Origin of the sequence: Luteimonas terrae (assembly GCF_031457535.1) — a bacterium.
In the GTDB taxonomy this organism is placed as follows: domain Bacteria; phylum Pseudomonadota; class Gammaproteobacteria; order Xanthomonadales; family Xanthomonadaceae; genus Luteimonas; species Luteimonas terrae_A.
Window position 1 is genome coordinate 54,831 of sequence record NZ_JAVDWO010000003.1, and the last position, 56,935, is coordinate 111,765.

Genomic DNA, 56,935 nt, shown 5'->3' on the forward strand with positions numbered 1-56,935 from the left:
ATCTCGGCGGCGAGCTATGCATTCCCGGCCACGCCGCGATCGAGGACGCCGACATCGATCGCCTCGAGCAGCAGCTCGACCATTACAACGACGATCTGCCGCCGCTCAAGGATTTCATCCTGCCCGGGGGCGGCGAGGCGGCGGCGCGCTGTCATATCGCGCGCACCGTGGTCCGCCGCGCCGAGCGCGAGTCGGTGGCGCTGTCGCGGGTCGAGGACGTGCGTCCGCAGGCGGTACGCTATCTGAATCGTCTCTCGGACCTGTTGTTCGTGCTCGCCCGGGTGCTGGCGCGCGCCAGTGGTCATGGCGAAGTGCTGTGGCACCACACGCGGCGGCGCTGAGCGATGCACCATCCGGTCGGCTTCGGCGGCGGTGACCAACGGCGGGTGCCGGTGTTCTCGCACCCGAGCCTGCTGGATCACGACACCGGCCCCGGCCACGCAGAGCGCCCGGAGCGTCTGGCCGCCGTCATCGAGGCGCTGCGTGCCGCCTTCCCCGATCTCGATCTGCGCCAGGCGCCGGCCGCCACCCGCGGCCAGCTGCTGCGCGTGCATGACGCCTCGCTGCTCGCCAACATCCTCGACGCTCGCCCCACCGGCCGCATTCCGCTCGACAGCGATACCGTGCTGTCGCCGGGCTCGGCGCAGGCCGCGCTGCATGCCGCCGGCGCGGGCGTGGCCGCGGTCGATGCGGTGCTGGGCGGCAGCGAGCGCCGGGTGTTCTGCGCCGTGCGCCCGCCCGGCCACCACGCTACCGCCGACATCGCGATGGGTTTCTGCCTGTTCAACAACATCGCCGTCGCCGCCGCGCATGCATTGGACCGGTATGGCCTGACCCGGGTCTCGATCGTCGATTTCGACGTGCACCACGGCAACGGCACCCAGGCGATCTTCGAGGCAGAGCCGCGGGTGCAGTACGTCAGCTCGCACCAGATGCCGCTGTTTCCCGACACCGGGCGGCGCGATGAGCGCGGGGTCGGCAATATCGTCAATGTCCCGCTCGCCGCCGGCACCGGCAGCCGGCGGTTCTGCGACGCCTGGCGCGAGCGCCTGCTCCCCGAGATCGATGCCTTCGCCCCGCAACTGCTGATGATCTCCGCAGGCTTCGATGCGCATTGGCGCGATCCGTTAGCCCAGCTGCAGCTCGATGCCGAGGATTTCGGCTGGTTGACCGGCGAACTCGTCGCCATTGCCGATCGACACTGCGAGGGCCGGATCGTCTCGATGCTGGAAGGTGGCTACGACCTCCAGGCGCTGCGCGAGAGCAGCGTCGCGCACCTGCGTGCGCTGACCGGCTGAGCCCTTGCCAATCGCCGCCGCATCGGCCAGGCGAAGCCTCTGGATCACAGGTGAACGGACGCGAGGACGGGCGCATTGCCGCTGCCGGGTGGATCGGTCATGCTGGCGCCCGTTTTTCCCGCCGAACGGATCCACCGTGCGCACAGCCCTCCGCTTGCTTCCCCTTCCGTTCTGCATCGCGGTTTCGCTGTCCGCCCAGGCCGACGACCAGCTTCGCCCCAACTACTGGGCGCTGTGTCCGATCGAGGACGCGGTACCCGCATTCACAGACGCCCAGGCGCCGGTCGGCACGGTCGAGGACCGCGAGCGCCAGCCCACCGATATCGACGGCGATGCCTTCGACGGGTTGTCCGGCATCGACAGCGATTTCAGCGGCAACGTCAGTGGCAACGTCACGTTGCGCCGCGGCGACCAGTTCCTCGGCACCGACGATCTGCAGTTCTCGCAGGATGACGGCACGTTCGTCGCCGATGGCAATGTGCGCTATCAGGACCGCGGCATGCGCATCGTGGCCGACCGCGTGGAAGGCGACACGATTGCCGAGTCCTATCGCATGGACAGCGTGCGTTACCAGCTGACCGCACGCCGCGGCAACGGCGGCGCCGACCACATCCGTATGGACGGCACCGTCGGCGCCCTGCTCGGCTCGACCTATTCGACCTGCACCCCCAGCGACCGCTGGTGGGAACTGAAGGCCGGCCAGATCGACATCGATACCGACATGGGCATGGGCACCGCGCGCAACGCGACCCTGCGGGTAGGCAAGGTGCCGGTGCTGTACGTGCCGTGGTTCCGATTCCCGATCGACGAACGCCGTCTGTCGGGCCTGCTGTTTCCGCGCATCTCGCAGTCCGGTCGCAACGGCTTCGACTACACCCAGCCGATCTACCTCAACCTCGCGCCCAACTACGACATGACGCTTGAGCCGCGCTTCATGAGCCGGCGCGGCGTGCAGTTGGGCACGGAGTTCCGGTTTGCGACCGACATCGCACGGGGCGAGCTCGATGTGGCCTACCTCCCGTCAGACAAGCTGGCCAGCCGTGAGCGCGAGCTGGAAGAGGAGCAGGTGCGGATCGTCGAGAACCGCCGCAAGGCCGACCGCGCGTTTCTCGGTTTAGGTGGTTCGCTGGACATCAATCCGACTTGGCAGGGCCGCGCCAACCTAACCTGGATGAGCGATCCGCGGTATCTCGAGGATTCAAGCAACAACGTCGACGGCATTTCCTCGGTCAGCGCGCTGAGCCAGATCGGCGTGTTCGGCCAGGGCTCGTCCGGCGACCGCGGCTACTGGAACGCGAGGGTGCTGGGCGACTACCAGTTACTGACCGACTACACGCTTCCCGAATCGGTCCTGCCCTACAACCGGCTGCCGCACGCCTCGTTCACCTGGCAGCGCCCTTACGGGCGCTGGATCAACGCCGGTGTCGACACCACCGCGACTCGGTTCGCGCACCTCGACGATGCCGCGCGTCCGGGTGGCAGCCGCCTGGACGTCAAGCCCTATATCTCGCTGCCGTTCGAAGGCGCAGCCTGGTTCGTGCGACCGACGCTCGCTTGGCGTCACACCAGCTACGCGCTTGACCGTGCTCTCACCGACCGGCTCGCTGAGCAGCGTGCGCGCGCAGAGCTCGGCATTCCCGGTAACCAGGCGGTGTCCGCCGATACGCTGGCGCTCTACAGCAACAATTCCCCCAGCCGCAGCCAGCCGATCGGCTCGATCGACGCGGGGCTGTTCTTCGACCGCAATACCAGCTGGCGCGGCGAGGACTATCTGCACACGCTCGAGCCGCGGTTGTTCTATCTCAACTCGCCCTACCGCGACCAGTCCGGGCTGCCGCTGTTCGATACCACGCCATTGACCTTCGGCTGGGGACAGCTGTTCCGCGACAACCGCTATTCCGGCGCGGACCGGCAGGCCGATGCGAACCAGGTCACGATGGCTGTCAGCACACGCCTGATTCGTGAATCCGACGGGCTGGAGAAGCTGTCGGCCAGCCTGGGCCAGATCGTCTACCTCTCCGATTCCAGGGTCGCCATTCCCGGCGAGGCGCAGGTCGAGCAGGGCCGCTCCGCTTGGGTCACCGATACAACGTATGCAATCAACGACCGCTGGACGGTCAGCGCCGGCTACCAGTGGGACCCCAAGTTCCGCCGTGAAGACCTGATGTCGCTGCGAACGCGCTACCTGATCGGCGACGAGGGCATCGCCAACTTCGCATACCGCCGCCGTGCGGATCTGATCGAACAGGCCGACCTGTCGTTCCTGTATCCGATCAGTCCGGCCTGGAGCGTCGTGGGACGCTACTACTACTCGTTCACCGACAACCGTCTGCTCGAAGCGGTGGCGGGCGTGCAGTGGGACAGCTGCTGCCTCGCCGCCCGCGTTGTCGGTCGCCGCTACCTGCGAAACCGCCAGGGCGAGCTGAACAATGCCATCATGTTCGAACTTGAACTGAAGGGTCTGGGCTCGGCCGGACCCAACACGGAAGACCGTTTGCGCCGTGCTATTCTCGGTTATTACCGCGATGACCTCTATCTCGTGCCGCCGTCGGAGCTGCGCAACAGCGACGACGATGAGACCCTGACCCCCGGCCTGAGCCAATGAAGACACTGATTTACTCCCTCGCGGCCGCTGCCGCGCTGTTCGCGTCGACTGCGCACGCGCAGGATCTGCAACCCCTGGACCGTATTGCTGCCGTCGTCGACGAGGACGTGATCCTCGCCAGCGAACTCGAGCGCGCGGTCACCAACATCCGCGGCCAGTACGCGACGCGCCAGGACCAGTTACCGCCCCAGGAAATCCTTGAGCGGCAGGTGCTGGAGCGTTTGATCACGATGCGCCTGCAGACCGCCAACGCGCAGCGTACCGGTGTGCGGATCAGCGACCAGGAAGTCGACCAGGCCATCGCCGCGATCGCGCAGCAGAACAATTTCTCGATGGATCAGCTGCGTCAGCAGCTGGCGGGCGACGGTATGTCGTTCGACGACTTCCGCGCCTCGCTGCGCGATGAGTTGATGATCCAGCGCATGCGCCAGCGCTTCGCGCAGACCCGCATCTCGGTCAGCGACGCCGAAGTCGATGCCGCGCTGTCGGCAGAAGCCATCGGTGCGCAGTACCGTCTGGCCCACATTCTGGTGGCGCTGCCTGAAGGCGCGACGCCGGAGCAGATCCAGACCGGCCAGCAGAAGATCGACGGCATCAAGTCGCTGCTCGACCGCAACGAAATGGAGTTCTCGGCTGCGGCTGTGCGCTACTCCGACAGCCCGAACGCACTGGAAGGCGGCGATCTGGGCTGGCGTCGCGCCGACGAGATTCCGGCCGCATTCGCGAACGCGGTCACCGGCCTGCAGCCCGGCCAGACGATCGGTCCGATCCGCGGCCCGAGCGGCTTCCAGATCCTGCAGTTGGTCGACCGCCGCGAAGCGGCACAGTCTGCCGATGCCGGCTCGGTCACCGAATACCGGGCGCGCCATATCCTGATCCGCAGCGCCCCCGGTGACGACGCCGCCGCCAAGGGCCGTGCAGACAGCCTGCGGGCCCGCCTCGTCGGTGGCGCCGACTTCGCCGAAGTTGCGCGTGAGAGTTCGGAAGACAACGCGACCAAGGACAATGGTGGTGATCTCGGCTGGTTCACCCAGGACGAGTTCGGCCCGGACTTCGGCAGCCAGGTTGCCGCAATCGGCGATGGTGACGTGTCCGAGCCGTTCCGTACCCAGGCCGGCTGGCACATCGTCCAGCGCCAGGCCACGCGCCAGACCGCCGGCAACGACAACAACCGCCGCGCCCAGGCGCGCGAGGCCATCGGCCAGCGCAAGCTCGAGGACGAGTGGGATCGCTACGTGCGCGAGCTTCGCGGCGAAGCCTATGTCAGCGTCCGCATCGGTCCGAACCGCGATCCCGAGATCGGCAGCGGCGGCTGAGATGCGACCTGTCCGGCTGGCGCTGGTCCCGGGCGAACCGGCCGGCGTCGGCCCGGAACTGTGCGTGCGTGCCGCCTGGCACGCCTGGGACTGCGATCTGGTTGCCATCGGCGACCGCCCCACCCTGCAGCGCGCGGCCGATGCGGTCGGCCTGCCGATCGCTTTCACTGACGCCGAGGCCGACGAGGTGGCGCCCGGCACCCTGCGCCTGATCGAACTGCCGCACGCTGCGGCCACCCCATTCGGAACGCCTGATCCGCGGAATGCACGCAGCGTGCTCGACGGCCTGCTGCATGCAGCGGCTGGCTGCCGGGATGGCCGCTTCGATGGAATGGTCACCGGTCCGGTGCACAAGGCGGCGATCAATGCCGGCGGCGTGCCCTATACCGGCACCACCGAGCTGCTCGCCGAAGACGCCGGCTGCGATGTCGTGATGATGTTGGCCAATCCGACGCTGCGGGTTGCGTTGGCGACCACCCATCTGCCGCTGCGCGAAGTCCCCGACGCGATCACCGCACCGCTGCTGGAGCGCGTGATCGACATTCTCGACGCCGCGCTGCGCAGGGATTTCAGCATCGCCGCGCCGCGCATCGCGGTCCTCGGGCTCAATCCGCACGCCGGTGAAGCCGGACACCTCGGCATCGAGGAGATCGAGACGATCACCCCGTTGCTTGAACGCCTGCGCGCGCGCGGGCTGCACCTCGAAGGCCCGCTGCCGGCCGACACCGCATTCCTGCCTGCGCGGCTGGCGAACGTCGACGCGGTGCTAGCGATGTATCACGACCAGGGCCTGCCGGTACTCAAGTACAGCGGCTTCGAATCCGCGGTGAACCTCACCCTCGGCCTGCCCTATCCGCGTGTCGCCGTCGACCACGGCACGGCACTGGAACTCGCTGGCAGCGGCCGCGCCGACCCGTCGAGTCTGTTTGCGGCGATCGCGCAGTGCACCGCGCTCGGCCGCAACCGCAGGCGTGCGGCATGAGTGGCGACACGATCGGCTGGGACGATTTCATGCGCGTCGATCTGCGCGTCGGCCGCGTGGTCTCTGCCGAGCCGTTCCCCGAAGCGCGACGCCCCGCCTACATTCTCCACGTTGATTTCGGCCCCGAGGTCGGCCTGCGCAAGTCCAGCGCGCAGATCACCGCGCACTACACGCCCGAGTCGTTGGTCGGCCGGCTGGTGATCGGCGTGGTCAATTTTCCGCCCAAGCAGATCGGGCCACTGATGTCCGAATGCCTGATCACGGGCTTTCATGATGCCGACGGCCACGTCCGCCTGTGCATGCCAGATGGCGACGTCGCACCCGGCGCCCGCCTGCTGTGACCCCTCTTTCCACCTGCTTCGGTTTGACCACACGATGATGCGTTCCCCTGCCGCACCCGGTGCGTTCTCCGAGCCGCCGAAAAAATCCCTCGGCCAGAACTTCCTGCACGAGCGCGGCGTCGTGGATCGCATCGTGCACGCGGTGAATCCGCAACCTGGCGAGCGGCTGGTGGAGATCGGCCCCGGCCAGGGCGCGATGACGTTTCCGCTGCTCGAGCGCCACGGCGCCCTGACCGCGATCGAATTCGACCGCGATCTGCTCGAACCGCTGACGCTGCAGGCCGCGGCGCACGGTGCGCTCGAGCTCATCCACGCGAACGTGCTCGACGTCGACTTCACCGCGCTCGCGGGCGACGCGCCGATCCGGCTCGTGGGCAACCTGCCCTACAACCTGTCGTCGCCGATCCTGTTCCATGCGCTCGAACACGCCGCCGTGGTCACGGACATGCACTTCATGCTGCAGAAGGAAGTCGTCGAGCGGATGGCGTCGGGCCCGGGCAACAAAGTCTATGGCCGCCTGAGCGTGATGCTGCAGGCTTACTGCGAAGTCACGATGCTGTTCGTCATCGGTCCCGGCGCGTTCCGTCCGCCGCCGAAGGTGGATTCGGCCGTGGTGCGCCTGAAGCCGCGCGCGCCCGACACCGTCGGCATCGATGACCCACGACGCTTCGCCGACATCGTGCGCGCCGCGTTCGGCCAACGTCGCAAGACGCTGCGCAACGCGCTGTCGACCCTGATGGACAGCGATGCGATCACGGCCGCCGGCATCGATCCGCAATTGCGCGCCGAGCAGCTCGCGGTCGCGGATTTCGTGCGTCTGGCGAATCATTCGATGACAACGTAGTCGATGCATTCATGGCCTGCGGATACACTGTCTCCAGCATGGACGAGACCGCCGACTACACACTCGAGATCCAGATCGCGACGCGCTTCCTCGACGAGGAATCGACGCCCGACGACGATCGCTACGTGTTCGCCTACACCATCCGCATCCGCAATATCGGCCGCTTGCCGGCGCAGCTGATGGCGCGCCACTGGGTGATCACCGACGCCAATGGCCGGACCGAGGAAGTGCACGGTGACGGCGTCGTCGGCGAGCAGCCTCGCCTGGAACCCGGAGAAGCGTTCACCTACACCTCGGGTGCGGTGCTGTCGACCGCGGTGGGCACGATGGAAGGCTCCTACGACATGGTCGGCGACGACGGTGCGCAGTTCGATGCGCCGATTCCGCCGTTCACGCTGTCCATTCCGCGAACCCTGCACTGATGGCCGTCTGGGCGATCGGCGACCTGCAAGGCTGCTACGGGCCAACCCAACGACTGCTGGAGGCGATCCGCTTCGATCCGGCGGTTGATCGCCTGTGGTTCTGCGGTGACCTGGTCAACCGCGGCGGCGAATCAATCGAGACGCTGCGGCTGGTGCATTCGCTGCGCGACAACGTGGTCAGCGTGCTCGGCAATCACGACCTCTCGCTGCTGGCGATCGCAGAGCGACGCGAGGAAGACCAGCGCAAGGTCAACGCCGATCTGCAGGGCGTGCTGTTCGCGCACGATCGCGACGTGCTGCTCGACTGGCTGCGCACATGCCCGCTGCTGCACGTCGACCGCGAACTCGGCTGGATGATGCTGCACGCGGGTCTGGCGCCGCGCTGGGACGTCGAGCTCGCGCAGCGCCATGCGCGCGAAATCGAGAACAAGCTGCGCGGCCCGGGCTACAAGAAGCTGCTGCGCAACATGTACGGCGATCGCCCCGCGTGGTCGCCGAACCTGACCGGCTACGACCGCGATCGCGCGATCATCAATGTGTTCACGCGCATGCGCTACTGCTCGCCGCGTGGCCGCATCGCGTTCGAAGAAAAGGGCATGCCCGGCACCCAGCAGCCCGGCATCTATCCCTGGTACGAAGTACCCGGACGCGCCGAGCGCGACCTGAAGATCGTCTGCGGCCACTGGTCGACGTTGGGCCTGTTCCTCGGCATGGGCGTGCATGCGCTCGACACCGGCGCGGTCTGGGGCGGCAAGCTCACCGCGCTGCAGCTCGATGCCGAAACGCTGCATCTGGTGCAGGTGCCCGGCCGTGACGTGTCGGGCCTCCCGCCGCGCAAGCCTGCCTGATTCCGTGCAGGCAATGCACATCCGGATCGCGTTCGCCACACTGCTCGCCTGCCTGGCCCTGCAGGCTGCCGCGTCGCCGGCACTGGTGGAGGCGGCGCGTGCGCAGGTCGGCGTGACCATCCGCTACGACCCCGCCTACGTCCGCCTGGCTTATCCCGACGGCGACGTGCCGATCGATCGCGGCGTGTGCACCGATGTGATCGTTCGCGGGTTGCGTGCCACAGGCCTGGACCTGCAGCGCGCGATTCACGAGGACATGCGCGTGCGCTTCGCGGCTTATCCGCGCGACTGGGGCGCCCGCCAGCCCGATCGCAACATCGACCATCGACGCGTGCCCAACCAGATGCGCTGGTTCGAGCACCAGGGCTGGCAGCGACCCGTCGGCACCCGTCCAACGGACTTCGCCGCCGGTGACATCGTCGCGTGGCGGCTGCGCAACGGACCGCTGCACATCGGCATCGTGTCGGACCGGCGCAGCACGGACGGCACGCCGCTGATCCTGCACAACATCGCCCGGGGCACACGCGAAGAAGATCTGCTCTTCCAGCACACCATCATCGGCCACTATCGGCCGGTGCTGCAGGACCCTGACGCGGCGCGCTGATCAGGCCCGGCGGTACTCCACGAAATCGAAGGCGTGCGCGTGGCGCGCGTCGGTCGCATGCGATACCCGCGAGACTTCGCGCCACGCCGCGACATCCCATGCCGGAAAGAACGCATCGGCGCCGTCGACCACCGTGTCCACGTGGGTCAGCTGCAGGACGTCCGCCTGCGGCAGCGTCAGCGCGTAGGTCTCCCCGCCGCCGATGATGCACAGCTCTCCGGCGTCCTGTGCGCCGGCAATCGCTTCATCGAGCGTGGCCACGGCCTGCATGCCCGCGAACGGCACGCGCCCGCTACGGGTCAGCACGAGATTGGTGCGTCCAGGCAGGGCGCGGCCCAACGATTCGGCGGTCTTGCGGCCCATCAGCACCGGTTTGCCGAGCGTCAGCGCCTTGAAGTGGCGGAAGTCGTCGGGCAGATGCCAGGGCATTGCGTTGCCGCGGCCGATCGCACGCGCGCGATCCAGTGCGGCGACGAGTACCAGTGCAGGTCGGCTCATACCGCGATCGGCGCCTTGATCGCCGGCGCGGGATCGTAGCCCTCGATCGCGATGTCGTCGAAGCGGAAGCCGAACAGGTCGGTGACGTCCGGATTGAGCCGCAATGTCGGCAGTGCGCGCGGCGCGCGGGTCAGCTGCTCGCGCGCCTGATCGAAGTGATTCGAATACAGATGCGCATCGCCCAGCGTGTGCACGAAATCGCCGACGCCGAGCCCGCACACCTGCGCCACCATGTGGGTCAGCAGCGCGTAGCTGGCGATATTGAACGGCACGCCGAGGAAGATATCGCCGCTGCGCTGGTAGAGCTGGCAGCTGAGCTTGCCGTCGACGACGTAGAACTGGAACAGCGCATGGCAGGGCATCAGCGCCATCTCCGACAGCTCGCCGACATTCCAGGCGCTGACCACGAGACGGCGCGAATCGGGATTGCGGCGGATTTCGTCGACCAGCCACTGCATCTGGTCGATCGTGCGGCCGTCGGCGGTCGTCCAGCGCCGCCACTGCTTGCCGTAGACCGGACCCAGCTCGCCGTCGGCGTCGGCCCACTCGTCCCAGATGCTGACCTTGTTGTCGCGCAGGTACGCCACGTTGGTGTCGCCCTGCAGGAACCACAGCAGCTCGTGGATGATCGAGCGCAGGTGCAGCTTCTTGGTCGTCACCAGCGGGAAGCCGGCATTGAGGTCGTAGCGCATCTGCCAGCCGAACACGCTGCGCGTGCCGGTGCCGGTGCGGTCGGACTTCTCGGCGCCGTGCTCGAGCACGTGCTGCAGCAGATCGAGGTACTGCTTCATCGCGATCTCCGGATCATGCGAAGCGACTCACGTCGCTTACTTCGTGTCGACGGCCGCCGCGGGCGGCGCCGGCTGCAGGGTCGGGGCGCTGCGCGACTTCCACAGCAGGAACAGGCCCAGCGCGATCAGCGGCAGCGACAGCACCTGGCCCATCGTCAGCCAGCCGAACGCCAGATAGCCGAGCTCGGCATCGGGCACGCGGACGAACTCGACGACGAAGCGGAACACGCCGTACAGCAGCGCGAACAGGCCAGACACCGCATAGCGCGGCCGCGGCTTGCGCGAGTACCACCACAGCACGGCGAACATCACCAGCCCCTCGAGAAAGGCCTGGTAGAGCTGCGAAGGATGCCGCGCGAACTGGTCCAGCGCGCCGGTCGCGAACTCGCTCTGCAGCCGTTCGGCCGACCAGCCGCGGAACACGGGATCGGTCGGGAACACCACGCCCCAGCCGGCCTGCGTGTACTTGCCCCACAACTCGGCGCCGATGTAGTTGCCGATCCGGCCGAAGCCCAGCCCCGGCGGTACCCACGGCGCGACGAAATCCATAACGTCGAAAAAGTGCAGGCCCTGTCGGCGCGTCCACCACCAGGCCGCGACCAGCACGCCGAGCAGACCACCGTGGAAGCTCATGCCGCCGTCCCAGACCTTGAACAGCATCAGCGGGTTCTGCAGCAGGTCACCGAAGGCATAGAACAGCACGTAGCCGATGCGGCCGCCGAGGATCACGCCGAGGATGCCGTAGAACAGCAGGTCGCCGAACTGTTCGACATCGACGCCCGGCAGGCGCCCGGCGCGGATGCGGCTGCGTCCCAGCAGCCAGGCGACGCCGAAGGCCAGCAGATACATCACGCCGTACCAGTGCACCGACGGATGGAACGCGCCGACCTGCGGGAGCTGCAGCGCGATCGGATCGATTTGGTGGAGGATCGTCATCGGATCAGCGCGGCAGCGGGTGGGTCGGCGCGTCGACCGGCGGCGTCGGCTCGCCGCGTACACGCATGGCGTTGCGCTTGGCCCACAGGTTCAACAGCTCGACCGCGGCCGAGAAGCCCATCGACCCGTAGATATAGCCGCGCGGGATATGGATGCCGAAACCGTCGAGCATCAGGTACACGCCGATCAGCACGATGAAGGCCAGCGCGAGCATCTTGACCGTCGGATTAGCGTCGATGAACCGGCCCAGCGGCTGGGCGGCAAGCAGCATCACCGTCACCGCGATCAGGATCGCCGCGACCATCACCGGAATGTAGTCGCCGGCCATGCCGACCGCGGCAATTACCGAGTCGAGCGAGAATACGATGTCGATGACCGCGATCTGCGCGATCACGGTACCGAACGAGGCCACCGCCTTTCCGGTCGCGCCATGCGCTTCGGGGTCTTCCCCCTTGACCTGCTCGCGGATCTCCATCGCACCCTTCACGACCAGGAACAGGCCGCCGAGGATCAGAATCAGGTCCCGCACGGAGATCGCGCGACCGAACAGCTCGAACAGCGGATCGGTCAGGCGCGCCAGCCAGGCCAGCGTCAACAGCAGGCCGATACGCGTGATGCAGGCCACGGCGATACCGAACTTGCGCGCGAACTCCCGCTTCTCGACCGGCAGCTTGGCGACCGCGATCGAGATGAAGACCAGGTTGTCGATACCCAGCACGATCTCGATCGCACTGAGCGTGATCAGCAGGATCCAGACCTGCGGGTCGGTAAGCAATTCCATCATGGGGGAGACATCCTCATTGAGATTGATCGGCGCGGTGCCCGGCCGCTGCCACGCTCACCACCAGCGCGGCAGCAGGATCAGGCCCCACACCAGCAGTACATTGACCATCGTGACGAACACCGCGGCCGAGCCCATGTCCTTGGCCCGACCCGCGAGTTCGTGGAATTCAGCACCGTAGCGCTCGATCACCGCCTCGATCGCCGAGTTCAGCAGTTCCACCGCCAGCACCAGCAGGCAACTGCCCAGCAACAGCGCGCGTTCCACACCGTCGTCGCCCAGCCACAGCGCCAGCGGCGCCAGCAGCACCAGCAGGTAGACCTCGAGGCGGAACGAGGATTCGTGCAGCCAGGCCGCACGCAGGCCTTGGCACGACCAGACCGTGGCCTGGAGCATGCGGCCGAAGCCACGGGGGCGATGACCGATCCCGTCCGCCATCGTTCATCGCATCCTGCGACCGGCACGGCCCACGGAGCGCGTCACACTGCGGCCATGCGCGGGCCGCGGAACAGTCGGTGACATGGTGGGCCGGGGGCGTCGGGCAGTCGCGGTGTGGCAATTCTGACACATCGTCCGCGAAGCATCGGCGGTGCGGGTTTGCATCGGCGGGCGTGCGCTGTTTGACTGGCACGCGGATTTCCCCGGAACCACACCATGCACATGCCTGACCTTTCACGCACCTGCCGCGCTCTGTGCGCCGGCGCGCTCCTGGCTGCGGGGCTGCTCGCTGGCTGCGCTTCCGGCGGCGGCGCGCCGGTCGATCTGGATCCGGTGTCTTCACCCGAATGGGCCACGGACATGGCGCGTTTTGCGGCCGAAGACGCGGCAACGCCGCCGCCCGAGCGCCCGATCGTCTTCACCGGCAGTTCGTCGGTGCGCATGTGGGAGCGCCTCGCCGCCGACTTCCCGGATGCGCCGGTGCTCAACCGCGGCTTCGGTGGCTCCCAGGTCCGCGACGCGATCTGGTACGCCGACGAAGTGGCCCTGCGCTACCGGCCGCGGCAGATCGTGCTCTACGCCGGCGACAACGACATCGCCGAGGGCCGCTCTGCGGCCCAGGTGCTTGCCGATACCGAGGCCTTCGTCACGCGTATCCGGGCAACCCAGCCGGGCACGCCGATCGCCCTGCTGGGCATCAAGCCCAGCCCGTCGCGGGCGAATCTGCTGGACGTACAGCGCGACGCCAACAACGCGCTGCGCGACTGGGCCGCGACGCAGCGCAATGTGGCCTACATCGACGTGTTCACACCGATGCTCGATGCCGAAGGCGTGCCGCGCGAAGACCTGTTCATTGCCGACCGTTTGCACATGAATGCCGCCGGCTACGCGATGTGGCGCGAGATCATCGGGCCTTATCTGGTGCGCTGACCGACCGTCTGGGCGTTCCTGCGCCCAGGTGAGCGTGATCGCTATTGCGCTGGCGTCATCAGCGCTCGACCAAGCGGGACAGCGCGCCAGGCGTCGTGGTCGCGAGCGCCATCGAACCCGCTCCGCTGCAACACGAGTTTTGCAGAATCTGCGCGATGGGAATGATTCCTGCTCCCGGTTGAAACGATTACAGCCTCTTTTGCGTGCCGCAGCGCACGGCACGACCGGGCCTGGGGTGTGCAGGCCACCCCGTTCATTGACACATGCAATGCGCACCGCCAGCGTCTGCCGACCGGTGCGGCGCGCAGGCGCGTCGCGCGGTACAGGAACAGGGGGAAGACCGCGGTAGCCACCCTTCATCAAGGAATCGAAGATGATCCAGAAGCGCATGCTCGTTCTCGCCGTCGCCACCGTCCTCGCCTCACCCGCCTTCGCCGCGGAACTGCGCAAGGTCGACAATGCGATCCCCGGCCAGTACATCGTCGTGTTCAACGGCGATGAAATCCGCGAACGCGTCGATGCCGACCGCCTCGCCGGCCGTCTCGACAAGACATTGATGGCCTCACCCGATGCCGCCATCGCCGCGGAGGTCGAAAAGCGTGTGGTTGATGTCGCCGCCCACCACGATCTCAAAGTCAGCCAGCTCTATACGCATGCGCTGCATGGCATGGTCGTCACGGCAGACGAGCGCAAGCTGGCCGCCCTGCTCAACGATCCCCGCGTCGATTTTGTCGAGGAGGACGGCTACATCGAACTGTCGGCCACGCAGACCGGGGCGACCTGGGGGCTCGACCGCGTCGACCAGCGCGACCGGCCCTTGAACGGCACCTACATCTACACGCCGCTTGCAGCGAACGTGCGCGCCTACATCATCGACAGCGGCATCCGGGCCGGCCACACGCAGTTCGGCACGCGCCTGCTGTCGGGCTATTCGGCCATCAACGATGGCCGCGGCACCAACGACTGCAACGGCCATGGCACGCATGTCGCGGGCACCGTCGGCGGCACGACCTGGGGCGTCGCCAAGCAGGTGCGGCTGGTTCCGGTGCGCGTGTTCGGCTGCACCGGTGGCAGCGCGAACTCGACGATCATCGCCGGCATCGATTGGGTCCGCGCCAACCGCGTACTGCCGGCGGTCGCGAACATGAGCCTCGGTGGGCCGGCTTCGACCGCGACCGACAACGCGACCAACAACCTGATCAACAGCGGCGTGACCGTGGTGGTCGCAGCCGGCAACAACAATGGCGCCAACGCCTGCAACTACTCGCCGGCACGCGTGGCCAATGCGGTCACGGTCGGCTCGACGACGTCGACCGACGCGCGCTCCTCGTTCTCCAACATCGGCAGTTGTGTGAACATCTTCGCGCCAGGCAGCTCGATCACCTCGGCCTGGTCCACCAGCACATCCGCATCGAACACGATCAGCGGAACCTCGATGGCCTCGCCCCACGTGGCTGGCGCCGCGGCGCTGTATCTCACCAACAATCCGTCGGCTTCGCCGGCGACGGTACGCAACTGGCTCTACAGCAACTCGACCCCGAACCGGGTCAGCAACCCCGGGAGCGGCTCGCCGAACCGGCTGCTCTACACCCGCTGAGCCCCACCAGCCGCAATGAAGGGCGCCCACGGGCGCCCTTCTTGTGTCCGCAGCGATCGCGCGCATCGACATCGCTGCGCACCGATCTTGTGCGTCGCGCTGACGGACTGCCATTGGCCTTCGGGTCTGCTGCGCGTGCTTCACCGCCAACAAATCCCTCGCGCTCCACACTGCGCCTACCGGTCTTCCGCAGGAGTTCGTCGATGCGCAAAGCCGTTTTCGCAGCTGTGGCTGCGCTGATGCTTGGAGCCACCATGCAGCCTGCTTTCGCCCAGTCCAACGTCGCCCCCCAGCATCCCGGCGATCCCGGTTACGACACGCTGCTTGAGGCGGCCACCGCGCCGGTTCGTGCGCAGTTCGGTGATGCCGTCCGGGTCGATGTCGAACGTCTGGATCGTCTCGGTCGCTGGGCGTTCCTGCAGGGCACGCTGCGCGGGGCGGATGGCGCCCGGCCCGATTACGCCGGCACCCCGTACGCGGAGCGCGCCGCCCAGGGCGGCATGTCCGACGTCTATGTCGCGCTGCTGCAGACGTCTGGCGATGACGTGGATGCAGCGGACACCTCCCCGTCCCTGGAAGATGACGCGGACGAGAAAGCGGCGGCGGCCGACAACGAGGACCAAGACACCACGACCGCTGATGCGTCAGACCCCGAATGGACACTGGTCGACCATTCGATCGGTCCGTCGGACGTGAGCTGGCTGACCTGGCCGCAGACACATGCCGCGCCACGCCAGCTGTTCGGCTTCTGAGCCGCCTGACAAATGCGGAAAGCCGGCCGGCCGGCTTTCCGTTCCGCGCCGCGTGCAGCGATCAGCGCGGCGGGGTGATGATCTCGTAATTGCCGGAGGCGCCGCCCCAGCTGATCTGCTGTGAGCCGTCCGCATTGATGTTGTTGGAGCCGATGAATTTCGACTCCCCGTTTTCGAACCCGGCAAACAGCACGACGTGCGACTGCCCGTTGCGCTGCATCAGCACAACGTCACCGGGCTGTGCATCCTGCAGCGAGACTGTCTGCCAGCCGTCACCCTTGAGGTTGCTGGCCAGCTGATCGACCGAGGCGCTGGCCTGGCCCGGCTCGATGACTCCCGCCTGCTGCAGCACCGCGGACACGAAGTTCGCGCAGTTGACGTTGTTGGGCACCCACGACTCCATTGGCAGCTCGTCGCTGTACTTCAACTCCCCAGCATTGCGTCCGATGAACTGCTCGGCGATGGCGGCCGCGTTGTTGCCGCCTGCAGTCGTGCCCGGCCCGCTGACGGTGCCGGGGCCGGAGACGGGACCGGCGCCGTTGCCGCCGGCCGCCCCGGACCCACCCGGCACGACCAGGGTATCGCCGGCATAGATGCGGTCGGGGTCGCTGATCTTGCTGTTGGCGGCCATCAAGGCATCGACCGACGTGCCGTACCGCGCCGCGAGTCCCGACAGGGTGTCGCCCCACGCGATGTTGTGACTTGCGCCTGCTACTGCGGTCATGTGCTTCGCCTCCGATCGGCATCCAGTGCCCGCAGTGCGCGGGCAGGTGTCCACTTTCGCTGGCGCATGCAGGTTGCTCAACCCGGGAGCGACCCTAGGTCGAGCCGGTCGCCCTGTTCATCGGAAGTGGCAGTGTGCTCGCAATCCCCGCCGCGGCCGGCTACTGCTGCCGCAATGCATCGATCGGATCGAGTTCCGAGGCCTTGCGCGCCGGGTAGTAGCCGAAGAACAGGCCAGTGGCGACAGAGAAGCCTGCTGCCAGCAGCACGATCTGGCTGTTGAGCGCGGTCGGCAGATCGCTGAAGCGACCGACCAGCAATGCGCCGCCGACGCCGATCGCGATGCCCAGCACGCCGCCGCCGAGCGACAGGAGCATCGCCTCGGCGAGGAACTGTCGGCGTACATCCGTCGGTCCCGCGCCGACGGCCATGCGCAAGCCGATCTCGCGGATCCGCTCGGTCACCGACACCAGCATGATGTTCATGATGCCGATGCCGCCGACGATCAGCGAGATCGTCGCGACCGCGCCGAGCAGCAGCGACATCAGGCGTGTGGTCGCGGTACGCGTGGCGACGATCTCGGAAATGTTGCGCACGCTGAAGTCGTCGTCCGCGCCGGGTGCGATCCGGTGCCGCTGCCGCAGCAATGCCTCCACCTCGCCCTGCACGTACGGCAGGTCGTCGGCATTGCCGACCGTCAACGCGATCTGCATCACCGCGCCGGCCGGCATGCCCATCGCCCCGAGCAGGCGCCGGCGCCCGGTCTCGAGCGGCACCATCATCACGTCGTCCTGGTCCTGGCCGAAGCCACCCTGGCCTTTGGAATTCAGTACGCCAACCACGACGAACGGCGTGCGGCCGATACGCACCGTCTGGCCGACGCCGCTGTCTTCGCCGAACAGTTCACGCCGCACGGTCTCACCGATGATCACGTTCTTGCCGGCGCCGCTGTAATCCTGCGGTTCGAAGCCCGAACCCTCGACGATCGTCCAGCCGTTGATCTCGAAGAAATCCGGCTGCACGCCCTGCCAGCTGCTGGCCCAGTTCTTCTCGGCGAACACGATCTGGCTGCTGCCACGCAGTGAGCCCGAGACCAGCTGCACTTCGGGAATCTCACCGCGGATCGCGTCGGCGTCGCCCTCGTTGAGGGTGAAGAAACTGCTGCCGGCCTGACGCGCGCCGCCGGTCGTGCGGCGCGAACCGGGTGAGATGTCCAGCCGCTGCGAACCGAGGCCCGACACCATGCGGTCGATCTCGGCCTGCGTGCCCTGGCCCACCGACACCATGATGATGACCGCGGCGATGCCGATGATCACGCCCAGCGAGGTCAGCGCGCTGCGCATCCAGTTGCCGCGCAGCGCGAAGATCGCGGTACGCAATACGTCGAGATAGGTCATGACGCGGTTCCGGTGGAAGCGTGCGCAGCGCGGGTGTCGTACGGGCCTTCCTCATGCAGCTCGCCGTCGCGCATGACGAAGGTGCGGTCGGCGTGCGCAGCGACTTCCGGGTCGTGGGTGATCAGCACCACGGTATGGCCGTCGTCGCGCAAGCGCTTGAACAGACTGAGGATCTCTTCGCCGGTCTTGGTATCGAGCGCGCCGGTCGGCTCGTCGGCGAGCAGCACCGGCGGCCGGTTGATCAGCGCGCGCGCGATCGCCACGCGTTGCTGCTGGCCACCGGACAGTTCGCTCGGTCGATGCGTGCCGCGATTCTCCAAGCCGACCGAAGCCAGTGCTTCGCGCGCGCGCTCGGCGCGTTCCTCGTTCGGCACGCGCGCATAGCCGAGCGGCATCGCGACGTTCTCCAGCGCGGTCATGCGCGGCAGCAGGTTGAAGCCCTGGAACACGAAGCCGATCTTGTCGCGGCGCAGCTCGGCCAGTTCCTCGCGGCCGAGCGTGGCGACGTCGATGCCGTCGCACAGGTACTGCCCGCCGGTCGGCGTGTCGAGGCAGCCGACCAGATTCATCAGCGTCGACTTGCCCGAGCCCGACGGGCCCATGATCGCGACGAACTCGCCGTGCGCGATCGACATGTCCACGCCCTTGAGCGCGACGACCTCGGCTTCGGTGCCGGCCGAATAGATCTTCTCCAGGCCGCGGGTCTCGATGACCGGCGGCCGGGCGCCGGCCTGCGCTGGAACGACGTTCGCGCTCATCGGGCCGCCGCGCGCTCGCCGGTGACGATCAGATCACCTTCCGCTACGCCACCCGAGGCCTCGGTCATGCTGCCGTCGCTGGCCCCCAGGCGCACCGGCACCGCTTCGCGGCGCCCGTCGACCAGTCGGTAGACGGTGACCCGGGTCGCGCCGACGGTCGAGGCGAGCGTGCGGTTCCACTGCGCGCGCTGGTTCGCATCGAGCGTCGCGGTGAAGCCGGCGAAGGTCTGCTGGAAACGGTCCAGCATCCGCTGGCGGATCTGCGCCTGGACACTGGGATCGCCGCCCCCGCCCATCGTCATGCCCGGCGGTGGACCGCCGCCGGCATTGCCGCGCTGGCCGCCCGCCGCGCCGCCGGGACGCGGCGTCTGCTGCCGCTCGCGCATCGCGGCGAGCGCGCTGTCGAACGCGGCCTGCTGCGGCGCGGTGAGCTGCATCGCTTCGGCCGCCGCCGCCAGATCGTCGACCAGTCCACCGCCGCGTGGCGCGCTGCCGCCTTCGGGGCGCGCGGCCGCCGCGATCTCGGCGGCGTCGGCAGGCCGGTAGCGCAGCGCCGCGTTGGCGATCTTCAACACGTTCTCGCGATTGCTGACCTCGATCTCGGCGTTGACCGTCAGGCCCGGCAGCAATGTGCCGTCGGCGTTGTCGACCGCGACGACCACCGGATATGTCACCACGTTGTTCGTCGTCGTTGCCGCCAGGCGCACCTGCTCGACCGTGCCGTTGAAGCGGCGGTCGTTGAACGCGTCGGCGGTGAAGCTCACGCCTTGTCCGACCTGCACCTGGCCGATGTCGGCCTCGTCAACCGCGAGTTCGATGCGCATCTTGCGCAGGTCCTCGGCGATGGTGAACAGCTCCGGCGCCTGCAGGCTCGCGGCAACCGTCTGACCGGGTTCGATCGAGCGGGTCAGGATGGTGCCGTCGACCGGCGAGCGGATCACCGTGCGCTCCATGTTGATGCGCGAGGTCTGCGTGGACGCGGTCTGCTGCACGATCTGCGCCTGCGCCGACGTCGCCTGCGCCCTGGCCTGGTCGAGCGCGGCGCGCGCCAGATCGACATCGCTGCGTGCGACCAGTTGCTCGCCGGCGAGCGACGCCTTGCGGTCGTAGTCGAGCTGCGCGTTGCGCAATGCCGCCTGCGCCTGCGCCAATGACGCACGGGCGCTATTGATCTGCGCCGAACCCTGTTCGATCTGCGCCTGGTAGGTCGCGGGGTCGATACGCGCCAGCACCTGGCCCTGCGTGACCGGATCGTTGAAGTCGACCAGCACCTCGGTGATCTGTCCCGAGACCTGACTGCCCACGACGACCGTGGACGTCGCACTGAGCGTGCCGGTGGCAGAGATCACCACGCGAATGTCACCGCGCTCGACCGGCGTCGTGCGCCAGGCCCCTTCGGCGCCTGCGGCGTTGCGCTGGGACCAGTACCACAGACCACACGCCACGATGACGGCGATGACGATGACGGGCGCGAAGCGCGAGATGGCGCGGCGGCGGGGCTTGGGACGGCTCGACATGGGTCCGGTCTTGGTGGGCAACTGGAGACGCTAACGCATCGCGTGGCGTGGAGTTGACCGGGACACGGATTTATTTGTGCAGCGGCTGCCATCGACCGGTGCAGGGTGTGCGTTGATTCAGACCAGGCGGTCGCCGAGCACGATGGTCACGGTGGTGCCCTCGTCGGGGGTGCTGTCGAGCGCGACCGGCCAACCGAAGCGCGTGCCGAGGCGACGGACGATCGACAGGCCGATGCCCTTGCCCGACTGGGAGAACGGATCGGCGCGGTAGAACGGATCGTAGACGCGCTTGAGCACGTCCGGCGTCATGCCGATGCCGGTGTCGCGGACGATGATGCGGTCCGGCGCGACAATGACTTCGACGCCGCCGGTCTCGGTGAACGCCCAACCGTTGCGCAGCAGATGGCCGAGCATGACACCGAGCACGCGCGGCGGCGCATCGAGCCGGGGCCGGCCCTGGATGTCGAGCGTCAACGTCAGTTGCTTGCCGTCGAACAGCGGCCGCACCTTGTCGAGTTCCTCCTCGACCACCTCGACCACGTCGAACACTTCGCTCTGCGGCATCACGCCGCGCTCGCGCGCCAGCACCAGCAGCGCGTCGATCACCGCCTCCATGTCCTGGGTGGCGCGGCGGATCCGCAGCAGGGGACGCTGCTGGTGCGGCGGCGTGGCCGGGTCGGCGGCGATCATGTCGCTGGCGACGCGGATCACCGTCAGCGGCGTACGCAGCTCATGGCTGGCATCGCGGGTGAACTCGCGTTCGCGACGAACGAAGGCGCCGATGCGATCCCCGAGCCCGTGCAATGCGCTGGTCAGCGCCTGCGCCTCGCGCCCGGCGTCGTCCTGCGTGGACAGTGCCGCGGGCACGCCATCGTCATTATCGGACGGGTTCCAGCGCCCGACTTCATCGGCCAGCCGGTGGATCGGCAGCACCATGCGCTTGGATGTGCGGTAGGTCATCCACGAGACGATGAACATCGTCACCATCATCAGCAATGCCAGTGCGCCGGCCGCCAATGCGAGGATGCGGTCGAACAGCGACAGCGACGCGGCGAGATACAGGGTGCCGGCTTCGCGCCGGTCCACCAGCAGCACGCCTTCGGTGTCACGACGCGGGGAGAAGCCTTCGGGCGCGCCCTTGAACCACACCAGATTGGCGACCGCGCGATTGCCGCTGACGATCGCCTGCAGCTCGCCGCCATCGGCGGGCATGAAATACCCCTGCAGGTTCACGCCGAATGGCGGCGGATACGACGCATCGGTGGCCTTGGCCTGCCACCAGGCATCGGCTTCGGCCTGCAGCCATTGCCGCGCGACGACTTCGCGACCGATGAAGGCCGCGGTCATCACGCAGACGATCAGCGTCATCCCGGCGATCACCGCCTGGAATGTGAACGCATCCCGGATGCGGTTGGGCAGCCCCTGGGGCATCGTCTAGCGTCGCGTCGTCGTCGGCTCAGGCCGGCGACTGCTCGATGTCGGCGATGCGGTAACCCGCGCTCTGCACGGTGTGCAACAACTGCTTGTCGTAGGGCTTGTCGATGATCTTGCGCAGGTTGTACAGATGGCTGCGCAGAGTGTCGGAGTCCGGCAGGCTGTTGCCCCAGATCTCGCGCTCGATCTCCTGACGGTTCACCACCCGCGGCGACTCGCGCATCAGGATCGTCAGCAGCTTCATGCCGATCGGCGAGAGCTGCAGTTCGGTGCCGCCACGGGTGGCGCGCATGCTGGCCGGATCGAGCACCAGATCGGCGACCTTGAGCACTTCCGAGCCCACCTGACGGCGCTCGCGACGGATCAGTGCGCGCAAGCGCGCTTCCAGCTCCTGGATCGCGAAGGGCTTGGTCAGATAGTCGTCCGCGCCCGAGCTCAGGCCGGTCAGCTTCTCGTCCAGCGTGTCGCGCGCGGTGAGCATCAGCACCGGGGTCGACTTGCGCGCGTCCTCACGCAGACGTTTGCAGACTTCGATGCCATCCAGGCGCGGCAGCATCAGGTCGAGCACGATCACGTCGTAGTTGTTTTCGGTGGCGAGCCGATAGCCGTCGAGGCCGTCGGCGGCGTAATCGACCTCGAAGCCGCGACCTTCCAGGTACTCCCCGACCATCTCGGAAATGTTGCGGTTGTCCTCGACGATGAGGACGAGGCCTCCGGGTTCCTGACCTGCGCGCATGAAACGACTCCGTAGCTGGGTGCGTATGGATTAAGGTTTGTGAATTTCCCACTTTCGCAGTGCAGGAGTTGTGAAGATTTCGTGGCCAGACCGCGCTACAGCGGGCTTGGCGGTACGATTCGCGCCTCTACGCAACTTCTGGAAACCCGTCATGCCCGGCTACGAGCGCTACCTGCCCATCCTGCTGCTGGTCGGGTCGAACATCTTCATGACGTTCGCCTGGTACGGGCACCTGAAGTACCGCAGCGTGCCGATCCTGACGGTCATCGTCGTCAGCTGGGGCATCGCATTCTTCGAGTACATGCTGATGGTGCCGGCGAACCGGATCGGTGCGGCGGTGTACTCGGCGCCGCAGCTCAAGGGCATGCAGGAAGTCATCACCCTGCTGGTGTTCGCGGGGTTCTCGACCTGGTATCTGGGTCAGCCGCTGAAGTGGAACCACTGGGCCGGGTTCGCGCTGATCGTGGTTGCGGCCTGGCTGATCTTTCTGGAGTAGTCCCGCGCGCCCCAGAGTACCCTCACCCCACCACCCGCTCTGCGGGTGGTCCTCCCCTCTCCCGGAGGGAGAGGGGCATTGGCGCGCGCCGCCTTACGGCGGCACGATTTTTAGAAGGGAATGCGGCCGATCAGGATGTCCTTGAACATCACCCAGTCGCCGATGAAGGAATAGATCGGATGCTTGAACGTGGCCGGGCGATTCTTCTCGAAGAAGAAGTGCCCCACCCACGCGAACGCGTAGCCGCAGACCAGCGCGGCCCACAGCCACATGGCATTGCGCTGCCACACCGACACGCCGACCAGCGCGAGCACCCCGCAGCTGCCGATGAAATGCAGGCGTCGCGAGACCGGGTGCGCGTGCTCGCCAAGATAGAACGGGTAGAACTCGCGGAAACTGGCGAAGCGGCGCATGCGTCCTCCCAGAGCAGGCATCCCACGCGCCATTGATCGCACCGGCATCCGCGCGCGTCAATCGCTCAGGGGCTGCGCGGCGCGAACATGATCACCGCCATGCCGCCCAGGCACAGCGCGGCGCCCAGCAGATCCCAGCGGCTCGGCGCGACGCCGTCGACCCGCCACAGCCACAGCAGCGCGACCGCGACATAGACACCGCCATAGGCCGCGTACACGCGCCCCGATGCAGTCGGATGCAGGGTCAGCAGCCGCACGAACGCGGCCAGCGCCGCGGCCGCCGGCAGCAGCAGCCAGGCGCTGCCGTCCTTGCGCAGCCACAGCCACGGCAGATAACAGCCGAGGATTTCGAAGAACGCGGTGGCGACGAACAGCAGTAGCGTTTTCACGGCTCGCGCTCGGCCTGCTTGGCGCGGTTCCAGTACGCATCCTGCGCGTCCAGTGACTGGCTGGCGAGCGCGCTTCCCTCGGCCTCGGCCATCGATTCCATCGCGCGGAAGCGACGCTCGAATTTGTGGTTTGCGCGCCGCAGTGCCGCGCCTACATCGACTTTCGCGTGCCGGGCCAGGTTCGCGGCGACGAACAGCAGATCGCCCAGCTCTTCTTCCAGCCGGTCCTGCGCCGCGCTGTCGTGCGGATCGGCAGCGACCGCGTCGAATTCCACACGGACCTCCTCGATCTCCTCATGCAGCTTGGCGATCACCGGCATAGGGCCTGGCCAGTCGAACCCGACACGGGCGGCGCGCTGCTGCAGCTTCACCGCGCGCTGCCATTCCGGCAGGCCACGCGCGATACCGGCCAACGCCGAGGTGTCGGTCTCGCCGGCCGCGGCGCGCTCTGCGCGTTTGATCGCGTCCCAGTTGCGCAGCACCGTCTCGGCATCGCCGGCGGAGACGTCGCCGAAGATGTGCGGGTGCCGGCGGATCATCTTGTCGCTGATCGCATCGACGACATCGCCGAACGCGAACGCGCCCTGCTCCTGCGCCATCTGCGCATGGAACACGACCTGGAGCAGCAGATCACCGAGTTCGTCGCACAGACCGGGCAGATCGCCGCGGTCGATGGCGTCGGCGACTTCGTAGGCCTCTTCGATCGTGTAGGCGGCGATGGACGCGAAGTCCTGCTGGACATCCCAGGGGCAACCGGTCTGCGGATCACGCAGACGCGCCATGATGTCGAGGATGCGATGGATATCGCCGGGGGCAGCGTTCACGTCGGACTCCTTGAGAATTGCCGCGCATCACCTCGATCGAGGCAAATCATTGTAGGAGCAGGCTCGTGCTTGCATCCTCTTTTCGGGAGCGCGCGATGTCAGCATCGTCAGCGCTGCCGAGGCCACATTCGCGCGCGAGCGCGCTCCTACAGGAGCTCATCGCGTGCGCAGTACGCGAACGCAAATACTCAGGCGGCGAGCCAGTCCCGCCACGGCAACGACGGATCACCCAGTGCGATGAAATCACCGTTGAGGATCGTGTCGCGCTGGTTGTAGCGAAACGGCCGGCCCTGCGGGTCGAGCACCGCGCCCCCGGCGCCTTCGAGAATCGCCTGGCCGGCCGCAGTGTCCCACTCGCTGGTCGGGCCGAAGCGGGGATAGACGTCCATGCCACCTTCGGCGAGCCGACAGAATTTCAGCGATGACCCCAGCGGCACGGGGGTGACGTCACCGATGCGCTCGAGCAGTGCAGCCGTCCGCGGATCCCGATGCGAGCGGCTTGCAGCGACGCGCAAGCCGCCCCGTGCAGCGGAGTCGCCACGCGGCGCATGTAGCGCGGTGTCGCGATCACCATCGCGCACAAAGGCGCCGCGACCGGGGCCGCCATGCCAAAGCGCACCGGTCACGGGCGCCTGGATCACACCGAATACCGCGACGCCATTGTCGATCAGCGCGATGTTGACCGTGAACTCGCCGTTGCGCTTGACGAACTCGCGTGTGCCGTCGAGCGGATCGACGAGCCACATGCGCGGCCATGCGCGGCGCTGCGCAGCGGGTACGACGACCGCGGATTCTTCGGAGACGATCGGGATATCGGGCGTCAGCGCGCGCAGGCCATCGACGATGACGCGGTGCGCGGCCAGATCCGCGGCAGTGACCGGGCTGGCGTCGGCCTTTCGGACGACATCGAAATCTTGCGCGTAGACGGCGAGGATCGCATCGGCTGCGGCGCGCGCGATCGCGATGACGCGCTCGCGAACCGCCGCGGTGACGGGTCCTGCGGCGTCAACCACCGTGGTGACGCAGCCAGTCGCGGACGATGAACAGCGCGGCGATCGAACGGCCTTCGGAGAACTCGTCGAGCAGGATCAGCTCGTGCAGCGCATCGAGCTTCCACGGCACCACGTCGAGTTCTTCGGGCTCGTCGCCTGCCAGGCGTTCGGGGTAGAGATCGCGTGCGACGACCAGCGTCGCCTGGTGGCTCATGTATTGCGGCGCCAGCGAGATCGAGCGCAGCGCTTCGACACTGCGCGCGCCATAGCCGATCTCTTCCTTGAGTTCGCGGTTCGCAGCCTCGAGGGCATTCTCACCCGCGTCGATGCGGCCCTTGACCAGACCCAGCTCGTAGCGATGGAAGCCGGCGGCGTACTCGCGCACCAGCAACACCGTCTCGGCGTCCAGCATCGGCACCACGATCACCGCGCCATGGCCGCGGCCATGCAGGCGTTCGTACAGGCGGCGTTCGCCGTTGGAGAACTCCAGATCCAGGCGCTCCATGCGATACAGCGCCGCGTCGTGTTCGGTCACGTCGTGGATGATCGGCAGCGTCTTGCTCATGCGGATGTCTTCCCGTCTGCACGGTGGCTGCGCTGCGGAGCGATAATGCGGGGATGACTGGACAGATTCACGATGCGGCCATTCTAGCCGACGGCAACGACTGGCGGACCCGCGACCTCGCCGCGGTCTGGCACCCCTGCACCCAGATGCGCGAGCATCCCGATATCCAGCCGATGCTGCCGATCGTGCGCGGCGACGGCGCGTGGCTGATCGAGGCCGGCGGCCGGAAGATCCTCGATTCGGGCAGCAGCTGGTGGACCAACCTGCACGGCCATGCCGAACCGCGCATCGCCGAGGCCATCGCGACGCAGGCGCGCACGCTGGAACAGGTGATCCTGGCCGGCTGCACGCATCCGGCGGCGGTCGAACTCGCCGAGCGGCTGCTCGCCATTGCGCCGCGCGAGCCGGGCCGCCCGCCGCTGACCAAGGTGTTCTTTGCCGACAACGGCTCGGCCGGCGTCGAAGTCGCGCTGAAGATGGCGTTCCAGTGGTTCCAGAACCGCGGCGACGAGCCGCGCCGGACCAAGTTCGTCGCGCTGCAAAACGGCTATCACGGCGAGACACTCGGCGCGCTCGCGGTCGGCGACATTCCGCTGTACCGGCGCGTCTACGCGCCGCTGTTGTGCGAAGCGGTATTCGCGCCCTCGCCCGATGCCTACACCGCGCGCGCCGGGCAGAGCGCCGCCGGTCACGCCGAGGACGCGGCGGATGCGCTTGCGCACCTGCTCGACGAACATGCCGGCGAAATCTGCGCGCTGATCCTCGAACCGCTGGTGCAGTGCGCCGGCGGTATGCGCATGCACGACCCGGTGTATCTCAAGCGCGTGCGCGAGCTGTGCGATGTCCACGGCGTGTTCCTGATCGCCGACGAGATCGCGGTCGGCTTCGGACGCACCGGGACGTTGTTCGCGTTCGAACAGGCGGGCGTGCAGCCGGATCTGCTGTGCCTGTCGAAGGGCCTGACCGGCGGCTTCCTGCCGCTGTCGACGGTACTGGCGACGCAGGCGCTGTACGACGGCTTCCTCGATACCTCGCGCGAACGCGCCTTCCTGCATTCGCATAGCTACACCGGCAATCCGCTGGCCTGCGCTGCGGCACTGGCCTCGCTGGAGATATTCGGCAGCGACGATGTGCTCGTCCGCAATCGCGACACGGCCGCCAAGATGGCTACGCTCGCGGCGCAGATCGGCGCGCACCGACATGTCGCCGACACCCGTCAGACCGGCATGATCGTGGCGTTCGAACTCACCCGCGATGGCGACAAGGCCACGCCGTTCGACCCGGCGCTGCGCGTCGGCCTGCGCGCGTATCGGCACGCAGTGGAACGTGGCGTGCTGCTGCGTCCGCTTGGCGACATCCTGTACTGGATGCCCCCCTACTGCATCGATGACGCACAGTTGCAGCTGCTGGCCGAGGTCACCGCAGAAGCCATCGAGGCAGGCAGCGCATGCGCGTGATCCGCGCCTTCGTCGATCGCCCGCTCGCTGCCGGCCTGCCGGTCGAACTGCCCGACGACGCCGTTGCGCACCTGGTGCGCGTGCTGCGCCTGCGCGAAGGCGATGCCTGCGTGCTGTTCAACGGCGACGGCGTCGATCACGACGCGCGCCTGGTGCGCGTCGACAAGCGCAGCGCGGTCGCCGAGATCACCGGCAGCCGCGTGATTCATCTCGAATCGCCGCTTTCGATCACCCTGGTGCAGGGCATCGCGCGCGGCGAGAAGATGGACTGGATCCTGCAGAAGGCGACCGAACTCGGCGTTGCCGCCTTCGTACCGGTGTCCAGCGACCGCAGCGAAGTGAAGCTCGATGCCGAGCGCGCGGCCAAGCGGCTTGCGCATTGGCGCAGCGTCGTGGTGTCGGCCTGCGAACAGAGCTGGCGCTCGACGATTCCCGACGTCACACCGCCGCGTTCGCTCGCTGCGGCACTCGCGGACCTGCCCACCGGTGCCTCGCGCTGGCTGCTCGATCCCGATGCGGACGCCGGCATCGCAACGATGGCGTCGCCGTCAGCCGGCATGGTGCTCGCGATCGGTCCGGAAGGTGGCTGGTCCGCGAACGATCGCGCGGCGCTGGTCGCCGCCGGATTCGCTGGCTTGCGGCTGGGCCCGCGGATTCTGCGCACCGAGACCGCCGGCATGGCGGCGATCGCAGCGTTGCAGGCGCGGTTCGGCGATCTCGCCGGCTGAGCGCCGGCAGCAGCTCAGGCGGCCAGCGCCTCGCGCACCGACTGTTCGATCAGGTCGATGTCGGGGATCAGCGCAATGTCGTCGTTGAGGCGTACGCGGGCGCGCACTGCGAACGGCAGCGCATCGCCTTCCCCGTCGGACTCGTCGAGCAGGTGTGCTTCGGAAATCGTCACCAGTCGCGGGAATCCCTCGGCCAGCAGCGCGAAGAACGGCAGACGCGCATCACCGCCGAGCGTCTTGAGCACGACCACCTTGCTGGCCAGCTCGGCGCGTTCGTCGCCCTGCTTCGACAGCATCGGAAACGCGACCAGCGGCAGACGCCAGCCACGCCAGCGCAGGCGGCCCAGCAGCCAGTCGGGCGCATTGGCCATCGCTTCGGGCGGCGAATACGAGAGCACTTCGGAAATCGTCGCATTGGGCAGCAGCAGCTGCGTGGTACCGGCGCGGATCAGCACGCCGCGGATTTCTTGATGTGCGCTCACAGCGACAACTCTCCGGAATCGAAACGTCGCGCGCTGGGCATCCAGCGCGCGATCAACCAGTCGGCGATGTCGGTCGGGCTCCCCGAGGGACCGCCGCGCTGCGCCACTGCACGCGCCGCGACCGAGTCGTAACAGCCTTCCTCGCTCTGGCCGCCGACCAGCGCGCCCTGCCATGCGGGCCCCATCGCAACGTCGACCAGCGCAGGATCGGCGCCGCTGAGGAACAGCAACGCGCTGTCATCAGCCGGCACCGCATCGGCCAGCGCGGCGATGTCGGCGGTCTCTGCGAAGTGCAGTGCGCCCTTGACCGCGACCGGCAACAGATCCGGCGGCAAGAAATAGATCTCACCCGGCGAGATCGTCATGCCCGCCTCGGCGAGCTGCACCGGCATCGCGGCCGCGCGTTCCATCTGCCGCACGAGCCGGTCGTAACGCCCGCCGTCGAGCTGCAGGCGCACCAGCACCGGGCGCGGAAAACCTTCCGGCAAGGCGCCAAGCAACTGGCGCACCGCGTCGGGTCCGCCGAGACCGCCGGCGATCAGCACGACACCCTTGATCGGACCGTGGCCATAGCTGTCGGTATCGGTGAGGCTCAAGCCGGAAATGCGCGACTCGAGCTCGGACAGATCGCGCGCCAGCGTCTTGGCCGGCGTGGCCGCTGCGCGCGCGTAATCATCAACAGGCGCCGCGGAACGGAACGAGGGCAACGCGTCGCCATCGAGCAATGTCAGGGGTTCGGGCGGTGATTCGAGAGATGCTTCGGGCGCCTGATCGACGCGCGTCTCGACACCCGCCTCTGCTTCGACCGCGCCCGCAGCAGCGCGTTCGGATGCTGTCGTCGGTGCTGATGCAGGCGCATCCGACCACGCCGCCAGATTCTCGTTGAGATCGCGCACCTCGCCCGGCGGCGCGGCTGGCGGGGTGTAGCTGGTCTCGTCGTAATCGGCCAGCTCGAAATCGAAACTGAATTCCACGGCAGGCGGCTGCACGCTCGGCGGCGCATCGAATTCGGCCGCGACCGGATCGAACGCAAGATGCGTCACGTCGTCGGATGTCGTTTCGGTGGCGGGGGGCGCCTGGATATCGGGAGCCACGGCGTCCAGCCCGACGAGCGATGCCGTGTCCGTGTGCGCGTCGAACTCCAATGCCAGCGGCGCGTCACTCACCGCCGCATCGCTGGCCGCCGACGGGGGCAGCACATCGGAGACCCCGCGCAGCTTCGCGGCCAGATGGCGCACCCAGCGCGCTGCATCCCAGCCGGTACGCTCGAGCACCAGCGCGGCTTCCTCGAAGATCACCGTGCGGCCGGGCGCAGCGAAGGCCGGCTCGAAGGGCTCGAGCGCGTCTTCGTCGGCAGGATCGAGCACCACCAGCAACACCGCGGGCGCCAGTGTCTCGAGCGCGTCGGGCGTGTGCTGCGACGGATCCAGGGTCGCGACCAGCTCCGCGCCCGCTTCGGTCAGCGCTTCGACGACGCGGTCGCAGGCTGTGCCTGCGCGCGCCAGCACCACGGTGCGGATCGCATCAGTCATCGTCGCGCTCCAGCTTCAGCAGCTCGTAGACGTGGCGCAGCAACTCGGGTTCCTGGTAGGGCTTGCCGAGATAGCGGTCGACGCCGATCTCGAACGCGCGCTGGCGATGCTTCTCGCCGGTACGCGAGGTGATCATCATGATGTGCACGTCGCGCAGGCGCGGATCGGCCTTCATGTGCGTCGCCAGTTCGTAGCCGTCCATGCGTGGCATTTCGATATCGAGCAGCATCAGGTCGGGCACGCGCTCGTCCATGCGCTCCAGCGCGTCGAGGCCGTCCTTCGCGGTCACGACCTCGAAGTTGTGACGCTCCAGTACCCGGCCGGTGACCTTGCGCATCGTCACCGAATCGTCGACGACCATCACCAGCGGCACCGCGCGGCGCTCGACCGCTGGCTCAGCCGCCTGCTCGGGTGCATCGACCTGCGCGTCCTGCGCGCCGTAGCGGCGCACCAGCGGTGCGATGTCGAGAATCACGACCACGCGACCGTCGCCCATGATCGTCGCGCCGAAGATGCCCGGGATCGAGGTGATCTGCGGACCCACCGGCTTCACCACGATTTCCTTGTTGCCGACGATTTCGTCGACCGCCACCGCCGCGCGCAGTTCACCGGCGCGGATCAGCAGCAACGGCATCTGCAGATGGCCCTCGGCGCGCGCGGACGACTGCCCGACCAGGCGGCCGAGATCGTACAGCGCGTAGTCCTCGCCGCCATAGCGGTAGATCGCGCCGGGCTTGGCCTCGCTGCGGGCGATACGCCCAACGCCGCGCACCGAAGCGATCGGCACCGCGAAGCTGGTGTCACCGATACGCACGAACGCGGCCTGGGTGACGGCCAGGGTCTGCGGCAGGCGCAGGATGAACCGGGTGCCCGCGCCCTTGCGCGAGTGGATGTCGAACGTGCCGCCGAGCTGGCGCACTTCGCCGGCGACGATGTCCATGCCGACGCCGCGGCCGGCAAGCCGGCTGACTTCGGTGGCGGTCGAGAAACCCGGCTGCAGGATCAGAGCATCCAGGTCGACGTCGGCGACCTCGGCATTCGCCTGCAACAACCCGCGTTCCTCGGCACGGCGGCGGATCGCAGCGCGGTCGAGACCGGCGCCGTCATCGCCCACTTCCAGCACCACTTCCGAGCCTTCGCGGCGGACCGCGATGTGGATGCTCCCCTCGGCGGGCTTGCCGGCGCTGCGACGCGCCTCGGGCGCTTCCAGGCCGTGCGCGACCGCGTTGCGCAGCATGTGCTCCAGCGGCGAGACCATGCGTTCAAGCACGTTGCGGTCCAGCTCGCCCTGCGTGCCTTCGAGACGCAGCTGCACCTGCTTGCCGGTGTCCTGCGCCGCCTGGCGGACCACGCGGCGCAGGCGTGGCACGAGACCGTCGAACGGCACCATGCGCGTGCGCATCAGGCCCTCCTGCAGATCCGAGCTCACCCGCGACTGCTGGGTCAGCAAGGTCTCGTACTGGCGAGTCTGGTCGTCGAGCATCTGCTGCAGGCTGCCGAAGTCGGACGCGGTCTCGCTGAGCGCACGCGACAGCTGCTGCAGTGTCGAGAACCGGTCGAGCTCCAGCGGATCGAACGTGGTGTCGGAGACCTCACCCTCGCGCTGGTAGCGCGCGACGATCTGCGCCTCGGTCTCGATGTCGAGACGGCGCAACTGGTCGCGCAAACGCGTATTGGTCTGCGCAAGCTCATTCATCGCGCCGCGGAACGCGCCGAGCTGCTGCTCGAGGCGTGCACGGTAGATCGCCACCTCGCCGGCATAGGTGACCAGCTTGTCGAGCAGGTCCGCGCGGATGCGCACCTGTTCCTGCGAACCACGCAGCGCCGTCTCTTCATCGTCGGCGGCGTCGCTGTCGAGTGGCAGCGGCGCGGACAGCGGCGCCAGTTCGATCTTCGCAACCTCGTTCCCGGACACGGGCGACTCGGCAGGCGTGTCGCCGCCGCGCTTGCCGCTGAACGCATCGACCAGCGCCTGCGACGGCCCGATCGCACGCCGGTCGCCGGCGCGGGTCACCATCGTGTGCAGACGATCGAAGCCACGCTCGAGCAGTGCCACATCGCCGCGGCGCAGGGTGCGGCGACGCTCGGCCACGGCCTCGAGCAGCGTTTCCATCGCGTGGCCCAGCTCGCCGATCTCCATCAGGCCGGCCATGCGCGCGCCGCCCTTGAGGGTGTGCAGATCGCGCTGCAGACCCGCGACCGCGTCGCGGTTGTCAGGCGAGTCCCGCAACTGCGCGAGCAACGCGTCGGCGTGGTCGAGCAGGTCGATGCCTTCCTCGACGAAGATGTCGATCAGCTCCGGGTCGAGACCATCAAGCGACAGCGCGGCATCGGGATCCTCTTCGCTGGCCGGCAGCTCGTCCACCGGCGCGGCAGCGGTCGGATCGACCGGCAGTTCTGCTTCGGCGGTCTCGGCACCGGTTTCCGGCTCGTCTTCGACCGTATCGACCGGCGCGGCGTCGGATCCGGATGCCAGGGTGATGGCGACATCCTCGTCGACATCGCGCGTCCGTGCGTCCGCTTCGATCTTCTGCGCGGGCAGCACAGTGTCGACGGCGTCGGCTGCTGCACTGTCGGATAGTCCGCCGGTGGTTTCCACCGGCGTTTCGACGTCGATCACGTCGATCACCTCGGCCGCTTCGGGCGCATCGGCGCAAAGGTCGTCCGCTTCCAGCGCAGGAGACGCCGTGACGCTCGCGGTCAACGCCGTTTCGACCTCACCCGGGGTGTCGACGATCTCACGTGTCTCGCCGTGGTCGGCGACGGATTCAGCGGCTTCGTCCACATGCGGCGGCGCGATCGCCTGTGCTGCCGCCGACGCTGTGGTCCGCAGTCGGCGCGCGGTTTCGTCGTGCTCGAAACGATCACGCTCTGCAACCAGCACGCTGGCGTCAATGTGCGCCTGACGCCGCAGCTTCTCGAAGGCCTCGATCGCGATGCGCGCGGCATCTTCCTGCCCCGCCGTATCGTCTTCCGTGTGCTCGGCGGCGGCGCGATCCGGCGCCGCCTGCGGATCGTCCGCCTCTACAGCATGTGCGGCGGCCAGACGTTCGTGTTCCAGTTGTTCAGCCGCGGCACGTTCGGCATCGGCGTGCTCGATCTCAAGACGCGCGCGTGCGGCCTGCTCGGCTTCGTCCTGCGCGAGGCGCTCGGCGCTGAGACGCTCCTGCTCCAGTCGCTCGATCTCGAGACGCTCGACTTGCAGACGTGTCGCCTCGGCCTGCTCGGCTTCAGCCTGCGCAAGGTGTTCGGCGGCAAGACGTGCTTCTTCCACCTGCTCGCGTTCGAGACGCTCGGCTTCGAGATGCGCCGCTTCGGCCTGCTCGGCTTCAGCCCGCGCGAGGCGCTCGGCGTCGAGACGTGCCTCTTCCGCCTGTTCGCGTTCGAGACGCTCGGCGTCGAGTCGAGCACGCTCCGCTTCGGCCTGCGCGAGACGCTCGGCGGCGAGACGCGCCTGTTCCAGACGCTCGATCTCGAGACGCTCGGCCTCGTGGCGTTCCGCTTCAGCCTGTTCGGCGTCCGCCTGCGCCAGACGTTCCGCGTCGAGACGCGCCTGCTCGAGCCGTTCGATTTCGAGCCGTTCGATTTCGAGACGCTCGGCTTCGAGGCGTTCGGCATCCGCCTTTTCGGCCGCTGCCTGGGCAGCGCGCTCGGCCTCGAGATGCGCCGTGTCCAGTTGCGGCTGATCGGCCTGACCGTCGTCGTCCGGTGCGATCGTCGACAGATCGGGACTGTCGTCCAGCGCATCGAGATCGTCGGGCAGGTCGAACCCGAAATGCTCGACCGGCGCTTCGGGCAGGCGGTCGCGCAATGCGCCGACCTGACCAGCCAGGGTGGGCAGCACCGCGATACGCGGCTCGGGGCCGTGCAGTTCCCGGAGCGCTTCGCGAGCCGCAACGCAGACTGCGTCGAGCACCGGCGCGACATCGGCGTCCGGGGCCGTGCCGGCCGCAACCAGACGTCGCGCGTATTCTTCAGCAGGCGCCAGCAACAGACCGATCGCCGGCACTTCAGCCATTGCGAACGCGCCGTGCATGGTGTGCAGCGCGCGCAGCAGGCGCTCGCCATCGGCCGGCGCGCCCGCATCGATCGCACCGAGCCAGTCACCCACGGTCTGCAGGTGCCCCTGGACCTCGTTGTCGAGGATCTCCAGCAACAGCGCGTCCACCGAAGCGGGCATCGTCTCGATCTCATCGGACGCCGAGGCTGCCTTTGCGTCACCTGACGCGTCGACCGCGTCAGCGTCTGGCACAGCACCGTCGGAGACGTCAGCCGCGGGCGCCGCAGCATCCGCAGCCTCGAACACTACCGCGGAGGGCGTCGGCGCCGATGTCCGCGTCGGTACCGTGTCGTCGCCGGCCGCGATGCGTGCCGCATTGGCCTGCATCGTCTCCAGATCGGCGCGCAGCGCGGCGTCGCCGCGCAGTACCGCCTGCAACTCTGGGAGCGCGTAGAACGCCTGGTCGACCATCTCCACCACGGCCGGGGTCACAGGGCGGCCCTCGATCACGCGGTTGAGCAGGGTCTCGATCGACCAGCTGAACTCACCGAGCGCCTTCGCGCCGACCAGCCGGCCGCTGCCCTTGAGCGTGTGGAATACGCGACGGATCGGGCGCACGAGTTCGAGGTTGTCCGGCTGCGCGCGCCATGGCGGCAGCAGTGCATCGAGATTCTCGATCTCGCCGGCAAACTCCTCGAGAAACACTTCGCGGATCTCGTCGTCGATCTCATCGCCGACGTCCTCGAAACCACCCGCGACATTGCGCGCAGGCGGCGAGGACGCGACCGGCCGCGCCGTCGCATCGGCCACCGGTGCAGACGGCGGCTCGACGGTCGCCGCGGGTGGCTCCCACACGTCGATGCCACGCGCCAGCTGACCGAGATCGATCGCGGCGACGCGCGCGTCGGCATCGAACGGGTTCGTCTCGATCGACGCGTCCACCGGTGCATTCGCGGCCGGCAGCGGCCAATAGCCCAGCGCTTCCAGGCTGCTGCGCGCGATGTCGAGAATGTCGGCGCGGTTGGGGCGCTGCTCGCGCAGGGCTTCGAGGTAGTACTCCAGGCTCGCCAATGCATCGGCGAACGTATCGAGCTGGCGACCGTTGGGCACGCGCTGGCGTGCGATCAGTTCGCGCTCGGCATACAACCGCACGCCTGCCAGGTAACCCGCGGCCTGCGGCAGTTCCAACATCGAAAGCGCGCCGCCGACCTCGGCCAGCAGCCGCGGTACTTCCTGCAGTTCGCTGTGATCCCAACTGGTTTCGACGAACGCGACGAGCGCCTGGCGCGCGTCGGAGAAATTGGCGATCGCCTCGCGGACCAGCACCGTCATCGACTGCTGCGCCTCGACGGCGAGCGTGTCGTCGGAGCCGTCCGTAACTTCGGCACCGAGGCGCGAGACCTGGTCGTCGAGCGTCGCATCGACGTAGAGCAGCGCGCCGGCGACGTCGAGCAGCGTGTCTTCGCTAGCCGGCATGGCGCCACTGACGATGCCGCGCATCGTGTCGCGCTGCTGCTGCACCACCGTACGCGCCGCGCCGAGACCGAGCATGCCGAGCGTGTCGGCGACCCCCGCCAGCACCTCGACCTGCGGGTGCAGGCCGGCGATGTTGTTCGACCCCGTGCGCAGGTGCAGATCCAGCGCGTCCTTGACCCGCAGCAGATCTTCCTTGACCGCGGCCGCGACCGTGTCCAGCAACGCGCGGTTGCGGCCACCGAGACTGCCACGCGCGTGTTCGAGTTCGGCCTCGCTCGGCAACTGGGCCTGCAGGTCGAAAGCCTCGCGCAGCGCGTCGAGCGCCGGATGCGCGGCGTCGCTGTGGGCGACGTGATAGAGCAGCTGGCGCGTGGGTTCCTGGGCGCCGTCGGCCAGCGTGGCCTCGAGCCGCGGGGCCTGCGCGTACTGACGGACTTCGCGTTCGACACTGGCGAACACCTGGCGCAGCGCGGGATGCACGGACAGTTCGAACGCGCCGTCTGCAAGGGCATCGGCGACGCGCGAGGCGACCCACAACATACGGCGCTGGGTGTCGGAGCCGGCCTGCGTGGTCAGGGCCGACAGGCCCGCGACCAGCGCGCCGGTGTCGCCCGGGCTGCCACCCGCGGACCAGGCCTGCAGCGCGACGCGGAGCTGGCGCAGCGCGGCGTCGGGATCGATGCCGGCATCTTCGACCGGCACGGTGTCGGGCAATGCGCGCGCCAGGTCTGGCGCAAACAGAATGCTTTCGCTCAGTCCGGGCTCACCGCGCGCGGCACGCAGTTCGTTGAGCAGCGGCAACAGCACGATGGGAATGTCGCGGTGACCGCCCTGCAGGCGCTCGAGGTAATCGGGCAGCAGCAACATGCCGCGCAGCAGCGCGGCCGAGGCGACGTCACGATCGGCGGTGGCGCCGTCCCGCAACGCGTCTGCCAGACGCTCCATCTCCTCGACGACCATCGCCGGCGCATACAGCTCGACCATCCGCAGCGTGCCCTGCGCCTGGTGCAGATACCCGGCGCACAGACGCATGCGACCCGGATCGTCCGGCGCTTCGACGAAGCTCTCCAGTTCGAGCCGCGCCTGGCGCAGCACTTCGTCCAGCTCCGGCTTGATCCAGCCGAGCATGGTGTGGTCGATGGCATCGCGCAGACCGCTCATGCAGCGGCTCCACGTCGGACGCCGCGCGGGTTCGCGCGAATGAAGCAGACGGTCATGGAATCCGTTCCGTGGCTCAGGCCGGCAGCTTGAAGTCGGCGACCGAGCGACGCAGGTCGGCGGCGAGCTGCGCGAGGTTGCCGATCGAGGCGGCAGTCTGGTTCGCGCCCTGCGAGGTCTGCTTGGTGATCGACTGGATGGTGTGCATCGCCGTGGTGATGTTGGTCGCGGCCGACGACTGCTGATGCGCCGCCGAAGAGATGCCCTGGATGAGATCGGCGAGGTTGGTCGACACGCTCTCGATCTCGCCCAGGGCGGTGCCGGCATCCTCGGCCAGACGCGCACCGGCGACCACCTCGGATGTCGTCTGCTCCATCGAGGTCACGGCTTCGTTGGTGTCGGACTGGATCGTCTGCACCAGCGTTTCGATGCGGCGCGTCGCGTTGGTCGCACGTTCCGCGAGGCGCTGCACTTCGTCGGCCACGACCGCGAAGCCGCGGCCGGCTTCGCCCGCGGACGCCGCCTGGATCGCAGCGTTGAGCGCGAGGATGTTGGTCTGCTCGGAGATGTCGTTGATCAGTTCGACGATCGAGCCGATCTCCTGCGAGCTTTCGCCCAGGCGCTTGATGCGCTTCGAGGTTTCCTGGATCTGGTCGCGGATCGAGTCCATGCCGGCGATCGTCTCGCGCACCACGCCCGCGCCCTTGGTCGCGATCTGCACCGAGCGCTGCGCCACGTCGGCCGATTCGGCCGAGTTCTTCGAGACCTGGTCGATGCTGACCGCGATCTCGTTGATCCGGTCCGACGCGGAGTTGATTTCCTGCTCCTGATGCTCGGCCGCCTCGGCCAGATGCATCGCGGTGGCCTGGGTTTCCTGCGCGCTGGAGGCGACCTGCACCGAGGTGTCGTTGATCGTCTGCACGAGGCTGCGCAGCTGCTCGATCGCGAAATTGATCGAGTCGGCGATCGCACCGGTCATGTCCTCGGTGACGGTCGCCTTGACCGTCAGGTCGCCTTCGGCGAGCGAACCCATTTCGTCCAGCAGGCGCATGATCGCCTCCTGGTTGCGGTTGTTGAGTTCCATCGTGGTTTCGTAACGCTCGCGCTGCGCACGGTTCAACGACACGAGCAGACCGGCGATGGCGACCAGTGCGATCAAACCGGCGACGATGCTGATCCAGATGTTGCCCAGGATGCTGCGGTCGCTCATCGAGCCGAACGCGGTGAACGCGTTGAACAGCGCCTCGCTGTCGCTCAGCAACTGGTCGGAACCGGTCACCAGTGCGCCGGCCGCGGCCTGCGCCTGGAACAACTGCTCGCTGCTGCCGAGGATCGCCTCGAGTTCGGCGCGCATCTGCGCCCAGGCCTCGTCGGCACGTGCCAGCGCCGCGAGCGCGTTGCCGTTGGTCAGCGCCTGCAGTTCGCGCGACGGGTCGCCCTCGCGCAGGCCGGTCATGACCTGCTGGAAGTCTTCCGCATTGCGACGCAGGCCCTGGCCCGCGATCGCCGCGCCGGCGCCGCCGGCCTGCACCTCGGTCACGCGACGCGCCATGTCGCCAGCGATCACCACCTGGCGCAGTGCCATATAGACCTGCGAGGACGGCGAGCCGCTGCTCGACATCGCACGCACCAGTTCGTCGAGCAGGGCCTGCAACTGCGGCACACCCTGACTGAAGCGCTGGGCCTGGCCGGCAAACGCAGTCACCGCGGCCTCGCTGTCGGCCAGCTGCTGGGCGCTGGCGCCGAGCGGGGCCCAGGTTTCGGTGACCTTGGCGACCGGGCCGGCCACGCCGGTGGTGTCGCCGTAGCTCGCGTTGAGCTGCTGGATGTCGCCGTCGATCTGCGCGCGCGTGGCCTTGAACGTGGCGAACGCCGCCGCGTTGCCGCGCACCGCATCGCTGCCCTGGTTGGCCAGGCGCTGGCTGTCCACGCGCAGGTTCGACGCCGCGGTACTCGCGCCGCCCAGGCGCGAGGCCTTCCACGTGCCATACCCGGTATTCAAGACCAGGATCGTGCCGGCCACGATCAGCACCACGACCCAGAAATTGGTACCGAAGGTGCGGCGTTTGACGGCGAGGGTGTCGGCGGCTGTGCTCATGCGGGCTGTCCGTTCCTGATGCGGTGTGCGACGGCGGCCATCAGGCCGCGGCGTGTCTGAATTCCGGGGTGCGACCGAGACGTTCGAAACTGAAGACGCCCCAGGTCGCGTTGGCATGCGCATACGCGCGCTCGACGAAGTGACCGTAGCGGCCCTCCGCGATGCGCTCGGCGGACACCTCGTCTTCCTCGAGGAAACTGCGCTGGCCGAACAGCTCGTCGATCGTCAGCGCGACGTCACCGCCGGGCTGACGCACGATCAGCACGCGCTGGCTTTCCTGCAGCACGGTGCGCTCGCCTTCGAGGAACTGCTTGAGATCGACGATCGGCAGCAGGCTGCCGCGGATATTGGCGACACCGAGCACCCAGGACTGTGCGCCGGGTACCGGCGTCACCGGCGGCATCGGCAGGATCTCGACGACCTCGTCAAACGACGAGGCCAGCATGCGCCGGCCGATGCGGTAACCCACCCCACGCCACAGACCGGGCGCGTCTAGCTGGTCGGGCAGGCCCACGCTGTGGGCCAGGCTGCGCCGCTCGTATTCGGCAAGGACAGCGAAGGCGCCCGTCGCGGGCGCGTCGTCAGACGCGGCCGTGGACATCAGCCCGCCAGAACCGCGTTGACCTGACTGATCAGCGCGTCCTCGGTCGGCGGCTTGACGATGTAGCCCTTCGCGCCTTGGCGCAGGCCCCACATCTTGTCCGTTTCCATCCCCTTGGTGCTGATGATGATGATCGGAATGCCCGATGTGTCGGCATCTTTTGCCAGCGCACGCGTGGCCTGGAAGCCACTCATGCCCGGCAACACCACGTCCATCAGCACGAGGTCGGGGCGCTCGCGCTTGCACGCGGCGATGCCGTCCTCGGCGTTGCCCGATGCGGTGACCTGGTGCCCGTGGCGTTCCAGCCACTGGGTCAGTACCGCGGTGTCGGTCGGTGAATCCTCGATCAACAGGATGCGTGCCATGCCCTGCTCTCCCCTGATCAGGCGTTGACGTGCGTACGGATCGCGTCGAGGAGTTCCTCGCGCGTAAACGGCTTGGTGACGTACTGCTCGGACCCGACGATGCGCCCCCGCGCCTTGTCGAACAGGCCGTCCTTGGACGACAGCATGATCACCGGCGTGTTGCGGAGCATCTGGTTGTTCTTGATCAGCGCACAGGTCTGATAGCCATCCAGCCGCGGCATCATGATGTCGACAAAGATGATCTGCGGCTTCTGGTCGGCGATCTTGGCGAGCGCTTCGAACCCATCAACGGCGGTGACGACCTCGGCGCCTTCGCGACGCAATAGCGTCTCCGCGGTGCGGCGGATGGTCTTCGAGTCGTCGATCACCATCACCCGCAGCCCGTCGAGGCTGCCGGAGGACGGCTTGTCGTCACTGGTCATGCAATCTCCCCTGGTGCGCGGCGCGGGAGTTCGCGCGCCGATGCAGGACGGAGTTATACCTCGGCGCAGCGCCGGCCTGTCAAGATTTTCACGCGCTTTGTGCGCAGTGCCTCGAAATACAGCGGCGCGGCGCGGCGATGGCCCCTGATAAGATCGGGCGCCCCAATCCCGCAGGTCGTGCGCATGTCCCTGGATGTCGTCGTGGTGATGGACCCGATCGGGTCCATCAGGATCGCCAAGGACTCGACGTTCTCGATGCTGCTCGAAGCGCAGCGCCGCGGCCATCGCCTGCACTACGTGATTCCGGGGGGGCTGGCGATGACCGGCGGCGATGCGGTCGCGCGAACCGCGCCACTGACCGTGCGCGAAGACGCCGGCGACTGGTACACCCTCGGCACGCCCGCGCTGCGCCGCTTCGGCGACGGCGACGTGGTGCTGATGCGCAAGGACCCGCCGGTCGACCCGGAGTTCGTCGGCGATACGCAAATCCTCGGCGTTGCGCAGCGCCAGGGCGCGATGATCGTCAACGATCCGCAGGGCCTGCGCGACATGAACGAAAAGCTCGGCGCGCTGGCGTTTCCGCAGTGCTGCCCGCCGACGCTGGTCAGCCGCGACGCGGCATCACTCAAGGCCTTCGTTGCCGAGCATCGCGACGCCGTGCTCAAGCCGCTCGACGGCATGGGCGGACGTTCGATCTTCCGCGCCGTCGCCGGCGACGCGAATCTCAACGTGATCCTCGAGACACTCACCGACGGGGGCCGCCGCCTCGCGATGGCGCAGCGTTATCTGCCCGAGATCGTTGATGGCGACAAGCGCATCCTGTTGATCGACGGCGTGCCGGTCGACTACTGCCTGGCGCGGATTCCGCAGGGCGACGAGTTCCGCGGCAACCTTGCCGCGGGTGGCCGCGGTGAAGCGCGACCGCTGAGCGAACGCGACCGCTGGATTGCGGCCCAGGTGGGCCCGACGCTCGCCGCGCGCGGCATGCGTTTCGTCGGCCTGGATGTCATCGGCGATTGGCTGACCGAGGTCAATGTCACCAGCCCGACCTGCATCCGCGAGATCGATGCGGCTTATGGCACCAACATCGCCGGCCTGCTGTTCGATGCGATCGAGCGCGGCCCGGTCACGACGCACACGTCCTGACACGGCCCGCGCGACCGACGATGCAGGCCGCCGCGCCGACGCCGCAGATCGACGACGGCGCACGCCTGGGCGCGACGCTGGTGCTGTCGCTGCTGGTGCACGGTCTGCTGGTGCTGGGGATCGGTTTCGCGACCGAAGACGCCGCGCCGGTGATGCCCACGCTGGACGTGATCCTGACCGAGACCACCAGCCCGCTGACCCAGGCGCAGGCCGACTTCCTTGCCCAGGCCAGCAACCAGGGCGGCGGCGAACACGAGCGCACGAACCGCCCGCGGGAGGCGCAACTCGGCCTGGTGCCGCAGGACAGCACCGGCGTTGCACCGATGGAACTGCGCGCGCAATCACCGGATGCGCAGCCGCCGCCGCAGGACCGTGTGGTCGCGAGCACGCGCGGCGAGACGACGCTGCCGGTCGAGGATCCGACCACGCAGACCGATCCGTCGACGCTGCCGCGCGGACCCGAGAAGATCGAACGCGACCTGGAGATGGCCCGCCTCGCGGCCGAGATCCACATGCGCTCCGAGCGTTACGCGCGCCGACCCAAGCGCAAGTTCGTCTCGGCCAGTACGCAGGAATACGCCTATGCCGCGTACCTGCGGCAATGGGTCGATCGCGTGGAGCGCGTCGGCAATCTCAACTATCCCGACGAAGCGCGACGCCGGCAGCTGGCCGGCGAACTGGTGATCAGCGTGGCGATCCGCCGCGACGGTTCGGTGGAACGTGCCGACATCATCCGCAGCAGCGGCACGCCGATGCTCGACGATGCCGCCTTGCGCATCGCGCGGCTGGCGGAGCCGTATCCGCCGCTGCCCACGACGGGTGATGAAATCGACGTGCTGCATGTCACCCGCACCTGGAATTTCCTGCCGGGTGGGACATTGATCGACGATCGATGAGGGGCCATTGATTCCCGCGGTCGCGTGTCGTGTAGGAGCGCGCTTGCGCGCGATGAGGCCTTTTCAACCGGGCCCCATCGCGCGCAAGCGCGCTCCTACAGACTTTAGAGCTTCCGCCAGCCGAAGCCGTCGCCCGTGCGCCAGAACACGCCGCGCGCCTGGCCGTAGATCGCCGCCGCGGGCACGAAGCCGAAGTAGCGTCCGTCGATGCTGGCGCCGCGGTGGTCACCGAGGACCAGCACCTGGCCCTCCGGCACCTCCAGGTCTGCCAGATCGGGGCCGCCGCCGGCATCGAGATTCAGCGTGACCTGCACGTCGCCGAAGTCTTCGGGCGCATCGCGCCGGTCGGCGAGCGGCGTGCCATTGATCGTGAGGCGACCGTCGACGAGATCGACGCGGTCGCCGCCGACGGCGACCACGCGCTTGATCAGGCGCACACCATCCGACGGCGAGCGGAACACGACGACATCACCGCGTTCGGGTGTTTCACCGCCCCACACGGCCCACTGCGTAAACGGCACGCGCAGGCCGTAGGACCGCATGTCGACGACGACGCGGTCGCCCGGCAACAGCGTGGGCTCCATCGAACCGCTGGGGACGTAGTAGTGGTTGGCCAGCGATGAACGCGCGACCAGCAGCAGACCGAGCAGGCAGAGCAGCGGCAGTCCCTCGCGGCGCAGCCAACCGCGTACGCGCTTGTCGCGTTGACCGGCGGCGCGCCAGGGCGAAGGGGGCGGGATGCTGGCGGTCATGTCGGCGTCTCCATCCGGTTCCGGTGTCAGCGTGCGCCCGGCGTATCGGGTGCCGCGGCGCGGCGGGACGCCCGCAGCGCGACCTGTTCGACGAGGGTCAGTGCCACGTTGTCGCGCAGGTAGGCGGGTTCGACGCGTTCAGGAGCGATCGCTTCGCCGCGCGCGAACGCCGCGGCGGCGAGGTGCGCGAGGTCGGCCGCGTGCGGCAGCGCAGCCGCGTCGATGTGGGCAAAGCGTGCACCGAGCCGCGACTGCAACGCGCCTTCGACGGCCGAGAATCCGCTGCCGACGCCAGACCATGCCGTCGCATCGCCCGGCAGGTCCACCGCGTCGGGCGCGGACACGCGCGCCGGCCCGAGCGCACGCAGGCCTTCGGCGTCCTGCATGAAGGCCTGGCTGTAGACCTCGCCCATGCGTGCATCGATTGCAGCCAACACCGGTACGCCGGGCGCCGCCCGTGCGCGCATCGCCAGCACTTCGAGCGTCGAGCAGGCAACGACCGGGCGGTCGAGCGCCAGCGCGATGCCCTGCACCAGCGCGATCGCCAGACGCACCCCGGTGAAAGCGCCGGGACCACGACCGACCGCGACCACGTCAAGCTGGCTGCGCGCGATGCCGGCCTCGCCCAGCAAGGCCTCGGCCCATGGCAGGGCGAGTTCGGCATGCCGGCGCGGTGCGATCTCGAAGCGCTCCAGCACGCGGCCGTCGTCCCAGATGGCGACGGAGCAGGCTTCGGTGGCGGTTTCGAACGCGAGCAGTCTCATGGAGGCGGGAATTCGGGATTCGGGAATTGGGATTCGGACGGCGGATCCGTCGCCATTGTCGCAGGCCACGCGTCCGGGCTGCTCGCGAAGAACGCAGCCACGGTCGAAATCTCTCGAGTCCGCGGCATTGGCGGCAGCGAATCGAGAAACAGGCCGCCGTAGCTGCGGCCGAGCAGGCGCGGATCGCACAGCACCAGCACGCCGCGATCGTGCTCGGTCCGGATCAGCCGGCCCACGCCCTGCTTGAGCGCGATCACTGCCTGCGGCAACTGCTCGTCGCGGAACGGATTGCCGCCGGCGCGGCGGATCGCATCCAGCCGCGCTTCGAACACCGGATCATCCGGCGCGGCGAAGGGCAGCTTGTCGATGACTACGACGCTCAGCGCGCCGCCGGCGACGTCGACCCCCTCGCGAAAACTCGCCGCGCCCAGCAGCACGCCGTTGCCCGATTCGCGAAAGCGCTGCAGCAGCACGTGGCGCGGCGCCTCGCCCTGTACGAACAGCGGCCAGGGACAATCGCGGCTGCCGTCGCGCAGAAACGCCGCGGTTTCGCGCAGTGCGCGATGCGAGGCGAACAGCAGGAAGGCGCGGCCACCGGAGGCTTCGAGCACCGGCATCACGGCATCGATCACGGCCCGCGTGTAGGCGGGCGCCGAGGGCTGCGGCAATTTCGGTGGCAGATAGCACAGCGCCTGGTGCGGCCAATCGAACGGGCTCGGCGTCAGCAGCGTCTGCGGCGCCTCGATGCCGAGGCGCTCGGCGATGTGATCGAAGCGGTCATCCACTGCCAGCGTCGCCGAGGTGAAGATCCAAGCCGCGCGCGACGCTTCGCGATGCGCGCGCAGCGGCGCGGAGACGTCGAGCGGCGTGCGTTGCAGGCGGAAGCCACGCGGGGTGAGTTCGTACCACAGCACGCCTTCATCGGCCGGCGGCGCGTCGACCACCTCGGCGGGCATCTCTTCGTCGTCGAACATCGACTCCGCCGCTGCGCTGCCGTCATTCCAGCGCCGCAGTCGGGTGATGAAGGCCTGCGCGCGGGCATGGCAACTGTCGAAGCCGGGCGACGCTTCGCGCAGCGGGCCGAGCGCATCACGCAGGTGCAGCAATGCATCGTCGAGCGCATGCAGGGCGTCTTCGACCGACGGCTCGTACAGCGCGCGGTAGCGGGTGCCGCGCGGCGGCAGTCCGTCCATCGCAGCGCGCAACGAACGGGTGGCTTCTTCCAGCGCATGCGCGGGTACCTGCAGCACTGGCAGCGCGCCGGGCACATGCTTGCATTCGGCGATCGCATCGCGCGCCAACTCGACCAGCGGCCGCGCGCTCATGCCTTCACCGAAGAACTGCGCGGCGAGCTCCGGCAGCTGGTGCGCTTCGTCGACGATGAACACCTGCGCGCCCGGCAGAATCTCGCCGAAGCCTTCCTGCTTCAGCGCCAGATCCGCCAGCAGCAGGTGGTGGTTGACCACGACGACATCGGCAGCCTGTGCACGCTGCCGCGCCTGCACGAGAAAGCACTCGCTCCAGAACGGACAGTCATTGCCAAGGCAGTTGTCGACGGTCGAGGTCACCAGCGGCAGCAGCGGCGTGTCCTCGGGCAGACCATCGAGCTCGGCCATGTCGCCCATGCGCGTACGCCCGGCCCAGGTGACGATGCGCTGGAACTGGTGGATCTGTTCACGCGATGTCAGCCGCGGCTCGCCCCGCGCCTGCTCGAGGCGGTACAGACACAGATAGTTCGCGCGCCCCTTGAGCAGCGCACTGCGCAGGCCGCTACCCAGCGCATCGCGCACGCGCGGCAGGTCGCGGTGGAACAGCTGGTCCTGCAGCGCGCGGGTGCCGGTCGAGACGATGGTCTTCAGGCCCGACAGCAGCGCCGGCACGAGATACGCGAACGTCTTGCCGGTGCCGGTGCCAGCTTCGGCCAGCAGCGTGGCGCGCTGGTCGATCGCATCGGCCACTGCCATCGCCAGCGACTGCTGGGCGACACGCGGCCGGAAGGCCGGAATCCGCTCCGCCAGCAGACCGCCTTCGACAAGCGCGTCGCGGCTGCGATCCGCGAGGCGGGCGTCACGCGCGTCGAGCACGGGCCCGGCCGGTCGCGCGATCAGTAGCGATTGGGCCCGGCGACACGGCACCCGTCAGCTTGACTGCGGGCCTGGGTCGCGCCTTCGGCATCGCCGGTCGACAGGCGCACCTGCTCCAGCGTGACCCAATGGCGGCGGCACAGCGGGCCGACCTGCGCGCCGATCGCATAAGCGCGTTCGGCCAGCTGCGTCGCCATGGGCAGGTCGTTCTGCAGGATCGCGAGTTCCGCGCGCTCCTGCAGCAATGCGGGATCGCTGTCGACGATCGTCATCGCGTCGTCGAGCGCGGCGACCGCGCCCGCGAGATCGCCCTGCGCCTCCAGCGTGACCGCGCGCATACGCAGGTCCTCGATCATCGGATCGCGCAGCGGCTGCACGGCGAGTTCACCGTCACCATCGCCAGCCGATGCGCGGATCGCCTGGACCATGGTGGCCGGCGGAATCGTCGACACCGGCGCGGTTTCGGACGTGGTCGGCGACGGGCTGGCGCAGGCGCCGAGCACGAGCGCGGCGGACAGTGCGGACAGACGGCACGTGAGACGGAACAGATGCATCAGGGCGACTCCTCGACAGGCGGTACGGGCGCAGGGGCCGGCGCGGGTGCCGGCGGCGCGGTCTCGGCCGGCGGCGCGGCCTCCTCATCACGGCCGAAGCCGAAGAACTCACGCCAGCCGCGGCGTTCCTGTTGCACCGGTGCGCCGGTGGCATCGACGAGGTTGCCGCTGTCGTCGACGAAGGTCTGGTTGGGATCGTAGGTCGGGCACGGCTGGTAGGGCGGCGCGTAGCCGGTCACGAAGGCAAAGCGGCGTGCATCGGGGCAGTTGGCGTCGGTGCTGCTGGACTGGGCGACCCACTGCCATTCAAGGCCTGCGTCGCCGACTTCGAGCGGCGCGCTCGGCAGACGCGAAAAGATGCCCGACCACACGCGCATCGCGCCGGTCGCGCCGTACAGGCCGGTCTGCTCGTTCTGGTCGTTGCCGACCCAGACCACGGCCAGGTGATCGCCGGTCCAGCCGGCGAACCAGCTGTCGCGACCGTCATTGCTGGTGCCAGTCTTGCCCGCGGCGTTGAGCCGTCCAAGGCCGTCGCTGACCAGCTGACGCCCCGTGCCCGAGGTCACTGCATGCTGCAGCGCCAGCGTCACCAGACGCGCGGCGATCGCATCGCCTTCCTGCGCCGGACGCGGCGCGTTGTCGTAGCGGTTGACCACACGGCCCTGCTCGTCGAGAACGCCGCGGACCGCGCGCAGCGGCTGGATCTCGCCGCCGGACGCGAGGAACTGGTACAGCTGCGCCATCGCATAGGGACTCTGGTCCATCGAGCCGAGTGTCAGCGACGGATTGGGCGTCGCGCGCACGCCGGCGAGCACGTGGACCAGATCGGCGAGCGCGCGCGCGCCGACGGCTTCGCCGATGCGCACCGTGGCCTGGTTGTAGGAGCGCGCCAGCGCATCGATCATCCGCACCGTGCCGTGGCTGCGGCCATCGGAATTGCCCGGCGACCAGCGGCGGCCGTTCTCCAGCGTGATCGTCACCGGGGAATCGTCGACCCAGCTCGCCAGCGAGTACTGCGCGGGATTGCCGAACGCGAGCAGATACACGAAAGGCTTGAGCAGCGAACCGACCGGACGGTGCGCTTCGACCACCCGGTTGAAGCCGTGCTCGACGGGATCACGACTGCCGACCGCGGCGACGACTTCGCCTGAGTGGACGTCGGTCACCACCAGCCCCGCCTGCAGCGGCGGCCGCTTTCCGGTGCTCAGCTCCTTGATCGTGCGTACTGTCGAACCTTCCGCATACGCCTGCGCCGACGGCGCCATCGCGGTCATCACCGACAGGCCCGCGCCCTGCAGTTCGCCAGTGGGATAGTCGCGCGCCAGCTGGCGACGCACGAGATCGACATACGCCGGAAACCGGTTCGCGGCGATGCTGCCAGGCGTTTCGGTCACGCCGAGCGGACGTTTGACGGCACGGTCGTGCACAGCCTGGTCGATCAGGCCGGATTCGAGCATCTTGCCGAGCACGAAATCACGGCGCGCCAGTGCCCGTACCGGATTGCGACGTGGATCGTAATGCGAGGGGCCCCGGATGATGCCCACCAGCAGCGCGACCTGTTCGGTTTCCAGATCGTCGAGGCGGCGGCCGAACCAGAACTCCGCGCCCGCAGCGACGCCGTGGATCGCCTGCGCGCCGCGCTGGCCCAGGTACACCTGGTTGAGATAGGCCTCGAGGATCGGGCCCTTCCCGTAGCGCGCCTCGATCAGCATCGCGTAGAGGATCTCGTTGAACTTGCGCGTATAGGTCTGTTCGCGGCCGATGCCGAGCAGCCCGCTGCGCGCGAGCTGCTGGGTCAGCGTGCTCGCGCCCTGGCGCGCTTCGCCGGCGCGCATGTTGATCATCGCCGCGCGGGCGATGCCAGTGAGATCAATGCCGTGGTGGTGCGCGAAGTCCTTGTCCTCGACCGCCTGCAATGTGTCGGTCAGCAGTTGCGGCACCTCGTCGATGCGCACCAGCCTGCGCTCTTCCTGGCGTTGGCCGTAGAGTGTGGCGATGCGCGCCGGATCCATGCGCGCGACCTTGAGCGCGCGTTCGCCATCGCCGTCGCGCAGCCGCGACACACGACCGCCTGAGAGCGTCAGCTGCACGCGGCCGGGCGCGACCGCGCCGTCGACATCGCGATAGCCGCGGCTGGAGATCGTCCAGCGTCCGCCATCGCTCGTATAGGTGCCCGGCTTGACGCCATCGCCCTCGCGGTAACCCGCGGCATCGAGCTCGGTCTTGAGCGTTGCGGCGTTCATCGCCACGCCAGGCGTGACCTGCAGCGGACGCGCGTACACGCGCGTGGGCACCTGCCAGGTCAACGCGTCGAACTTCTCGCTGACCTGATGGTTCAAGTACAGCGCATACGGAATCAGGAAGCCCAGGCCGAGGCCGACCAGTGCGAGCACCGCGGTCACCGCGCGCCTGCGCCAGGCGGGCGGCGCGTCGTCGTTCAGATCGTCGGTGTCTTCGTCTTCGTAATCGATCCGGGCCATGGAATTCCTGCACCCGCGGCGGCGGGTCGATGTGGATGCCACAATAGCGCCGGGCAGTCTATCCCAGCGCCCCGGCGCGGACCCGGACGTCCTCCCGAACAGTCAGCTGGAGTTACGAACGCATGTCGTTTTCCCTGGCGGGCGCGCGGTTCCAGCTGGAGCGCGCGCTCGGCCTGTGCCGCCGCGGCCTCGCCAGTCTGCGTACCCGCGGCGCCGCCGCGACGTGGCAGCGCGTCAGCGCGCAGCTGGGGCTGTTCGCGCCGGCCGCTGCGGAAACATTGCTGACCGCCGACACGTCGCCGTTCGTGCCGTTCGCCCTGCCCCTCGCAGACCCGCCGGAGGTCAGCATCCTCATCCCGGTGCACGGCCACGTCGATCAGACGATTGCCTGTCTGCGCGCGATCGCGGCATATCCGCCGCACACACCGATCGAAGTGATCGTCGTCGACGATGCGAGTCCGGACGACACGCTGACGTTGCTGGCGCAGGTCGATGGCCTGCGGCTGCATGCGCTGCCTGCGAATCTCGGTTTCATCGGCGCATGCAACGCAGGCGCCGCGATCGCGCGCGGCCGTTTCCTGCTGTTCCTCAACAACGACACCGTACCCCAGCCAAGATGGCTGGACGCGCTGCACGCCACCTTCGATATGCAGGCCGACGTCGGCATCGTCGGCGCGCAGCTGGTGTATCCCGATGGTCGCCTGCAGGAGGCCGGCACGATGCTCGCGCGCGATGGACGCGGCGAGAGCCGGGGCCGGTTCGCCGATCCCACGCATCCCGCATTCGCCTGGTGCGCGGACGTGGATTACGTGTCCGGCGCGGCCCTGATGCTCAAACGCAGCCTGTTCGAACGCCTCGACGGATTTGACGCCCGCTATGCGCCGGCCTACTACGAGGACACCGATCTCGCGTTCCGCGTCCGCGATGCCGGATTGCGCGTGCTGGTGCAGCCGGTCGCGCGCGTCGTGCATCTGGAAGGCGTCAGCGCGGGCACCGACCTGAGCCGCGGCATGAAGGCTGCGCAGGCGCGCAACCTTCCCGTGTTCGAAGCGCGCTGGCGCAAAGCCCTGGCATCGCGCCCGGTCGATCCGGTCGAGGCCGGACAACTTCCGCGCCCCGGCACGCCACAGGTGCTGATCGTCGACAACCTCACGCCGAGCCCGGACCGCGATTCGGCCTCGTTGCGGCTGGTCAATCTGATGCGACTACTGCGGCAGGCCGGCGCGCATGTCGTGTTTCTACCGGCCGACCGCAGGCATGCCGGCGACGCGACGCGCGCCCTGCAGGCACTCGGCATCGAGGTCTGGCACGACCCGTATGTCGGCGGCGTCGACCGCTGGATGCGCACACACGGCAGTCGCTTCCAGCGCGTGCTGTTGTGCCGCCACTACATCGCGCGCGAGTTCCTGCCGCTGGTGCGCGCGCATGCGCCGCAGGCACGTGTGGTGTTCGACAGCATCGACCTGCACTACATGCGGGAACAGCGCGGAGCCGAGGTCGCGGGGGACGCATCGCTCGCGCGCGCCGCTGCGCGCACGCGGTCACTGGAACTGGATGTCATCGCGCGCAGCGACGACACCCTGGTCGTCAGCGCGGCCGAGGCCGAAGTGCTCGCCACCGACGCACCCGATGCGCGCGTCACCGTTCTGTCGAACCTGCACGAAATCTCCGGCGCCGGCGCTGCATTCGCAAACCGGCGCGACCTGGTCTTCGTCGGCGGCTTCCGCCATCCGCCGAACGTCGATGCGATGCGCTGGTTCCTCGCCGATGTGTTTCCGCGCATCCGCGCCGCGCTGCCGGATGTGCGCTTCCACTGCATCGGCGGTTACGTACCCGACACGATCACCGCGTTCGCCGATGCGCCCGGTGTGCAGATCCACGGCCATGTCCCGGACATCACGCCGTACATGGACGGCTGCCGCATCGCGGTCGCGCCGCTGCGTTTCGGCGCGGGGGTCAAGGGCAAGGTCAACCTGAGCATGGCGCATGGCCAACCGGTCGTCGCGACCCCCTGCGCCGCCGAAGGCATGCACCTGCACGACCGCGAGGACGTATTGCTTGCCGATGATGCCGATGCATTCGCAAATGCGGTCATCGCGCTGTATCACGACGAAGCGCTGTGGTTACGCCTCGCCGGCAACGGGCTGGCGAACGTGCAGGCGCACTTTTCGCTGGACGCCGCGCGCAACACCGTGCGTCAGGTGTTCTTCGACCTTTAGCGGTTGAGCGAAGCTGCGCGCAGACGCCGGCCGAACTCCATATGACCCGGCACGCCGGCGTCGATGTCGCGCGCTGATGCCAGTGCGGCTTCGGCGCCAACGAGATTGCCGGCGCCGAGACGCTCGTCGCCGATCGCCAGCCAGCGCTGCGCCAGTCGACGTCGTGCGTCCCGCACTGCGCTGCCGGCATCGCCAAGCACTTCGCGTGCGTCGAGACACGCCCGCGCACGCGCCAGACTGTTCGCCCGCAGCCCCGCGTCGAAACACTCTCGGGCGGATGGAAGCAGACGTGCGGAGGCACGCGCGACTGCCGGATCGTCGGGCGCGACCAGGCGGGCGGCGCGGATCTTGTCGTAGGCACTGTCGCCGGGCGGCGTGAGCAGATCCCCGCGCGCTTCGGCGGCCACTGCCTGCTGCAGCAAGGTGTCCACGCGCTGGCGGCGCTCGGCGGGCGGCAGTTGCGGCCCCAGACGCGCATGCCGCGCGCGAGAGCGTTCCACGTGTTCGCCGGCAGTGCGCACTGCTTCGCTGTCGGCCGCCAGCGCACGTGCTTCGCGCAGCTGCGCACCGGCGTCGGCGAAATTGAAGTCGCGTGCGAAACGCTCGGCGCGTCGCGCGTACGCGGCGCCGGCATCGTGCAGCCCCCGTTGTGCGCGCGCGTCGTTGGGATCGAACGCCAGCAGCGTCCGCCACTCGGCGACCGCGCGCTCCACGCTGCCCGCCTCCAGGCTGCGCGCGGCGCGGCTGCGCAGCGCATCGAGCTCCTCGGTCAAACGGGCCTCTGTGTCGGGCAGATCGACGTGGCCGGCATCGTATTCGCGGACACGCGCAATCAGGTCGGCAGCCTCGCGCAGGCCGCCCTCGCGCAGGCGACGACGCGCGTCATCGAGCAACGCCGCCAGCGCATCCTCGCGCCCCCGCAGGGCATCGGCGTTGTCCGGCTGCAGCGCCAGCACGCGGCGGTACAACGGCAGAGCGCTGCCGTGGTCGGCATCGAGATTGCCGACCGCCTGCGCGGCCTGTGCCTCTGCAACCAGCCGGTCCAACCCGGCGCCTGCGGCCTCCCGCTGCCGCAGCGCGCTCGCAACCGCATCGACGTGTTCGCGTGGCGCGGAGAGTTCGCTGGCCAGGCGCAACGCGGCATGCGCATCGTCGAAGCGACCGGCCTCGACCGCGGACGCCGCCTGCGCGACCGCTGCACGCGCGACGTCGGCCAGACCCGCGCGCGGTCGCACGTCGTCGGGGTCGAGCGCCAGAGCGGCCTCATACAGCTGGCGCGCGCCATCGCCATCGGACGTACTCAGGCGGCCGGCGGCCGTGGCGGCGGCCGCATCGTCGAGCAAAGCCTGGGCACGGGTTTCCGGCCACAGCCGGTCGACCAGAAACAGACGCACGACCACGACCAGCGCCAGGACGACCGCGAGCACACCGGTGGCGATCCACCAGCCCCGGCGCCGTTGCGACGCATCGGCGTGCGCGGCGCGTGCACGTGTCGATGCACTCGCCAGCGGCTCGCGCGGCGTCACGGGTTCAGGCATGTCGGATTCGCGTTGCACGCGGCGCAGTATGCGAGCCCGCAATGAACGTCCGCGTCACCGGCGTGCGGCATCCACGCCGGGCATGCCGTCGAGCTTGCCGAGCAGACGCGCCAGTTGGCCGTAATCCGCCACCCGCACGCGCAATTGCAGGCGCACCCGCGACAGGCCCAGCGACTCGCTCTGGATCGACAGCACGTGCACGTCCTCCTGCGCGATCGCGTTGCTGAGATCCTTGAGCAGATGCCGGCGGTCGACGGCTTCGACAACGATGTCCGACGCATGGCCGCCACTCGCACGCCCCCACTCCACCGGCAGCACCCGCTGCGGTTCGTTCGCCGACAGGCGCAGAAATGACGGGCAGTCGCGACGGTGCACGGTCACGCCGCGCGCCCGTGTGAGATAGCCGGCGATCGGCTCACCCGGCACCGGACGGCAGCAACGCGCCACCTGCACCAGCAGGTTGTCGACGCCGACCACATGGAACTCGGAATCGGCGGCCTTGGGCACACGCCGCGGTTGCCGCAGCGGGAGGATCGGCGCTGCGGGCTCGGTGGGCGCTTCACGTTCGCGCTCCAGTTCCAGCAGCGCGCGCCCGATCTGGTTCGGTCCGACGTCCCCGAGCGCGACCAGCACATGCAGATCGTCGACGGTGGCCACATTGAAGCGCGGTAACACCGGCGCGAGATCCGCTTGCAGCAGGCCGAGCCGGCGCAGGTCCTTGTCCAGCAATTCGCGGCCGGCCTGGAGATTGCGTGCGCGGTCGAGCTTGTGGAACCAGTGACGCACCTTCTCGCGCGAACGCGGACTGGCCAGGAACCCGTTCGACGCAACCAGCCAGTCGCGCCGCGGCGACGGCGTCTTCGCGGTCATGATTTCGACCCGCTCGCCACTGTGCAGCACGTAGTCCAGCGGCACGATGCGCCCGTCGACCTTGGCCCCGCGGCAGCGGTGACCGACCATCGTGTGCACGTGATAGGCGAAATCCAGCGGCGTCGCGCCCTGCGGCAGATCGACGATCTCGCCCTTGGGCGTCAGCACGAACACGCGGTCCTCGACCAGTTCGGTGCCGAGCGCGCCGGCCAGCGATGCATCGCCCTCGCCCGCCGGTTCGGTATGCGCATCGAGCAGGCGACGCATCCATTCGATACGCCGCTCAAGCGCGGCATCGCCGGCCGACGACGAACGCTGCGAGTTGCCGCTTTCCTTGTAGCGCCAATGGGCGGCGACGCCGAGCTCGGAAGCCTCGTGCATCTCGCGGGTGCGGATCTGCACTTCCAGCGTCTTGCCTTCGGGGCCGACGACAGCCGTGTGCAGCGAGCGGTAATCGTTGTGCTTGGGCCGGGCGATGTAATCGTCGAATTCGCTGGGGATCGGCGTCCACAGCGCATGCACCACACCGAGGGCGGCGTAGCAGGCGGGAATGTCGTCGACGAGGACGCGCACGGCACGCAAATCGTAGAGCTCGCCGATCGGCACCTGCTTGCGCTGCATCTTCTTCCAGATGCTGTAGATGTGCTTGGGCCTGCCCGCGACCTCGCCGCACACGCCCTGGGCGGCCAGCGCGTCGCCGAGCTGCACGCGGACCGCTTCGATATGACGTTCGCGGCCGGTGCGCTTGTCATCGAGCAGACCGGCGATGCGGCGGTAGGTGTCCGGTTCGAGATAGCGGAACGCGAGGTCCTCGAGCTCCCACTTCAACTGCCAGATGCCGAGCCGGTTGGCCAGTGGCGCGTGGATGTCACGGGTCAGCGATGCGAGGGCGCGACGTGCCTCTTCATCCTCGCTGCGCGCGGCGGCGCGCATCAGCGCCAGCTGCCGCGCCAACAGCACCAGCACCAGACGCAGATCGCGGATCAGTGCCAGCAGCAGGCGTCGCAGACCTTCGGGATTGCCTTCGCTCGCGTGCTCGGCATGCAGCGACCAGACCTGGTGCGCGGCAGCGAGACCTTCGATCAGCGGAACGATCGCCGGCAGGCGCGTCGTCAGCAGCGGGCGCCATGCCGGCACCGCATCCGCGAGCGCGGTCGCGACAACCTCGGCATCGGCGCCGAGCAGACACAGCGAACCGACAGTGTCGAGCAGCGCCGCCGCATCACTTGCTGCGATCTCCGCATCGTCCGGCATCGCTGCCAGCAACGCACGCAGCGACGGCCCCGACGCGGCCATCGTCGGCAGCGCCAGCAGGCGGTCGCGCAGGTTGTCCGGAGGCTCGGGCATCGGCCGCTCGATGCAGGCAGGACGGTCTACACTAGCGGCGCCCCGACCGGAGGAACAGAGCATGCGTGCAGTCCACAGTGTCTTGATCGCAGCGGCGCTCGCCGCAGCCGTGCCCGCATTCGCGCAGCAGACGCGGATCGAAGACCGGTTGACGGCGTCCGAATTCAGAGATGCCGGGCTCGGCAAGCTCAGCGAGACCGAGCTCGCACGCCTCAACGAACTTCTTGAACGCAGCGCATCGCCAGCTGACGGGCCTGCTTCGCCCGACGTCGAGACGCGCATCGCGCAGGCGCGCGAAGAGGGTCGCCGTGAGGCGCAGGGCGAGGACCGTGGCCTGCGGCCTACGGTGTCGCGCGAACCTGTCGAAAGCACCATCCCCGGGCCATTTACCGGCTTTGCGCGGGGCCGCGAGTACACGCTGGCCAATGGCCAGGTCTGGAAGCAGACCGACAGCGCGTCGATCGCAGGTGCACGCGGCCAGGATGTCGGTGTCCGGGTGCGTCCCGGCATGCTGAGTGTCTGGTGGTTGCAGGTCGACGGCTACAACACACAGGCAAAGGTCGAACGCGTTCGCTGAGTTCTTACGGATTGCGTGGGCCAGGCGACGACAGGCAGCGCTTTTGACGCACGAAGGGGCGTCAGGTAAGCGCCGCCACCCGCGTCGCCAGCTTCTTCGGCGACACGCCGCCCTTCGCGCCCAGTTCCTGGGCGAATAGCGAGACGCGGAGTTCTTCGATATCCCAGCGCAGTGCCTGCCAGTCGGGCGCGTCGCTGCGGCCGCGCGCGGCCGCTTCGGCAAGGGCATCGACGAAAGGTTTGACGTCGAGCATGCGCTGCTGGTCGCGCTGCGGATCGCGCTGCGCCCGTTCGGCGCGCAGCGACAGCGCGTGCAGCCAACGTGGGTATTCCGACAGTGCCGTCGCCGGCACCGTACGCAGGAACCCGGGCGGCACCAGGGCGTGCAACTGGGCCTGCATGTCGTCGAGGTTCGCGCGCGCCCAGCCCATCAGTTTCGATTCGAGCCTGGCGCGCACCTCGGCGACGCGATCGAGGATCGCCTCGGCCTGCTGCAGACGCGCCATCGCTTCGCCGAACAAGGCCTTGCCGACGGCATCGCGATGGGTGGCGAACGCATCGGCGTCGCGGATCGTCTCGAGCCCATCGACGAGCAGCGCGGCAAGCGCGCCGTCGACGAGATCCTCGCGCAGGCGATCGCCGGGCTTGCCGTCACGCGGCGCGGCGGATTCGATCGCGGCATAAAGCAACGCGGTCTTCGGCGCGACCGGCAACTGCTTGCGCGCATGGCGCACGCGATCCGCCAGCGCGATCGTCAGCAGACGCCGTACACCCTGCGGATGCAGGCGGCGCGCGTGCGCGGCATCTGCGTGCACCGCCAGCGACGCGCTGTCGCCGTCGTCCTGGAGCGCCGGGTAGGCCGGCAGGCCGCCGGCGCCCGGGATCGAGACGGGAACCGGCGTGTCCGGAAACACGGTCAGCCCGCCCTGCTGGAGGCCGTCGGCGGCATGCGAGGCGAACGCACGCGCCGCGCGTTCGCCGAAGCGGCGTCGCAGGTCGTCGAGGTCGCGCGATTCCGCGAGCACGGTACTGGTCTTTCGATCCCGCCCGGTATCGACCAGACGCAGGTTAGCGCGCAGATGCGGCTCCAACGCCGCCTCGTCGAAATCCGATGCCGAAATGTCCACGCCGGCGAGCTTCTTCAGGAACCGAGCCAGCGTGCC

Annotated in this window: 50 protein-coding genes and 2 pseudogenes (2 of these 52 only partly in view); 20 read left to right on the forward strand and 32 right to left on the reverse strand. The window is 68.4% G+C overall.

All coding sequences use genetic code 11. The annotated features are described in order from the left end of the window. From J2W68_RS04275 to J2W68_RS04320, 10 genes are all read left to right on the forward strand, one after another. On the forward strand, positions 1-341 hold the 3' portion of the coding sequence (locus J2W68_RS04275) for a cob(I)yrinic acid a,c-diamide adenosyltransferase (protein ID WP_310150628.1). The gene continues 211 nt to the left of window position 1, outside the view; only the last 341 of its 552 coding nucleotides appear in the window; its start codon lies beyond the left edge, outside the window; its stop codon occupies positions 339-341. A 45-nt stretch (positions 342-386) separates the two neighbouring features. Beyond that, positions 387-1,298 (forward strand): histone deacetylase family protein, encoded by a 912-nt coding sequence (locus J2W68_RS04280; RefSeq protein WP_310233465.1) that lies wholly within the window; start codon positions 387-389, stop codon positions 1,296-1,298. Positions 1,299-1,434: 136 nt separating this feature from the next. Next, complete coding sequence (gene lptD, locus J2W68_RS04285; protein ID WP_310233098.1) at positions 1,435-3,903, forward strand: LPS-assembly protein LptD; 2,469 nt, start codon at positions 1,435-1,437, stop codon at positions 3,901-3,903. Then, on the forward strand, positions 3,900-5,219 hold the full coding sequence (locus J2W68_RS04290; protein WP_310233100.1) for a peptidylprolyl isomerase: 1,320 nt from the start codon (positions 3,900-3,902) through the stop codon (positions 5,217-5,219). Before lptD ends, J2W68_RS04290 begins: the two co-directional genes overlap by 4 nt. A gap of 1 nt (position 5,220) precedes the next feature. Next, positions 5,221-6,201 carry a 4-hydroxythreonine-4-phosphate dehydrogenase PdxA gene (gene pdxA / locus J2W68_RS04295; protein WP_310233102.1) on the forward strand — a complete coding sequence of 327 codons (981 nt, stop codon included), beginning with the start codon at positions 5,221-5,223 and terminating at the stop codon, positions 6,199-6,201. Continuing rightward, on the forward strand, positions 6,198-6,542 hold the full coding sequence (locus J2W68_RS04300) for a tRNA-binding protein (RefSeq protein ID WP_310233104.1): 345 nt from the start codon (positions 6,198-6,200) through the stop codon (positions 6,540-6,542). Before pdxA ends, J2W68_RS04300 begins: the two co-directional genes overlap by 4 nt. 37 nt (positions 6,543-6,579) lie before the next feature. Continuing rightward, entirely contained in the window at positions 6,580-7,386 is an 807-nt protein-coding gene (rsmA, locus tag J2W68_RS04305) for a 16S rRNA (adenine(1518)-N(6)/adenine(1519)-N(6))-dimethyltransferase RsmA (protein WP_310233467.1), read from the forward strand. 38 nt (positions 7,387-7,424) lie between these two features. After that, positions 7,425-7,808, forward strand: a complete 384-nt coding sequence (apaG, locus tag J2W68_RS04310) for a Co2+/Mg2+ efflux protein ApaG (protein WP_310233106.1) — start codon at positions 7,425-7,427, stop codon at positions 7,806-7,808. Beyond that, positions 7,808-8,656 carry a symmetrical bis(5'-nucleosyl)-tetraphosphatase gene (locus J2W68_RS04315; protein WP_310233108.1) on the forward strand — a complete coding sequence of 283 codons (849 nt, stop codon included), beginning with the start codon at positions 7,808-7,810 and terminating at the stop codon, positions 8,654-8,656. The genes apaG and J2W68_RS04315 overlap by 1 nt, the downstream gene beginning before the upstream one ends. A 13-nt stretch (positions 8,657-8,669) precedes the next feature. Continuing rightward, positions 8,670-9,260: a DUF1287 domain-containing protein gene (locus J2W68_RS04320; RefSeq protein ID WP_310233110.1), complete on the forward strand. Its 591-nt coding sequence runs from the start codon at positions 8,670-8,672 to the stop codon at positions 9,258-9,260. Here J2W68_RS04320 and J2W68_RS04325 read toward each other — a convergent pair whose 3' ends face one another. The 5 genes from J2W68_RS04325 to J2W68_RS04345 are packed head-to-tail and all read right to left on the reverse strand — an operon-like array spanning position 9,261 to position 12,704. Continuing rightward, positions 9,261-9,758, reverse strand: a complete 498-nt coding sequence (locus tag J2W68_RS04325; protein WP_310233112.1) for a dihydrofolate reductase — start codon at positions 9,756-9,758, stop codon at positions 9,261-9,263. After that, complete coding sequence (locus tag J2W68_RS04330; RefSeq protein WP_310233114.1) at positions 9,755-10,549, reverse strand: thymidylate synthase; 795 nt, start codon at positions 10,547-10,549, stop codon at positions 9,755-9,757. Before J2W68_RS04330 ends, J2W68_RS04325 begins: the two co-directional genes overlap by 4 nt. Before the next feature lie 36 nt (positions 10,550-10,585). Next, complete coding sequence (gene lgt, locus J2W68_RS04335; RefSeq protein WP_310233116.1) at positions 10,586-11,485, reverse strand: prolipoprotein diacylglyceryl transferase; 900 nt, start codon at positions 11,483-11,485, stop codon at positions 10,586-10,588. A 4-nt stretch (positions 11,486-11,489) separates the two neighbouring features. Continuing rightward, positions 11,490-12,269, reverse strand: coding sequence for a TerC family protein (locus J2W68_RS04340; protein ID WP_310233118.1), 780 nt, complete (start codon positions 12,267-12,269; stop codon positions 11,490-11,492). 54 nt (positions 12,270-12,323) lie between these two features. Further along, entirely contained in the window at positions 12,324-12,704 is a 381-nt protein-coding gene (locus J2W68_RS04345) for a diacylglycerol kinase (RefSeq protein WP_310233119.1), read from the reverse strand. A 216-nt stretch (positions 12,705-12,920) separates the two neighbouring features. On the opposite strand from J2W68_RS04345, the gene J2W68_RS04350 reads away from it, so the two are divergent. The 3 genes from J2W68_RS04350 to J2W68_RS04360 all read left to right on the forward strand — a co-directional run bounded on the left by J2W68_RS04350 (position 12,921) and on the right by J2W68_RS04360 (position 15,983). Continuing rightward, positions 12,921-13,634, forward strand: coding sequence for an SGNH/GDSL hydrolase family protein (locus J2W68_RS04350; RefSeq protein WP_310233120.1), 714 nt, complete (start codon positions 12,921-12,923; stop codon positions 13,632-13,634). Between the two features lie 373 nt (positions 13,635-14,007). Continuing rightward, entirely contained in the window at positions 14,008-15,231 is a 1,224-nt protein-coding gene (locus J2W68_RS04355; RefSeq protein ID WP_310233123.1) for a S8 family peptidase, read from the forward strand. 203 nt (positions 15,232-15,434) lie between these two features. After that, complete coding sequence (locus J2W68_RS04360) at positions 15,435-15,983, forward strand: hypothetical protein (protein ID WP_310233125.1); 549 nt, start codon at positions 15,435-15,437, stop codon at positions 15,981-15,983. A gap of 61 nt (positions 15,984-16,044) precedes the next feature. On the opposite strand, the gene J2W68_RS04365 is transcribed toward J2W68_RS04360, so the two are convergent. The 6 genes from J2W68_RS04365 to J2W68_RS04390 form a co-directional block, all read right to left on the reverse strand. Further along, positions 16,045-16,707, reverse strand: a complete 663-nt coding sequence (locus tag J2W68_RS04365; protein ID WP_310233127.1) for a LysM peptidoglycan-binding domain-containing protein — start codon at positions 16,705-16,707, stop codon at positions 16,045-16,047. A 160-nt stretch (positions 16,708-16,867) separates the two neighbouring features. Then, positions 16,868-18,103 carry an ABC transporter permease gene (locus J2W68_RS04370; protein WP_310233129.1) on the reverse strand — a complete coding sequence of 412 codons (1,236 nt, stop codon included), beginning with the start codon at positions 18,101-18,103 and terminating at the stop codon, positions 16,868-16,870. After that, positions 18,100-18,861 (reverse strand): ABC transporter ATP-binding protein, encoded by a 762-nt coding sequence (locus tag J2W68_RS04375; RefSeq protein ID WP_310233132.1) that lies wholly within the window; start codon positions 18,859-18,861, stop codon positions 18,100-18,102. The genes J2W68_RS04370 and J2W68_RS04375 overlap by 4 nt, the downstream gene beginning before the upstream one ends. Continuing rightward, complete coding sequence (locus tag J2W68_RS04380) at positions 18,858-20,378, reverse strand: efflux RND transporter periplasmic adaptor subunit (RefSeq protein ID WP_310233134.1); 1,521 nt, start codon at positions 20,376-20,378, stop codon at positions 18,858-18,860. The genes J2W68_RS04375 and J2W68_RS04380 overlap by 4 nt, the downstream gene beginning before the upstream one ends. Before the next feature lie 117 nt (positions 20,379-20,495). Then, the gene (locus J2W68_RS04385; RefSeq protein ID WP_310233136.1) at positions 20,496-21,809 is read right to left on the reverse strand and encodes a sensor histidine kinase; all 1,314 of its coding nucleotides are present in this window, start codon (positions 21,807-21,809) and stop codon (positions 20,496-20,498) included. 25 nt (positions 21,810-21,834) lie between these two features. Then, positions 21,835-22,548: a response regulator transcription factor gene (locus J2W68_RS04390; RefSeq protein WP_159680050.1), complete on the reverse strand. Its 714-nt coding sequence runs from the start codon at positions 22,546-22,548 to the stop codon at positions 21,835-21,837. Positions 22,549-22,699: 151 nt separating this feature from the next. Between J2W68_RS04390 and J2W68_RS04395 the strand changes: the two genes are divergently transcribed. Continuing rightward, a complete protein-coding gene (locus J2W68_RS04395; RefSeq protein WP_310233138.1) occupies positions 22,700-23,044 on the forward strand; it encodes a DMT family protein in 345 nt (114 codons plus the stop codon). A gap of 110 nt (positions 23,045-23,154) precedes the next feature. On the opposite strand, the gene J2W68_RS04400 is transcribed toward J2W68_RS04395, so the two are convergent. The 5 genes from J2W68_RS04400 to nudE form a co-directional block, all read right to left on the reverse strand. Continuing rightward, on the reverse strand, positions 23,155-23,457 hold the full coding sequence (locus J2W68_RS04400) for a DUF962 domain-containing protein (RefSeq protein ID WP_310233140.1): 303 nt from the start codon (positions 23,455-23,457) through the stop codon (positions 23,155-23,157). 65 nt (positions 23,458-23,522) lie between these two features. Further along, complete coding sequence (locus J2W68_RS04405; protein ID WP_310233143.1) at positions 23,523-23,846, reverse strand: YnfA family protein; 324 nt, start codon at positions 23,844-23,846, stop codon at positions 23,523-23,525. After that, on the reverse strand, positions 23,843-24,628 hold the full coding sequence (mazG, locus tag J2W68_RS04410; RefSeq protein ID WP_310233469.1) for a nucleoside triphosphate pyrophosphohydrolase: 786 nt from the start codon (positions 24,626-24,628) through the stop codon (positions 23,843-23,845). The genes J2W68_RS04405 and mazG overlap by 4 nt, the downstream gene beginning before the upstream one ends. Positions 24,629-24,858: 230 nt before the next feature. After that, the gene (gene cysQ, locus J2W68_RS04415; RefSeq protein ID WP_310233144.1) at positions 24,859-25,683 is read right to left on the reverse strand and encodes a 3'(2'),5'-bisphosphate nucleotidase CysQ; all 825 of its coding nucleotides are present in this window, start codon (positions 25,681-25,683) and stop codon (positions 24,859-24,861) included. After that, positions 25,676-26,227 (reverse strand): ADP compounds hydrolase NudE, encoded by a 552-nt coding sequence (nudE, locus tag J2W68_RS04420; protein WP_310233145.1) that lies wholly within the window; start codon positions 26,225-26,227, stop codon positions 25,676-25,678. The genes cysQ and nudE overlap by 8 nt, the downstream gene beginning before the upstream one ends. Positions 26,228-26,280: 53 nt before the next feature. Between nudE and bioA the strand changes: the two genes are divergently transcribed. Beyond that, positions 26,281-27,684 carry an adenosylmethionine--8-amino-7-oxononanoate transaminase gene (bioA, locus tag J2W68_RS04425; protein ID WP_310233147.1) on the forward strand — a complete coding sequence of 468 codons (1,404 nt, stop codon included), beginning with the start codon at positions 26,281-26,283 and terminating at the stop codon, positions 27,682-27,684. Further along, a complete protein-coding gene (locus J2W68_RS04430; RefSeq protein WP_310233149.1) occupies positions 27,675-28,412 on the forward strand; it encodes a 16S rRNA (uracil(1498)-N(3))-methyltransferase in 738 nt (245 codons plus the stop codon). Before bioA ends, J2W68_RS04430 begins: the two co-directional genes overlap by 10 nt. 14 nt (positions 28,413-28,426) lie before the next feature. On the opposite strand, the gene J2W68_RS04435 is transcribed toward J2W68_RS04430, so the two are convergent. The 8 genes and pseudogenes from J2W68_RS04435 to pilG all read right to left on the reverse strand — a co-directional run bounded on the left by J2W68_RS04435 (position 28,427) and on the right by pilG (position 40,546). Next, positions 28,427-28,894, reverse strand: a complete 468-nt coding sequence (locus J2W68_RS04435; protein WP_310150568.1) for a chemotaxis protein CheW — start codon at positions 28,892-28,894, stop codon at positions 28,427-28,429. Then, positions 28,891-30,426: a chemotaxis protein CheB gene (locus tag J2W68_RS04440; RefSeq protein ID WP_310233151.1), complete on the reverse strand. Its 1,536-nt coding sequence runs from the start codon at positions 30,424-30,426 to the stop codon at positions 28,891-28,893. The genes J2W68_RS04435 and J2W68_RS04440 overlap by 4 nt, the downstream gene beginning before the upstream one ends. Then, positions 30,419-33,139: pseudogene (locus J2W68_RS17960) on the reverse strand (response regulator); the annotation flags it as partial. The pseudogene J2W68_RS17960 and the gene J2W68_RS04440, both read right to left, overlap by 8 nt. A gap of 1,296 nt (positions 33,140-34,435) precedes the next feature. After that, positions 34,436-37,063: pseudogene (locus J2W68_RS17965) on the reverse strand (Hpt domain-containing protein); the annotation flags it as partial. A 73-nt stretch (positions 37,064-37,136) separates the two neighbouring features. Continuing rightward, positions 37,137-39,158 carry a methyl-accepting chemotaxis protein gene (locus J2W68_RS04450; RefSeq protein WP_310233156.1) on the reverse strand — a complete coding sequence of 674 codons (2,022 nt, stop codon included), beginning with the start codon at positions 39,156-39,158 and terminating at the stop codon, positions 37,137-37,139. Between the two features lie 40 nt (positions 39,159-39,198). After that, on the reverse strand, positions 39,199-39,759 hold the full coding sequence (locus tag J2W68_RS04455; RefSeq protein ID WP_310233157.1) for a chemotaxis protein CheW: 561 nt from the start codon (positions 39,757-39,759) through the stop codon (positions 39,199-39,201). Beyond that, entirely contained in the window at positions 39,759-40,124 is a 366-nt protein-coding gene (locus J2W68_RS04460; RefSeq protein WP_310233159.1) for a response regulator transcription factor, read from the reverse strand. The genes J2W68_RS04455 and J2W68_RS04460 overlap by 1 nt, the downstream gene beginning before the upstream one ends. Positions 40,125-40,141: 17 nt before the next feature. Further along, a complete protein-coding gene (gene pilG, locus J2W68_RS04465) occupies positions 40,142-40,546 on the reverse strand; it encodes a twitching motility response regulator PilG (RefSeq protein WP_310233163.1) in 405 nt (134 codons plus the stop codon). A 183-nt stretch (positions 40,547-40,729) separates the two neighbouring features. Between pilG and gshB the strand changes: the two genes are divergently transcribed. Together gshB and J2W68_RS04475 are read left to right on the forward strand one after the other, a co-directional pair. After that, entirely contained in the window at positions 40,730-41,692 is a 963-nt protein-coding gene (gshB, locus tag J2W68_RS04470) for a glutathione synthase (protein ID WP_310233165.1), read from the forward strand. Between the two features lie 20 nt (positions 41,693-41,712). Then, complete coding sequence (locus tag J2W68_RS04475) at positions 41,713-42,588, forward strand: energy transducer TonB (protein WP_310233166.1); 876 nt, start codon at positions 41,713-41,715, stop codon at positions 42,586-42,588. Positions 42,589-42,692: 104 nt separating this feature from the next. Here the strand turns inward: J2W68_RS04475 and lepB are convergent, their stop codons facing one another. Genes lepB through mrcB form a run of 5 tightly spaced genes read right to left on the reverse strand, consistent with a single transcriptional unit; the run spans position 42,693 to position 49,222 of the window. Then, positions 42,693-43,340: a signal peptidase I gene (gene lepB / locus J2W68_RS04480; RefSeq protein WP_310233169.1), complete on the reverse strand. Its 648-nt coding sequence runs from the start codon at positions 43,338-43,340 to the stop codon at positions 42,693-42,695. Positions 43,341-43,366: 26 nt separating this feature from the next. After that, a complete protein-coding gene (gene tsaB / locus J2W68_RS04485; protein ID WP_310233171.1) occupies positions 43,367-44,104 on the reverse strand; it encodes a tRNA (adenosine(37)-N6)-threonylcarbamoyltransferase complex dimerization subunit type 1 TsaB in 738 nt (245 codons plus the stop codon). After that, positions 44,101-46,188: an ATP-dependent DNA helicase gene (locus J2W68_RS04490; protein WP_310233172.1), complete on the reverse strand. Its 2,088-nt coding sequence runs from the start codon at positions 46,186-46,188 to the stop codon at positions 44,101-44,103. The genes tsaB and J2W68_RS04490 overlap by 4 nt, the downstream gene beginning before the upstream one ends. Before the next feature lie 20 nt (positions 46,189-46,208). Further along, on the reverse strand, positions 46,209-46,742 hold the full coding sequence (locus J2W68_RS04495; protein WP_310233173.1) for a tetratricopeptide repeat protein: 534 nt from the start codon (positions 46,740-46,742) through the stop codon (positions 46,209-46,211). Next, positions 46,742-49,222 (reverse strand): penicillin-binding protein 1B, encoded by a 2,481-nt coding sequence (gene mrcB / locus J2W68_RS04500; RefSeq protein ID WP_310233174.1) that lies wholly within the window; start codon positions 49,220-49,222, stop codon positions 46,742-46,744. The genes J2W68_RS04495 and mrcB overlap by 1 nt, the downstream gene beginning before the upstream one ends. A gap of 122 nt (positions 49,223-49,344) precedes the next feature. On the opposite strand from mrcB, the gene J2W68_RS04505 reads away from it, so the two are divergent. Next, on the forward strand, positions 49,345-51,441 hold the full coding sequence (locus J2W68_RS04505; RefSeq protein ID WP_310233176.1) for a glycosyltransferase: 2,097 nt from the start codon (positions 49,345-49,347) through the stop codon (positions 51,439-51,441). Here the strand turns inward: J2W68_RS04505 and J2W68_RS04510 are convergent. Both J2W68_RS04510 and J2W68_RS04515 read right to left on the reverse strand, forming a co-directional pair. Continuing rightward, on the reverse strand, positions 51,438-52,979 hold the full coding sequence (locus tag J2W68_RS04510) for a hypothetical protein (protein ID WP_310233178.1): 1,542 nt from the start codon (positions 52,977-52,979) through the stop codon (positions 51,438-51,440). The two genes, J2W68_RS04505 and J2W68_RS04510, sit on opposite strands and share 4 nt — an antisense overlap. Positions 52,980-53,033: 54 nt before the next feature. Further along, positions 53,034-55,196 (reverse strand): RelA/SpoT family protein, encoded by a 2,163-nt coding sequence (locus tag J2W68_RS04515; RefSeq protein WP_310233179.1) that lies wholly within the window; start codon positions 55,194-55,196, stop codon positions 53,034-53,036. 61 nt (positions 55,197-55,257) lie between these two features. On the opposite strand from J2W68_RS04515, the gene J2W68_RS04520 reads away from it, so the two are divergent. Beyond that, positions 55,258-55,773, forward strand: coding sequence for a hypothetical protein (locus J2W68_RS04520; protein ID WP_310233181.1), 516 nt, complete (start codon positions 55,258-55,260; stop codon positions 55,771-55,773). Between the two features lie 61 nt (positions 55,774-55,834). Here the strand turns inward: J2W68_RS04520 and hrpA are convergent, their stop codons facing one another. Then, positions 55,835-56,935 carry the end of an ATP-dependent RNA helicase HrpA gene (gene hrpA / locus J2W68_RS04525; RefSeq protein ID WP_430539666.1) on the reverse strand. It continues 2,880 nt past the right edge of the window, so 1,101 of the gene's 3,981 nt are visible here — the last part of the coding sequence; the start codon falls outside the window, past its right edge; the stop codon is at positions 55,835-55,837.

Excerpts from the sequence above, each read along its gene's own strand:
- J2W68_RS04290 (WP_310233100.1), top strand. The coding sequence starts at position 3,900 with ATGAAGACACTGATTTACTCCCTCGCGGCCGCTGCCGCGCTGTTCGCG.
- pdxA (WP_310233102.1), top strand. The coding sequence starts at position 5,221 with ATGCGACCTGTCCGGCTGGCGCTGGTCCCGGGCGAACCGGCCGGCGTC.
- J2W68_RS04300 (WP_310233104.1), top strand. The coding sequence starts at position 6,198 with ATGAGTGGCGACACGATCGGCTGGGACGATTTCATGCGCGTCGATCTG.
- rsmA (WP_310233467.1), top strand. The coding sequence starts at position 6,580 with ATGCGTTCCCCTGCCGCACCCGGTGCGTTCTCCGAGCCGCCGAAAAAA.
- apaG (WP_310233106.1), top strand. The coding sequence starts at position 7,425 with ATGGACGAGACCGCCGACTACACACTCGAGATCCAGATCGCGACGCGC.
- J2W68_RS04315 (WP_310233108.1), top strand. The coding sequence starts at position 7,808 with ATGGCCGTCTGGGCGATCGGCGACCTGCAAGGCTGCTACGGGCCAACC.
- J2W68_RS04320 (WP_310233110.1), top strand. The coding sequence starts at position 8,670 with ATGCACATCCGGATCGCGTTCGCCACACTGCTCGCCTGCCTGGCCCTG.
- J2W68_RS04325 (WP_310233112.1), bottom strand. The coding sequence starts at position 9,758 with ATGAGCCGACCTGCACTGGTACTCGTCGCCGCACTGGATCGCGCGCGT.
- J2W68_RS04330 (WP_310233114.1), bottom strand. The coding sequence starts at position 10,549 with ATGAAGCAGTACCTCGATCTGCTGCAGCACGTGCTCGAGCACGGCGCC.
- lgt (WP_310233116.1), bottom strand. The coding sequence starts at position 11,485 with ATGACGATCCTCCACCAAATCGATCCGATCGCGCTGCAGCTCCCGCAG.
- J2W68_RS04340 (WP_310233118.1), bottom strand. The coding sequence starts at position 12,269 with ATGATGGAATTGCTTACCGACCCGCAGGTCTGGATCCTGCTGATCACG.
- J2W68_RS04345 (WP_310233119.1), bottom strand. The coding sequence starts at position 12,704 with ATGGCGGACGGGATCGGTCATCGCCCCCGTGGCTTCGGCCGCATGCTC.
- J2W68_RS04350 (WP_310233120.1), top strand. The coding sequence starts at position 12,921 with ATGCACATGCCTGACCTTTCACGCACCTGCCGCGCTCTGTGCGCCGGC.
- J2W68_RS04355 (WP_310233123.1), top strand. The coding sequence starts at position 14,008 with ATGATCCAGAAGCGCATGCTCGTTCTCGCCGTCGCCACCGTCCTCGCC.
- J2W68_RS04360 (WP_310233125.1), top strand. The coding sequence starts at position 15,435 with ATGCGCAAAGCCGTTTTCGCAGCTGTGGCTGCGCTGATGCTTGGAGCC.
- J2W68_RS04365 (WP_310233127.1), bottom strand. The coding sequence starts at position 16,707 with ATGACCGCAGTAGCAGGCGCAAGTCACAACATCGCGTGGGGCGACACC.
- J2W68_RS04370 (WP_310233129.1), bottom strand. The coding sequence starts at position 18,103 with ATGACCTATCTCGACGTATTGCGTACCGCGATCTTCGCGCTGCGCGGC.
- J2W68_RS04375 (WP_310233132.1), bottom strand. The coding sequence starts at position 18,861 with ATGAGCGCGAACGTCGTTCCAGCGCAGGCCGGCGCCCGGCCGCCGGTC.
- J2W68_RS04380 (WP_310233134.1), bottom strand. The coding sequence starts at position 20,378 with ATGTCGAGCCGTCCCAAGCCCCGCCGCCGCGCCATCTCGCGCTTCGCG.
- J2W68_RS04385 (WP_310233136.1), bottom strand. The coding sequence starts at position 21,809 with ATGCCCCAGGGGCTGCCCAACCGCATCCGGGATGCGTTCACATTCCAG.
- J2W68_RS04390 (WP_159680050.1), bottom strand. The coding sequence starts at position 22,548 with ATGCGCGCAGGTCAGGAACCCGGAGGCCTCGTCCTCATCGTCGAGGAC.
- J2W68_RS04395 (WP_310233138.1), top strand. The coding sequence starts at position 22,700 with ATGCCCGGCTACGAGCGCTACCTGCCCATCCTGCTGCTGGTCGGGTCG.
- J2W68_RS04400 (WP_310233140.1), bottom strand. The coding sequence starts at position 23,457 with ATGCGCCGCTTCGCCAGTTTCCGCGAGTTCTACCCGTTCTATCTTGGC.
- mazG (WP_310233469.1), bottom strand. The coding sequence starts at position 24,628 with ATGGCGCGTCTGCGTGATCCGCAGACCGGTTGCCCCTGGGATGTCCAG.
- nudE (WP_310233145.1), bottom strand. The coding sequence starts at position 26,227 with ATGAGCAAGACGCTGCCGATCATCCACGACGTGACCGAACACGACGCG.
- bioA (WP_310233147.1), top strand. The coding sequence starts at position 26,281 with ATGACTGGACAGATTCACGATGCGGCCATTCTAGCCGACGGCAACGAC.
- J2W68_RS04430 (WP_310233149.1), top strand. The coding sequence starts at position 27,675 with ATGCGCGTGATCCGCGCCTTCGTCGATCGCCCGCTCGCTGCCGGCCTG.
- J2W68_RS04440 (WP_310233151.1), bottom strand. The coding sequence starts at position 30,426 with ATGACTGATGCGATCCGCACCGTGGTGCTGGCGCGCGCAGGCACAGCC.
- J2W68_RS04450 (WP_310233156.1), bottom strand. The coding sequence starts at position 39,158 with ATGAGCACAGCCGCCGACACCCTCGCCGTCAAACGCCGCACCTTCGGT.
- J2W68_RS04455 (WP_310233157.1), bottom strand. The coding sequence starts at position 39,759 with ATGTCCACGGCCGCGTCTGACGACGCGCCCGCGACGGGCGCCTTCGCT.
- J2W68_RS04460 (WP_310233159.1), bottom strand. The coding sequence starts at position 40,124 with ATGGCACGCATCCTGTTGATCGAGGATTCACCGACCGACACCGCGGTA.
- pilG (WP_310233163.1), bottom strand. The coding sequence starts at position 40,546 with ATGACCAGTGACGACAAGCCGTCCTCCGGCAGCCTCGACGGGCTGCGG.
- gshB (WP_310233165.1), top strand. The coding sequence starts at position 40,730 with ATGTCCCTGGATGTCGTCGTGGTGATGGACCCGATCGGGTCCATCAGG.
- J2W68_RS04475 (WP_310233166.1), top strand. The coding sequence starts at position 41,713 with ATGCAGGCCGCCGCGCCGACGCCGCAGATCGACGACGGCGCACGCCTG.
- lepB (WP_310233169.1), bottom strand. The coding sequence starts at position 43,340 with ATGACCGCCAGCATCCCGCCCCCTTCGCCCTGGCGCGCCGCCGGTCAA.
- tsaB (WP_310233171.1), bottom strand. The coding sequence starts at position 44,104 with ATGAGACTGCTCGCGTTCGAAACCGCCACCGAAGCCTGCTCCGTCGCC.
- J2W68_RS04495 (WP_310233173.1), bottom strand. The coding sequence starts at position 46,742 with ATGCATCTGTTCCGTCTCACGTGCCGTCTGTCCGCACTGTCCGCCGCG.
- mrcB (WP_310233174.1), bottom strand. The coding sequence starts at position 49,222 with ATGGCCCGGATCGATTACGAAGACGAAGACACCGACGATCTGAACGAC.
- J2W68_RS04505 (WP_310233176.1), top strand. The coding sequence starts at position 49,345 with ATGTCGTTTTCCCTGGCGGGCGCGCGGTTCCAGCTGGAGCGCGCGCTC.
- J2W68_RS04510 (WP_310233178.1), bottom strand. The coding sequence starts at position 52,979 with ATGCCTGAACCCGTGACGCCGCGCGAGCCGCTGGCGAGTGCATCGACA.
- J2W68_RS04515 (WP_310233179.1), bottom strand. The coding sequence starts at position 55,196 with ATGCCCGAGCCTCCGGACAACCTGCGCGACCGCCTGCTGGCGCTGCCG.
- J2W68_RS04520 (WP_310233181.1), top strand. The coding sequence starts at position 55,258 with ATGCGTGCAGTCCACAGTGTCTTGATCGCAGCGGCGCTCGCCGCAGCC.